The 57,671-nt window shown below is 41.4% G+C and carries 53 protein-coding genes and 1 pseudogene (2 of these 54 only partly in view); 33 read left to right on the top strand and 21 right to left on the bottom strand.

Features of this window, described 5'->3' with window-relative positions; translation table 11 throughout:
• From OCV88_RS04400 to OCV88_RS04385, 4 genes are all read left to right on the top strand, one after another.
• A protein-coding gene (locus OCV88_RS04400; protein ID WP_158424372.1) for a LysR family transcriptional regulator crosses the window boundary here: on the top strand, positions 1-895 show its 3' portion. It extends 59 nt beyond the left edge of the window; 895 of the gene's 954 nt are visible here — the last part of the coding sequence; the start codon falls outside the window, past its left edge; the stop codon is at positions 893-895.
• Between the two features lie 103 nt (positions 896-998).
• A complete protein-coding gene (locus OCV88_RS04395) occupies positions 999-3,416 on the top strand; it encodes a glycyl radical protein (protein ID WP_158424371.1) in 2,418 nt (805 codons plus the stop codon).
• Between the two features lie 87 nt (positions 3,417-3,503).
• On the top strand, positions 3,504-4,454 hold the full coding sequence (locus OCV88_RS04390; protein ID WP_158424370.1) for a ketopantoate reductase family protein: 951 nt from the start codon (positions 3,504-3,506) through the stop codon (positions 4,452-4,454).
• Positions 4,451-5,275 (top strand): glycerophosphodiester phosphodiesterase family protein, encoded by an 825-nt coding sequence (locus OCV88_RS04385; RefSeq protein WP_158424369.1) that lies wholly within the window; start codon positions 4,451-4,453, stop codon positions 5,273-5,275. The genes OCV88_RS04390 and OCV88_RS04385 overlap by 4 nt, the downstream gene beginning before the upstream one ends.
• Before the next feature lie 50 nt (positions 5,276-5,325).
• Here the strand turns inward: OCV88_RS04385 and OCV88_RS04380 are convergent, their stop codons facing one another.
• Positions 5,326-5,874: a TetR/AcrR family transcriptional regulator gene (locus OCV88_RS04380; RefSeq protein ID WP_158424368.1), complete on the bottom strand. Its 549-nt coding sequence runs from the start codon at positions 5,872-5,874 to the stop codon at positions 5,326-5,328.
• Between the two features lie 148 nt (positions 5,875-6,022).
• Here OCV88_RS04380 and OCV88_RS04375 point away from each other — a divergent pair, with 148 nt between their 5' ends.
• Positions 6,023-6,496 carry a flavodoxin gene (locus tag OCV88_RS04375; RefSeq protein WP_158424367.1) on the top strand — a complete coding sequence of 158 codons (474 nt, stop codon included), beginning with the start codon at positions 6,023-6,025 and terminating at the stop codon, positions 6,494-6,496.
• A 172-nt stretch (positions 6,497-6,668) separates the two neighbouring features.
• On the opposite strand, the gene aroA is transcribed toward OCV88_RS04375, so the two are convergent.
• From aroA to aroF, 3 genes are read right to left on the bottom strand one after another with little or no spacing between them, the layout of a single operon-like run.
• Positions 6,669-7,946 (bottom strand): 3-phosphoshikimate 1-carboxyvinyltransferase, encoded by a 1,278-nt coding sequence (aroA, locus tag OCV88_RS04370; RefSeq protein WP_158424366.1) that lies wholly within the window; start codon positions 7,944-7,946, stop codon positions 6,669-6,671.
• A 21-nt stretch (positions 7,947-7,967) separates the two neighbouring features.
• Positions 7,968-9,071, bottom strand: coding sequence for a prephenate dehydrogenase (locus tag OCV88_RS04365; protein ID WP_158424365.1), 1,104 nt, complete (start codon positions 9,069-9,071; stop codon positions 7,968-7,970).
• Positions 9,071-10,084: a 3-deoxy-7-phosphoheptulonate synthase gene (gene aroF / locus OCV88_RS04360; protein ID WP_158424364.1), complete on the bottom strand. Its 1,014-nt coding sequence runs from the start codon at positions 10,082-10,084 to the stop codon at positions 9,071-9,073. Before aroF ends, OCV88_RS04365 begins: the two co-directional genes overlap by 1 nt.
• 214 nt (positions 10,085-10,298) lie before the next feature.
• Between aroF and OCV88_RS04355 the strand changes: the two genes are divergently transcribed.
• Together OCV88_RS04355 and leuS are read left to right on the top strand one after the other, a co-directional pair.
• On the top strand, positions 10,299-12,386 hold the full coding sequence (locus tag OCV88_RS04355; RefSeq protein WP_158424363.1) for an elongation factor G: 2,088 nt from the start codon (positions 10,299-10,301) through the stop codon (positions 12,384-12,386).
• 314 nt (positions 12,387-12,700) lie between these two features.
• Entirely contained in the window at positions 12,701-15,112 is a 2,412-nt protein-coding gene (leuS, locus tag OCV88_RS04350; protein WP_158424362.1) for a leucine--tRNA ligase, read from the top strand.
• A 126-nt stretch (positions 15,113-15,238) separates the two neighbouring features.
• On the opposite strand, the gene OCV88_RS04345 is transcribed toward leuS, so the two are convergent.
• Both OCV88_RS04345 and OCV88_RS04340 read right to left on the bottom strand, forming a co-directional pair.
• The gene (locus OCV88_RS04345) at positions 15,239-15,403 is read right to left on the bottom strand and encodes an Arc family DNA-binding protein (protein WP_158424361.1); all 165 of its coding nucleotides are present in this window, start codon (positions 15,401-15,403) and stop codon (positions 15,239-15,241) included.
• A gap of 136 nt (positions 15,404-15,539) precedes the next feature.
• A complete protein-coding gene (locus OCV88_RS04340) occupies positions 15,540-15,713 on the bottom strand; it encodes a hypothetical protein (protein WP_262590696.1) in 174 nt (57 codons plus the stop codon).
• A 137-nt stretch (positions 15,714-15,850) separates the two neighbouring features.
• Here OCV88_RS04340 and OCV88_RS04335 point away from each other — a divergent pair, with 137 nt between their 5' ends.
• The 7 genes from OCV88_RS04335 (at position 15,851) to OCV88_RS04305 (ending at position 23,526) form a co-directional block, all read left to right on the top strand.
• Entirely contained in the window at positions 15,851-16,549 is a 699-nt protein-coding gene (locus tag OCV88_RS04335; RefSeq protein ID WP_158424360.1) for a hypothetical protein, read from the top strand.
• A gap of 74 nt (positions 16,550-16,623) precedes the next feature.
• Entirely contained in the window at positions 16,624-19,542 is a 2,919-nt protein-coding gene (locus OCV88_RS04330; RefSeq protein WP_158424359.1) for an insulinase family protein, read from the top strand.
• Positions 19,543-19,553: 11 nt separating this feature from the next.
• Positions 19,554-20,462, top strand: coding sequence for a GTPase Era (gene era, locus OCV88_RS04325; protein WP_158424358.1), 909 nt, complete (start codon positions 19,554-19,556; stop codon positions 20,460-20,462).
• Positions 20,463-20,559: 97 nt separating this feature from the next.
• Entirely contained in the window at positions 20,560-20,751 is a 192-nt protein-coding gene (locus OCV88_RS04320) for a hypothetical protein (protein WP_262590693.1), read from the top strand.
• A complete protein-coding gene (gene recO / locus OCV88_RS04315; protein ID WP_158424357.1) occupies positions 20,690-21,439 on the top strand; it encodes a DNA repair protein RecO in 750 nt (249 codons plus the stop codon). The genes OCV88_RS04320 and recO overlap by 62 nt, the downstream gene beginning before the upstream one ends.
• Before the next feature lie 68 nt (positions 21,440-21,507).
• Positions 21,508-22,119, top strand: coding sequence for a hypothetical protein (locus OCV88_RS04310; RefSeq protein ID WP_158424356.1), 612 nt, complete (start codon positions 21,508-21,510; stop codon positions 22,117-22,119).
• A gap of 18 nt (positions 22,120-22,137) precedes the next feature.
• Positions 22,138-23,526 (top strand): glycine--tRNA ligase, encoded by a 1,389-nt coding sequence (locus OCV88_RS04305; protein WP_158424355.1) that lies wholly within the window; start codon positions 22,138-22,140, stop codon positions 23,524-23,526.
• 99 nt (positions 23,527-23,625) lie between these two features.
• On the opposite strand, the gene OCV88_RS04300 is transcribed toward OCV88_RS04305, so the two are convergent.
• A complete protein-coding gene (locus tag OCV88_RS04300) occupies positions 23,626-24,837 on the bottom strand; it encodes a sensor histidine kinase (RefSeq protein WP_158424354.1) in 1,212 nt (403 codons plus the stop codon).
• Positions 24,834-25,508 (bottom strand): response regulator transcription factor, encoded by a 675-nt coding sequence (locus OCV88_RS04295; RefSeq protein WP_158424353.1) that lies wholly within the window; start codon positions 25,506-25,508, stop codon positions 24,834-24,836. The genes OCV88_RS04300 and OCV88_RS04295 overlap by 4 nt, the downstream gene beginning before the upstream one ends.
• Before the next feature lie 378 nt (positions 25,509-25,886).
• Between OCV88_RS04295 and OCV88_RS04290 the strand changes: the two genes are divergently transcribed.
• The 7 genes and pseudogenes from OCV88_RS04290 to OCV88_RS04260 form a co-directional block, all read left to right on the top strand.
• Positions 25,887-29,531: a subtype B tannase gene (locus OCV88_RS04290; protein WP_262590691.1), complete on the top strand. Its 3,645-nt coding sequence runs from the start codon at positions 25,887-25,889 to the stop codon at positions 29,529-29,531.
• Positions 29,532-29,946: 415 nt separating this feature from the next.
• The gene (ppdK, locus tag OCV88_RS04285; RefSeq protein ID WP_158424352.1) at positions 29,947-32,577 is read left to right on the top strand and encodes a pyruvate, phosphate dikinase; all 2,631 of its coding nucleotides are present in this window, start codon (positions 29,947-29,949) and stop codon (positions 32,575-32,577) included.
• A 300-nt stretch (positions 32,578-32,877) separates the two neighbouring features.
• Positions 32,878-33,147 (top strand): hypothetical protein, encoded by a 270-nt coding sequence (locus tag OCV88_RS04280; RefSeq protein WP_158424351.1) that lies wholly within the window; start codon positions 32,878-32,880, stop codon positions 33,145-33,147.
• Positions 33,140-33,418, top strand: a complete 279-nt coding sequence (locus OCV88_RS04275) for a DUF4160 domain-containing protein (protein ID WP_158424350.1) — start codon at positions 33,140-33,142, stop codon at positions 33,416-33,418. The genes OCV88_RS04280 and OCV88_RS04275 overlap by 8 nt, the downstream gene beginning before the upstream one ends.
• A 113-nt stretch (positions 33,419-33,531) precedes the next feature.
• Positions 33,532-34,677: an HNH endonuclease signature motif containing protein gene (locus OCV88_RS04270; RefSeq protein ID WP_262590689.1), complete on the top strand. Its 1,146-nt coding sequence runs from the start codon at positions 33,532-33,534 to the stop codon at positions 34,675-34,677.
• Positions 34,652-34,972 carry a nucleotidyltransferase domain-containing protein gene (locus OCV88_RS04265; RefSeq protein ID WP_158424349.1) on the top strand — a complete coding sequence of 107 codons (321 nt, stop codon included), beginning with the start codon at positions 34,652-34,654 and terminating at the stop codon, positions 34,970-34,972. The genes OCV88_RS04270 and OCV88_RS04265 overlap by 26 nt, the downstream gene beginning before the upstream one ends.
• Before the next feature lie 130 nt (positions 34,973-35,102).
• A pseudogene (locus OCV88_RS04260) lies at positions 35,103-35,412 on the top strand (recombinase family protein); the annotation flags it as partial.
• Positions 35,413-35,608: 196 nt separating this feature from the next.
• On the opposite strand, the gene OCV88_RS04255 reads toward OCV88_RS04260, so the two are convergent.
• From OCV88_RS04255 to OCV88_RS04235, 6 genes are all read right to left on the bottom strand, one after another.
• Positions 35,609-36,010 (bottom strand): putative toxin-antitoxin system toxin component, PIN family, encoded by a 402-nt coding sequence (locus OCV88_RS04255; protein WP_158424348.1) that lies wholly within the window; start codon positions 36,008-36,010, stop codon positions 35,609-35,611.
• Positions 36,007-36,282, bottom strand: a complete 276-nt coding sequence (locus tag OCV88_RS04250) for an AbrB/MazE/SpoVT family DNA-binding domain-containing protein (protein WP_158424347.1) — start codon at positions 36,280-36,282, stop codon at positions 36,007-36,009. Before OCV88_RS04250 ends, OCV88_RS04255 begins: the two co-directional genes overlap by 4 nt.
• 257 nt (positions 36,283-36,539) lie before the next feature.
• On the bottom strand, positions 36,540-36,974 hold the full coding sequence (locus OCV88_RS16005; RefSeq protein WP_416795184.1) for a DUF4143 domain-containing protein: 435 nt from the start codon (positions 36,972-36,974) through the stop codon (positions 36,540-36,542).
• A gap of 274 nt (positions 36,975-37,248) precedes the next feature.
• Positions 37,249-37,737, bottom strand: coding sequence for an ATP-binding protein (locus OCV88_RS16000; protein WP_330671912.1), 489 nt, complete (start codon positions 37,735-37,737; stop codon positions 37,249-37,251).
• A 166-nt stretch (positions 37,738-37,903) separates the two neighbouring features.
• On the bottom strand, positions 37,904-38,911 hold the full coding sequence (locus OCV88_RS04240; RefSeq protein ID WP_158424346.1) for an aldo/keto reductase: 1,008 nt from the start codon (positions 38,909-38,911) through the stop codon (positions 37,904-37,906).
• Positions 38,912-38,954: 43 nt separating this feature from the next.
• Positions 38,955-39,788 (bottom strand): aldo/keto reductase, encoded by an 834-nt coding sequence (locus OCV88_RS04235; protein ID WP_158424345.1) that lies wholly within the window; start codon positions 39,786-39,788, stop codon positions 38,955-38,957.
• 106 nt (positions 39,789-39,894) lie between these two features.
• Here OCV88_RS04235 and OCV88_RS04230 point away from each other — a divergent pair, with 106 nt between their 5' ends.
• Positions 39,895-40,320, top strand: coding sequence for a MerR family transcriptional regulator (locus tag OCV88_RS04230; protein ID WP_158424344.1), 426 nt, complete (start codon positions 39,895-39,897; stop codon positions 40,318-40,320).
• A 99-nt stretch (positions 40,321-40,419) separates the two neighbouring features.
• Here the strand turns inward: OCV88_RS04230 and OCV88_RS04225 are convergent, their stop codons facing one another.
• The 7 genes from OCV88_RS04225 to OCV88_RS04195 all read right to left on the bottom strand — a co-directional run bounded on the left by OCV88_RS04225 (position 40,420) and on the right by OCV88_RS04195 (position 45,535).
• Positions 40,420-40,983 (bottom strand): cyclophilin-like fold protein, encoded by a 564-nt coding sequence (locus OCV88_RS04225; protein WP_158424343.1) that lies wholly within the window; start codon positions 40,981-40,983, stop codon positions 40,420-40,422.
• A complete protein-coding gene (locus OCV88_RS04220; RefSeq protein ID WP_158424342.1) occupies positions 40,980-41,672 on the bottom strand; it encodes a DUF4405 domain-containing protein in 693 nt (230 codons plus the stop codon). The genes OCV88_RS04225 and OCV88_RS04220 overlap by 4 nt, the downstream gene beginning before the upstream one ends.
• Complete coding sequence (locus tag OCV88_RS04215; RefSeq protein WP_158424341.1) at positions 41,669-42,355, bottom strand: carboxymuconolactone decarboxylase family protein; 687 nt, start codon at positions 42,353-42,355, stop codon at positions 41,669-41,671. Before OCV88_RS04215 ends, OCV88_RS04220 begins: the two co-directional genes overlap by 4 nt.
• A 16-nt stretch (positions 42,356-42,371) precedes the next feature.
• On the bottom strand, positions 42,372-43,823 hold the full coding sequence (locus tag OCV88_RS04210) for a flavodoxin (RefSeq protein WP_158424340.1): 1,452 nt from the start codon (positions 43,821-43,823) through the stop codon (positions 42,372-42,374).
• Positions 43,824-43,835: 12 nt separating this feature from the next.
• Complete coding sequence (locus OCV88_RS04205) at positions 43,836-44,534, bottom strand: flavodoxin (protein WP_158424339.1); 699 nt, start codon at positions 44,532-44,534, stop codon at positions 43,836-43,838.
• A gap of 56 nt (positions 44,535-44,590) precedes the next feature.
• Positions 44,591-44,959 carry a MerR family transcriptional regulator gene (locus tag OCV88_RS04200; protein WP_158424338.1) on the bottom strand — a complete coding sequence of 123 codons (369 nt, stop codon included), beginning with the start codon at positions 44,957-44,959 and terminating at the stop codon, positions 44,591-44,593.
• Positions 44,960-45,055: 96 nt separating this feature from the next.
• A complete protein-coding gene (locus tag OCV88_RS04195) occupies positions 45,056-45,535 on the bottom strand; it encodes a LysR family transcriptional regulator substrate-binding protein (RefSeq protein WP_262590714.1) in 480 nt (159 codons plus the stop codon).
• Between the two features lie 50 nt (positions 45,536-45,585).
• Between OCV88_RS04195 and OCV88_RS04190 the strand changes: the two genes are divergently transcribed.
• The 11 genes from OCV88_RS04190 to OCV88_RS04140 all read left to right on the top strand — a co-directional run.
• Entirely contained in the window at positions 45,586-47,424 is a 1,839-nt protein-coding gene (locus tag OCV88_RS04190) for a DEAD/DEAH box helicase (protein WP_158424337.1), read from the top strand.
• Positions 47,425-47,441: 17 nt separating this feature from the next.
• Positions 47,442-47,768, top strand: coding sequence for a hypothetical protein (locus OCV88_RS04185; RefSeq protein ID WP_158424336.1), 327 nt, complete (start codon positions 47,442-47,444; stop codon positions 47,766-47,768).
• Positions 47,769-48,152: 384 nt separating this feature from the next.
• Positions 48,153-50,993 carry a penicillin-binding transpeptidase domain-containing protein gene (locus tag OCV88_RS04180; protein ID WP_158424335.1) on the top strand — a complete coding sequence of 947 codons (2,841 nt, stop codon included), beginning with the start codon at positions 48,153-48,155 and terminating at the stop codon, positions 50,991-50,993.
• Positions 50,994-51,012: 19 nt separating this feature from the next.
• On the top strand, positions 51,013-51,693 hold the full coding sequence (locus OCV88_RS04175; RefSeq protein ID WP_158424334.1) for an alpha/beta fold hydrolase: 681 nt from the start codon (positions 51,013-51,015) through the stop codon (positions 51,691-51,693).
• A gap of 119 nt (positions 51,694-51,812) precedes the next feature.
• Positions 51,813-52,610 (top strand): 7alpha-hydroxysteroid dehydrogenase, encoded by a 798-nt coding sequence (gene hdhA, locus OCV88_RS04170; RefSeq protein WP_158424333.1) that lies wholly within the window; start codon positions 51,813-51,815, stop codon positions 52,608-52,610.
• Between the two features lie 115 nt (positions 52,611-52,725).
• Positions 52,726-53,553, top strand: a complete 828-nt coding sequence (locus tag OCV88_RS04165) for a DUF368 domain-containing protein (protein WP_158424332.1) — start codon at positions 52,726-52,728, stop codon at positions 53,551-53,553.
• A 124-nt stretch (positions 53,554-53,677) separates the two neighbouring features.
• Positions 53,678-54,040: a CidA/LrgA family protein gene (locus OCV88_RS04160; RefSeq protein ID WP_158424331.1), complete on the top strand. Its 363-nt coding sequence runs from the start codon at positions 53,678-53,680 to the stop codon at positions 54,038-54,040.
• Positions 54,033-54,725: an LrgB family protein gene (locus tag OCV88_RS04155; RefSeq protein ID WP_158424330.1), complete on the top strand. Its 693-nt coding sequence runs from the start codon at positions 54,033-54,035 to the stop codon at positions 54,723-54,725. Before OCV88_RS04160 ends, OCV88_RS04155 begins: the two co-directional genes overlap by 8 nt.
• An 18-nt stretch (positions 54,726-54,743) precedes the next feature.
• Positions 54,744-55,322, top strand: coding sequence for a cytidylate kinase-like family protein (locus tag OCV88_RS04150; protein ID WP_158424329.1), 579 nt, complete (start codon positions 54,744-54,746; stop codon positions 55,320-55,322).
• Between the two features lie 105 nt (positions 55,323-55,427).
• Complete coding sequence (locus OCV88_RS04145) at positions 55,428-56,102, top strand: FadR/GntR family transcriptional regulator (protein WP_158424328.1); 675 nt, start codon at positions 55,428-55,430, stop codon at positions 56,100-56,102.
• Between the two features lie 392 nt (positions 56,103-56,494).
• Positions 56,495-57,671, top strand: partial view of a hypothetical protein gene (locus tag OCV88_RS04140; RefSeq protein WP_158424327.1) — the 5' portion only. The gene runs 938 nt beyond the window's last position; only the first 1,177 of its 2,115 coding nucleotides appear in the window; it begins with the start codon at positions 56,495-56,497; its stop codon lies beyond the right edge, outside the window.

Genomic DNA, 57,671 nt, shown 5'->3' with positions numbered 1-57,671 from the left:
AGCAGCACAGCAGAATTATATTTCACAGACTGCAATGAGCCAGCAGATAGCGAATATTGAAAATGAGCTGGAAGTAAAATTGTTTACGAGAGAGAAAGGCAGGCTGCATCTGACACAGGCCGGACAGACATTTTATGAAGGGTGTTTAAAAATGCTTAAACTGTACCAGGATGTTACCCGAGAAACAAAAGAAGCCTGGGATCTGCAGTACGGTTTAGGGCAGATTGTGATCGGTATTCTGACTTCGTCCACAGTAGAGTATCTGGAAATTATCCGGGAACAGTTTAATGAAAAGTATCCGGATATACATATTAAGTTTTCACAGGGATCCTTTCGGGAACTGCGGTGCCAGATGGAACAGGGAGAGCTGGATATAGCCATCTGTCCTGATTTTAATTTAAAGGGAATCCCCACTATTGACACAAGAGTTCTGGCCCATGAAAAAATGGGACTGCTGGTCAATAAGAAACATCCGTTGGCAAAAAAGAAATGTGTAACGGTAAAGGATATTAAAAAGGAAAAGATTATTATGACGGAACCCCGCTGGGCAGGTGGCTCTTATGAACAGATGCGGCTGTGCTGCCAGGAAGATGGATTTGAACCGAATATTGTAGAGGAAGCATCGTCTGCGGCCATTCATACTATGCTGGTGTCTATGGACCGGGGATGTGCCTTCCTGCCGGAACGTATTGCGGTGTATGACCACAGAAAATGTGTAATGCTTCACTTGACTGACAGCAAGCAGATCAGTCATGTAAGCATTGGATGGAAGAAAAAGAAAGAGCATACTCCGTTGTATTATTTTATACAGCTGGTCTGCAGCTTTTATGAGAATGACTATGAGAAATGGGTGCGGCAGTATATGAAGGCCGGCAGATCGGAAGGAGGGACATAAGTTTTTCTGAATAGGAGTACCTGAAAAACATATTGGACGCAGCAGAGGGCCTGAATTATATTATAGACAGCCATGAAACATTATTTGGAAGGAGTGGAAGTTTATGTATGAATTCAGGCCCGTTTCTGACAGAATTGCCAGAATGAGAGAGAGATACAGAAATACAAAGTTTACGTTGGACGGGGAAAGAACCCTTTTGGTTACAGAATTTCACAGACGGCACAAAACGCTGCCGGCACCGTTGTTTCGTTCCAGGCTTCAGTATGAGGTATGCAGCAGGATGACGATACGAGTGGAAGATGACGAACTGATTGTTGGAAATCTGGCGAAGAATTATAAGGGGACAACTTTGTGGCCGGAAATTTCCGGAATTGCCTGGTTGTATGCTGAGCTGGATGACGGCTCTTTTTATACAAGGAAACAGCAGGACGAACCAATGCATCTGCCTGACGAAGAGAAAGAAAAGATTTTATCGGTACGGAATTACTGGACAGAACATACGCTCTGGACCGGGATGGCGGACTGCTATCCGGAAGGCACGGATGATATTATCAATGCCGGAGTTTTAAATATCGGCCAGGGAGGCCGGGGAAGAGTGGTTGCCACAGGACATCTTGTGCCCAATTACGGCAGAGTTGTGGAAAAAGGATTTGGTGCCGTGCGGCAGGAGGCTCTCCTTTGGCTGGAAAAATGGAAAGGATTCTCTAACGATGAAACAGATCCGGAAAAATACTATTTTTATCAATCTATCGTAATTACATGCGATGCTTATATCCTGCTGGCCTGCCGTTATGCGTCTGCCTGCCGGGATAAAGCAGCCTGGACAGCAGATCCCGTCAGAAAACAGGAACTGCTTATGATGGCGGATTCTCTGGATTATATAGCGGAAAAGCCGGCCAGAACTTTTCAGGAGGCGGTTCAGGCTGTTTACCTGTATCAGCTGTTTTTGTTTATTGACGGGAACTATCAGAATTGTTCTTTCGGACGGTTTGATCAGTATACGTATTCTTGTCTGTGTGCAGAGCTAGAGAGAGGCTCCATTACCCTGGAGAAAGCACAGGAGATTGTGGATTGTTTCTGGCTGAAGGTGGGCAGTTTGTTTAATGCAAGGCTAAGATATACTGCTCAAGTGACAGGGGCTTATTCCACATTTATGCATCTGACACTGGGGGGATGCGATAAAAACGGAAAGGAAGCTTCTAATTTGATAACCTATATGGGGCTTGAAGCGGCAGCGCGTCTGAAACTTCATGAGCCTCCGGTTTCCTTAAGGGTCAGCCGACGGATGCCGGAGAGCCTGTTTGAATGTGCTATTGAGTCTTCCAAAAGAGCCGGGGGTATTCCCTGTTTTCAGAATGAAGATCTGATCATTGATACCCTTGTGAAAGGAAATTACTATTCACTGGAGGATGCCAGAAATTTTGCGGTAAACGGCTGTCAGGAAATTTCCGGTTCCGGGAATGATTATTCCGCCTCTCAGTGTACAAATTCCTGTGCAGATATAAATCTGGCTAATGTGCTTCTGCTGAGTATTAATAATGGAATCAACCCCGCCAATGGCAAGTCCTGTGTTCCGGGGCACGGATATTTATATGAAATGAAAACCTTTGAAGAGGTGAAGCAGGCTTTTGCCGCTAATATTGATTATTTTGCAAACTGGCTGTGTATCTTAAATAACTGCCTGGAGTATTATCATTGGAAAGTATATCCGGTTCCGGCGCTTTCTGTTATGCTGGATGGCTGCGTGGAATCCGGGGTTGACTGTGTCAGAGGAGGGGCAAAGTACAACTCTTATGGAACATCAGTAGGAGGAACAGCTGTAATGATAGACAGTCTGGCTGCAATAAAATACATGGTCTATGATCAAAAAATATGTACAGCCAGAGAATTGTATGATGCAGTTATGGCAGATTGGGATGGCTGTGAGGAGCTGCGGCTTAAGATTTGTAATATGCCTCATCGTTATGGAAACGGGGATCCCTATGCTGATGAAATTGCCAGATGGTCTATGGAAATGATAGGTAAGACGATCAACAGCAAGAAAATGCTGCGGGGACGGCTGCGTATGTGGGTGGGAAGTGCTTCTGCCCATGTGGTAGCTGGGAAACGCGCATGGGCTACTCCTGATGGAAGAAAGTATCAGGATCCATTGTCAGATGCCGCATCTCCCTGCCAGGGAGCCGATAAGAATGGGCCGCTGGCTGTGCTGCGATCTGCGGTCAGCTATGATCACCATAATTTTCCCACAGGGTTTGCGTTAAATCTCAGGTTTTCCCCAAAGACACTGCAGGGAGCAGACAGTATATCAAAATTAAAAGCCATGCTGCTTTCTTATTATGATATGGGTGGAATGGAGCTGCAGTATAATATCGTAAGCTCAGAAGAACTGCGGGCAGCTCAGAAAGAGCCTGAAAAATATCGTGATCTGGTAGTACGCGTTGCAGGATTTTCTGCTTATTTTGTAGAGTTGGCGACAGGGCTGCAAAATGATATAATAGCAAGAACAGAAAATGCATTGTAATACATCTGTGGACTGCCGGATAAACCTTAACATGCAGTTTCCGGATACAGCAGCTTTTCTGATTATGATATTTGGAGGAATAAAAGATTGAAAATAAAAACAGTTGCTTTGCTGGGAGCCGGAGCGGTAGGCAGTTACTTTATCTGGGGGCTTTCTGAAAAACTGGGAGACAGCTTATGGGTAATTGCTGATGGAGAGAGAAAAAAACGCCTGGAACAGGAAGGTATTTTGATTAATGGCAAATGTTACAGGCCATGTGTGCGTACGCCAAAGGAGGCTAAGGGCGCAGATCTGCTTTTGGTTTCTGTGAAATACGGCGCACTGGGTTCCTGCCTTACAGATATTTCACAGATTGTGGGAGAGCACACCATTGTATTAAGTCTGCTAAATGGTGTTGACAGTGAAGAAATCATAGGAAGAAAAATCGGTATGGAGCATATGCTGTTTTCCATGATGAAAATTGCTTCCAGAAGGGTCGGGAATGAAATTGTGTTTCAGGAAAAAACAACTATCGGCCTGCTGTATGGTGAGAAGGACCAGGAGGAACCAAGCGGGCGTATGCTGGCTGTGGAAGAGCTCCTTTCCGGCACCGGTATCCACCGTCAGATGTGCCGTCAGGTGCTTCGGGATATCTGGCACAAATATGCATTTAATATCAGCATGAATCTTCCCCAGGCAGTGATCGGATGCGGACTTTGTGCTTATGCATTCAGCGAAAATGCAGCAAAACTCAGATGGGAACTTCGAAAAGAAGTCTGTGAAGTTGCAGCGGCAAAAGGGATTGATATTTCAGAGCTTTCAGATATCGAAAAGATGCATGTGGAAAAAACTCCGGATACAAGATATTCAACCCTGCAGGATCTGGACGCCAAGCGGCATACGGAGATCGACATGTTTTCAGGAACACTGATGAAGCTTGGCAGAGAACTGGGTGTGCCAACTCCATATAATGAGGTTATTTATTATATGATCAAAGCTCTGGAAGAGAAAAATGACGGAAAATTTGACACAGTTCAGAAAAGAAAGGAAAAGGAATGACGGCTGTTATTATCCTGGCAGCAGCGGCGGTAGTTGTTTTTGGATATCTGCTTTGTTTAAAACCCAATACCAAAAGAAAAGAGCAGATGAAGCCTTTTGAAGAAGTCTATATTGCTCACAGGGGGCTTTTTGATAATCATTCTAAGGCACCGGAAAATTCACTGGCTGCATTTCAGAAAGCTGTACAGGCCGGTTACGGCATTGAACTGGACGTTCAGATGACAGCTGATCATCAGATGGTAGTGTTTCATGATGCGTCTTTAAAGCGGATGTGCGGCGCAGATCTGCGTCTTACTGATCTGACCTGGCAGGAACTGAAGGGGTATCGGCTGGCAGATTCTGATGAGACGATTCCGCTGTTTCGGGATGTGTTAAATATAATTGCCGGAAAAGTACCTGTAATTGTGGAAATAAAAGTACAGCATCAGTATCTTGAGACAACCCGTTATCTGGCCCGGATTATGGATCATTATCAGGGTGTTTACTGTATTGAATCCTTTCATCCTCTGGCAGTGGCCTGGTTTCGCAGGCACAGGCCAGAGGTGATACGGGGACAGCTGTCAACGAATTACAGAAAAGATCATATCCGTCAGCCGGCGCCTGTGCGGTTTATTTTGACGAACCTGTTGTTAAATGGATACAGCAGGCCGGACTTTATTGCTTATAATTATAAATTCAGCAGTCAGTTTTCTTACCGGCTGTGCAGACGCCTGTATTCTGTAGAAAATGCAGCCTGGACCATTCGCAGCCAGGAAGCCTTAAACCAGGCCAAAGAAGTGTTTCAGATCTTTATATTTGATAGTTTTATTCCAGAACAGTGAACAGTTTTATAGAAGAACAGAGAAAAATAATTTTTGTTATTTTTTGTATGCTATTTTGCTAAAGATGAGATTCCGTTTATATATAGGTTGTGTATAAGTTCAAATAATACATCAGAAGGAATATCTTTCCCATTTTTCAACCAAACACGAAATAGAGATAACGAGGTTGCTATGTGAAATTCAAGCAAATATGGGAATAACTTTTCCTCTTGTGGAAACGATTTTTTAATTTCATCTAATGGTAACTCCCGTTTCAATCGTTCCAAAAAGTGAATACTTCCATAGTCACCAAACACTGCCTTTAAATAATGTGCCTTATCCTCAAACAGTAATAGTAATTGCTCCAAATCTGGAGTTCGCAATGAATCACTATTGGTTTTCCACAACTGCTTCATTGCGGTTAATAAATCATTTTCAATATAATTTAACAAATCATAAATATCAGTAAAATATTGATAGAATGTGCATCTGTTGTAACCTGCTTGGACAGTTATTTCTTTTATAGTGATTTTGTTTATAGACTTTTTCATGTATAAATCACAAAAAGCTGTTGCAATTGTTTGTTTTGTCCGTTCTGTTATTCCAGGTTGTTTATTCATAATCTGCTCCTTTGAATATCCGACAATTTGTTTGAAGATTGTTGGTTGATACGCCACTGCAAGTCTCTTATAATTATCATACAACAAGTTGTAGGATATTCAAATGGTATTATCTTATTTGGTTTGAGGATAGAAAGAGGGCATATATATGAAAGCAATCATTATTTATTATTCACGCTCTGGTAATACAGAGAAAATTGCATTACAGGCACAAAAAGATATGAAGTGCGAGATTATAAAAATTGTGCCGGAAGAAGCCTACGGAAATTACATTTCATCATGCCTGCGGGTAACAAAAGAAAAGAAAGCGGCAGCTGCACCTGCCTTTACAAATCCTATCCCTGATTTAACAGACTATAATATGATTTTGCTTGGCTATCCCATTTGGGCACAGGACTTACCGAGATTTGTTTCTGATTTTATAAGTCAATGCGATTTGACAAATAAAATTGTCGTACCGTTTGCTGCTTATGGAATGTCGGGGATTAACTGTACAATGAACCACTTGCAGAAACTTTGCGTGAACGCAGAAATCAGGTATCCATTTGATAGTGGTGTTTTCAAAAAGGGAAATTATGATATATGGATAAAACAAGTTTTAAAGGAATGTTCTGAAACATAAGTTGTTCTTGTGGCATAAGAACAGAAAAATAGGCCCCATACAACAAGAGCACTGGTATGTAATCATATTGTTGAGGCGCAAAGGGCGGTTTGAAATCATTTGAATCAAGCCGCCCTTTTTACATGAGAATATGGAGCCCTTTTTTTGGCTCCCTTTGTAGATTATGATATTGTTATCTCACAAGAGAAGCCATATCCTTAAAAAATTCCGGATATGAGATATCTATACAGCTGGCATCAGAGAAAGTCGTAGTACCCTCTGCGGCCATTCCGGCTACTGCAAATGCCATGGCGATCCGGTGGTCCATGTAAGTATTAATTTTGGTTCCGCAAAGTGGTTTTCCGCCCCGGATAATCATACCGTCATCGGTTGGAGTGACGTCGGCTCCCATTGCTTTTAAGTTTTCGGTAACTGCCGCAATCCGGTCGGATTCTTTTACCTTTAATTCCTGAGCGTCTTTTATGACAGTTGTTCCGTCAGCAAAGGCCGCCATAACGGCAATGACCGGAATCTCATCAATCAGTGCAGGAATTAAGTCTCCGCTTATTTCGGCTGCTTTTAAGCTGCAGGAGGTAATCAGCAGGTCTGCCACAGGTTCCCCGGAAACCGTTCTTTGATTCAGATATGAAATGTCAGCGCCCATTCGTTTGGCGGCTGTTAAGATTCCGTTTCTGGTGGGATTGATGCCTGCATTTTCTATCAGGATCTCAGAACCCGGTATCATCAGCCCGGCTGCAATGAAATAAGCCGCTGAAGAGATATCTCCGGGGACTTGGATTTTTTGGCCGGTAAGTTTTGGTTCCGGGCAGATCACTGCCGTGGTGTTTTCTGATGTTATATCTGCACCAAAGCCTTTTAGCATTAATTCTGTATGATTCCGGGAAAGATAAGGTTCTGTGACGGAAGTTTTGCCGTCAGCATATAGTCCGGCCAGCAGAATACTGGATTTTACCTGAGCGGAAGCCACAGGAGAATCATAATGTATGCCCTTTAAACTGCCGCCTGTTATGGTAAAAGGGGCGCAGTTGTTGTTGTGATGGCTGAAAAAAGCTGCTCCCATTAAGGACAGGGGAGTAAAAATTCTGCCCATAGGGCGTTTTTGAATGGATGCATCTCCGGTAATGATGCTTTCAAAAGACTGACCCGCAAGAATACCGGAAATCAGACGGGTAGTAGTGCCGCTGTTTCCCGCATCTAAAATGGAAGAAGGGGCTGACAGACCGTGCAGTCCTTTTCCGTAAATCATTACTTTTTTCTTTTCATTTCTGATTTCAATTCCCATTTTCTGAAAACAGGAAATTGTGGAGAGACAGTCGGCTCCTTGAAGAAAACCGGTTACTTCTGTCAGTCCATGAGAAATCGCACCGAACATAATGGCTCGGTGCGAAATGGATTTATCTCCGGGAACACGAACAGTTCCGTGTAAAGCGTTGGTTTTTGTAATCTGCATCTGTCTTAAAAATCCTTTCCTTTAATGTTCATAAACAGTGTAATGATATTTCTGCAGTAAATCAATGGCATGCTTTAAAGCATCGGCGTCGTAAAATTCAATATGAAGAACACCCTGCATAAACTCCCGGTTATGAACGATTCCAATATTTTTGATGCTGATATTGTTGGAGGAAAGAATGGTTGCAATGGCAGCGATTCCTCCGGCCTCATCAATCAGATCACAGAACAGATTATAAACGGGTTTAATGGGTCCGGCCGTGGAGATCTGGAAGGAATCCCGGTAGTCTTTTGCCTGTTCAAAAAAAGAATGAATCCGGTCACCTTCGCCTGCTGCGATTTTTTCACGAATTTTCCCGATAGAAGCTGTATAGGCATCAATCAGATGTAAAATCTGATCTCTGTTGGCAAGACAGATGTTCTCCCACATCAGCGGGGAGGAGGAAGAGATTCGGGTAATATCCTTAAATCCTCCTGCGGCCACAGTTTTCATGGTTTCTTTTTCATCATCCAGTTCCTCTACCAGATTTACAAGTGTCGCTGAAATTACATGGGGAAGATGGCTGACAGAGCCCACAGTAAAATCATGTTTCTGATAATCAAGCACCAGAGGAAGTGCGTCAAGAGAAGCAGTGAAGGCTTCAAAATCGGCGGCACGCTGCCGGCTGATGTGTTCCGTAACTGTAATCAGATAATAAGCATTTTCCAGCATATAGGCAGTTGAATATTCGTAACCTGTATGTTCTGTTCCGCACATGGGGTGTCCGCCGATAAAATTTGCTTCCATCTGCAGCCGTTTTACTTCTTTATGAATCCCGGTTTTGACACTGCCGATATCTGTAATCAGAAGACCAGGATTTTGAGAAACAAAACCTTTAAGCAGCGGCAGATATTCCGGATTGCGCAGAACCGGAGCGCACAGATAGATATAATCACAGGAGATAAAGTCTTCTGTGACACTGCTGTAACCTTTTGTAATGATCTGCTCTTTTAATGCGTCATCCAGAGTTTTTTGTGACGGATCAAAGGCAATCAGCGTAATATCCGGATGGATTCTGCGGATTGTTTTGGCAATGGAGCCTCCAATGTGCCCAAGCCCGATAAAACCGATTTTTGCTGGTGTCATTAGTATACCCTCCCGGCAAGTATGGTAAAGGTTTTCAGTTCCTTCATAAAATTATGAAATTCCGGAAAATCAAGAGACTGGGCGCCGTCGGAGAGTGCACATGCGGGATCCGGATGCACTTCAATCATAAGACCGTCGGCTCCGCAGGCAACGGCAGCCTTTGACAGCGGTGCAATATAGCTTCTGACGCCGCAGGCATGGCTTGGGTCCACAATTACCGGCAGGTGGGTCTTTTCTTTTAATACGCAGACGGCACTTAAATCCAGTGTATTTCTGGTAGCTGTTTCAAAGGTTCTGATACCACGTTCACATAATGCCACCTGAGAATTTCCGTAAGACATAATGTATTCGGCGGCGTTTAACCATTCGTCAATAGTAGCTGAAAGTCCCCGTTTTAACAGAACCGGAAGCCCTGCCTTGCCCACTTCCTTTAAAAGCTCAAAGTTCTGCATATTTCTGGCTCCGATCTGAATCATATCCACATATTTTACCGCCAGGTCAAGGGCTTTTAAGCTGGTGACTTCGCAGATGGTATCAAGCCCGGTTTCCAGGGATGCCTGCTGCATCAGTTTTAAGCCTTCTTCCCCAAGACCCTGAAAAGAGTACGGGCTGGTTCTGGGTTTAAAAGCTCCGCCTCTTAAAATGGTAGCGCCGGCTTCTTTTACGGCCTTGGCAGCGGACATAATCTGTTCTTCTGATTCAATGGCACAGGGACCTGCCATAACAGTCATATTTTCCGGCCCTATGGACGTATGCTTTAAAGAGATGACGGTAGGGTCCGGATGAAATGTAATATTGGCCAGTTTATAGCTTTCTGTAATATTTACTATTTTTTCCACATCAGACATGGCCTGAATAGAACGTGTATCCAGTTTTGTTTTATCACCCACTACACCAATAATGGTGACCTCTTTTCCGGCTGATAAATGGGCCGTCATACCGTTAGTTTCTATAATATGAATGACTGTATTTACAGATTGTTCCGGTGCGTTTGGTTTCATTACAACAATCATTTTAAATTCCTCGCTTGTTTTTATGTTTTTGTATTCGTTATCATACCTCTTTTAGATGGACACTGTCAACACTTCAATGCATAAAAGCTTCGAAGTTTAACGCGAAAAAGTAATTCGTAAGAAAAATTGTAAAAAATCGCTAAAATAGTTGTAATATTCACGCATCTTTAGTAAAATATAACCATGAATTTTTATGATGTATGGAGGAAGTATTATGAATGTTTATACCACGGACAAAATCCGAAACGTAGTAGTGTTAGGCCACGGCGGAGCCGGCAAGACAACTGTAGTAGAAGCTATAGCATATCTTTCCGGACTGACTGGCCGAATGGGAAAAATCAGTGATGGAAATACCATCAGTGATTACGATAAAGAAGAGATTAAAAGGGGTTTTTCCATTAATACTTCTGTGATTCCTGTTATTTGGGGTGATACAAAAATTAATATTCTGGATACACCGGGATATTTTGATTTTGTTGGGGAGGTAGAAGAGGCTGCAAGTGTTGCAGACGCTGCCATCATTGTAATTTCCGGCAAATCAGGGGTTGAGGTCGGAACGAAAAAAGCATGGGAATTATGTGAAAAATATAAGCTTCCAAGACTGATCTGCGTAACTAACATGGATGATGATAACGCAAGCTTTCGTCAGGTAGTGGAAGATATGCAGGCTTTATACGGGAAAAAGATTGCTCCTTTCCATATTCCGGTTCGTGCCAATGAAAAATTTATTGGATATGTAAATATCATCAGCCAGTCTGCCCATCAGTGGAATGATAAAGGAGAAGTCATTCCTATGGAGATGCCGGAATACTCAAGACCAAATCTGGCAAAACTCAGGGAAGCGCTGTTAGAAGCAGTGGCAGAGACCAGCGAAGAGTTTATGGACCGTTATTTTGCCGGGGAGGAATTTTCTGAAAATGAAATCCGTCAGGCACTGCGTGTAAACGTAATTGACGGAAGCACCGTACCGATTTCTATAGCATCCGGTATATTAGCCCAGGGTATTTATACACTGCTGGATGATATTGTAAAATATCTGCCAAGCCCGGATAAAAAAGAATGCAAGGGAATCAGCCTTAAGTCTAACGAAGTATTTCATGCGGATTATGATTTCTCAAAACAGAAATCGGCCTATATTTTCAAAACAATTGTGGACCCGTTTATCGGAAAATATTCTTTGATTAAAGTAAATTCCGGAGTTTTAAAAACCGATGATGTGCTGGTGAATCCGGAGCACGGCATGGATGATAAAATCGGCAAATTATACGTGCTAAGAGGAAACAAGCCTGAGGAGGTCAGCGAGCTTCATGCAGGTGATATCGGGGCACTGGCCAAATTAAATAAAGTAGTTACTACAGATACGTTATCTGCCAAAGGCAGTCCGGTGGTATTCTTAAAAACAGCTTTTTCTGTACCGTATACATATATGCGCTACAAAGCAAAAAATAAGGGTGATGAGGATAAAATATCCCAGGCGCTGCAGAAGCTGATGCAGGAAGATATGACATTAAAAGCAGTCAATGACAGCGAAAACCGCCAGACGCTTCTGTATGGAATGGGAGATCAGCATTTAGAAGTAGTTGTCAGCAAGCTGAAAGAGAAATACAAAGTAGACATTGAGCTGAGCAAACCAAAGATTGCGTTCAGAGAAACCATCCGCAAAAAATCTGATGTGGAATACAAATATAAAAAACAGTCCGGCGGTCACGGTCAGTACGGCCACGTAAAAATGACCTTTGAGCCATCCGGAAATCTGGAAGAGCCATTTGTATTTGAACAGATTGTGGTGGGCGGCGCAGTTCCGAAAAACTATTTCCCGGCAGTGGAAAAAGGTCTTCAGGAATCTGTGGAAAAAGGACCGGTTGCCGGTTACCCGGTAGTTGGTGTAAAAGCCGTACTTTATGATGGATCATATCATCCGGTGGATTCATCCGAGATGGCATTTAAGATGGCTACCATTCAGGCATTTAAGAAAGGATTTATGGAGGCTTCTCCTGTATTGTTAGAGCCCATTGCTTCTGTAAAGGTTGTGGTTCCTGACAAATATACCGGAGATATTATGGGTAATCTTAATAAACGCAGAGGCCGGGTGCTTGGCATGAATCCGGTAGACGGCGGAAAGCAGGAGATTGTTGCAGATGTGCCCATGTCAGAGCTTTACGGATACAATACAGATCTTAGATCTATGACAGGAGGCAGTGGAGAGTATTCTTATGAATTTGCCCGTTACGAGCAGGCGCCTGGTGATATTCAGGAAAAAGAAATTGCTGCAAGAGCAGGCTCGGCTGACGGAAATGAATAATTTATAGAAAATAAATTATCCGGAGAATTAGAAATAAAAAGAATGTATAGGTAAAATACAAAGAGAACAGGTTCATTTGGGAAAGAAGTGAAAGCAGACCCAAAGGACTTGTTCTCTTTGACTTTTGTTTCCGGGAAAAATTAGTGCAAACCCTGATCTGACGGGCATTTCAGCTTGACAATTGTACGTTGTGTGATAAAATTTTTAAGATGCAGGCATTCTGTCTGAATCGCATAGTTTCAATATAATGCATATCTGATTGTTAGTTTTATATTCATGATGTATGTTAAGATACAATTTAGGAGGAATGAAACATGGCTGTACCCTATAATCACAGGGAAATTGAACAAAAATGGCATAAGATCTGGGAAGAAAAACCGGTGAATGTCAATGATGGAAAAAAACCGAAATATTACTGTCTGGATATGTTTCCATACCCTTCCGGTAATGGTCTGCATGTAGGACACTGGAGAGGATATGTTATTTCAGACGTATGGAGCAGATATAAAATGCTGCAGGGATTTTATCTGATTCATCCCATGGGCTGGGATGCGTTTGGGCTTCCTGCGGAAAATTATGCTATTAAAATGGGTGTTCACCCGGCAAAGTCAACAGCAGAAAACGTTGCCAATATCAAACGCCAGATCAATGAGATTGCGGCAGTTTATGACTGGGATATGGAAGTGAATACTACAGATCCGTCCTTTTACAAATGGACCCAGTGGATTTTTGTGAAAATGTTTAAAGCAGGGCTTGCATATCAGAAAGAAATGCCTATTAACTGGTGCCCGTCTTGTAAAACAGGTCTGGCTAATGAAGAGGTTGTAAACGGAAAATGTGAACGCTGCGGTGCTGATGTTACAAAGAAAAATCTGAATCAGTGGATGCTTAAAATTACAGAATATGCAGACCGGTTATTAAAGGATCTGGATAAACTGGACTGGCCGGAAAAAGTAAAAAAGATGCAGGCAGACTGGATAGGAAAAAGCTATGGTGCGGAAGTAAACTTTAAAGTGGACGGTTCTGAGAAAGAACTTACTGTTTATACTACACGCCCGGATACTTTATATGGTGCAACCTTTATGGTGCTGGCTCCGGAGCATGCTTATGCAAAAGAACTGGCAACAGATGAGACACGTCAGGCAGTAGAAGATTATATTTATCAGACTTCTTTAAAATCATCGGTAGACCGTCTTCAGGATAAGGAAAAAACAGGTGTATTTACCGGATCCTATGCAGTAAATCCGTTAAACGGCGCCCTGGTTCCAATCTGGCTTTCCGATTATGTACTGGCGGATTATGGTACAGGGGCTATTATGTGCGTGCCTGCTCATGATGACCGTGACTTTGAATTTGCCACAAAATTTAATATACCGATTATTCAGGTAATTGCCAAAGACGGTGAAGAAATTGAGCATATGACAGAAGCTTACACAGATGCCAAAGGAACCATGATCAATTCCGGAGAATGGAACGGTATGGAATCTTCCGTTCTGAAAAAAGAAGCGCCTCATATGATCGAAAAAATGGGAATCGGAAAAGCCACAACCAATTATAAGCTCCGTGACTGGGTATTTTCCCGTCAGCGTTACTGGGGCGAGCCGATTCCTATCGTACACTGTCCGGACTGCGGAGCTGTACCTGTTCCGGAAGAGGAGCTTCCCCTGCTTTTACCGGATGTAGAATCCTATGAGCCAACAGGGACCGGAGAATCTCCGCTGGCAGGCATTGATGCGTGGGTAAATACAACCTGTCCGTGCTGTGGAAAGCCTGCAAAACGGGAAACCAACACGATGCCTCAGTGGGCAGGTTCCTCCTGGTATTTCCTGCGTTATGTGGACAGTAAAAATGATAAAGAACTGGTATCCAGAGAAAAAGCAGATCAGTATCTGCCGGTGGATATGTATATCGGCGGTGTGGAACATGCGGTACTGCACCTTCTGTATTCTAGATTTTATACAAAATTCCTGAACGATATCGGAGCCATTGATTTTGACGAGCCATTCCATAAATTATTCAATCAGGGTATGATTACCGGAAAAAATGGCATTAAAATGAGTAAATCCAAAGGCAACGTAGTTTCTCCGGATGAGCTGGTAAGAGATTACGGATGTGATTCCCTGAGACTTTATGAACTGTTTGTAGGTCCTCCTGAACTGGATTCGGAGTGGGACGACAGAGGAATCGACGGTGTTTACCGTTTTATTACCCGTCTCTGGAAACTTGTTCTGGACAATAAAGACAGTGAAACAAAAGAGACAAAAGAGCTTTTAAAAGTACGGAATAAACTGATTTATGATATCACCACACGTCTGGAAAGCTTCAGTCTTAATACCGTTGTTTCCGGATTTATGGAATATAACAACAAGCTGATTGATATGGCTAAAAAAGGCGGTGTGGATAAAGCCACACTGGAAACACTGGTTGTGCTCCTTGCACCCTTTGCACCTCATATTTCAGAGGAGCTTTGGAGCCAGCTTGGACATGAAACCTCTGTTTTTGAAAATCAGTGGCCGGAGTATGATGAAAAAGCAATGGCAGACGATGAGAAGGAAGTTGCCGTGCAGATCAACGGAAAAACAAAATGCGTGGTAAAAGTTCCGGCAGATATCAGCAAAGAAGACGCCATAGCGGCGGGAAAAGAAGCTCTTGGTGATAAATTAAGCGGGAATATTATCAAAGAAATTTATGTTCCGGGCAGGATTATTAATATTGTGCAGAAATAGGCAGCACTGCCGTAATTACAGGTTGATTTTGCTTTTATGTTTTCTTAAAAACAAAAGTCCCCAATGCTCTGATAAAAAGTACAGCGTATCTATTTTGGCAAAGATACGCTGTATTTTTGTTATATTTTATTTTTCCAATTCGTCATAGTTCTTTTCGTTTTTCATAATTTCCTGACGAATCAGGTGTATAATTTCGCCATTAATAGAACGGCCTTCAAATTCTGCAAGGCTCTTTAATTTCTTATGTGTTTCCGCATCGATTCTTAAACCGATGTGCTTTTCCTTCTTCATATATCTCCTTTATACTGGATAAAAATGATTGAAACTTCACAGACTACTTGATGACAGAAATACGGTTCATATTTGATAAATTTTCAGGCCAACATTACAGTATTACATTTATTCTCTGCTGGCAAGTGTCAAAATATCAAGAATGCGGAGGTTTCAATTCACCATGATTTTTTTCGTGTTCTGCAATGGCCTGCCGGATTAAGTATGCGATTTCTCTGTTGATGGAACGGTCTTCTAATTCAGAGAGACTTTTTAATTTTTGGTGTGTTTCCACATCAAGTCTTAATCCCAGATGTTTTTCTTTTTCCAATGTTATTCACCTTCCTAAATCATAATACATTATCATCTTCTAAATTTATGAGTACATTTTAAGCACGGATTATATTATGATGGTGTAAATGAACTTGTTTTAAGTACACTATATTTTTGTCATTCAGAAGGAGAAATATGTATCTTACAGAGTTATTTTTCAATTCCTTACATGATCATTATGATAAAGCTTCTGTGGAGTACGCCATTAGAAAATGTAATGAAGAGATGCTTAAAAGAATCGGAACATTCGATACAGTACAGGATACGGTGACACTTTGCTTTGGAAAAGAATCGAAATTTTTGGAATATACACCGGTATTTCAGGAGCTTATGGAATTTCGGGAAATGCTGGAGCTTTTTCGGGAGCTGATTCCATATGAATTTAGCACAAAGTTTAAGATACTTCAGGTAATAGAAGAAAGCTACAGTATTTATCAGTATCTTATGAACCGGAATCTGACCTCGGAACTTGGAGAACAGGAAAGAAAGAATTTGGGGCAGCTATATCATAAGATTGAGGAGCTGTGCCGGAATGAGGAGGCATACCCCAGTAAAAAAATCATGTTTTTCTGTGAAAAAAAAGAAGACATCGTGGCGGAAAACACATTATCTTTAAACGGATTTTTAACAGATGAATTTTCCGGGCAGAAGCTTTATGTAAAAAACAGATTAATGATGGCTATGAAGACGGGGGGCGTTGTTGTGATTGTATTTGGAACAGAGGTGGTAGAGATTCAGAAAATATATGGTTTTATTTTGCTTCATGGCCGTTGGAGAGAGTGCTCTAAAGTGCTGGATCTTTATCTGATGCGTCTGTTGTCAGAAGAGGAATAAAGTTTGTTTCCTGGCTTAAATCATGGTAAAATGGAAAAAATATGCATAGATATTTTATATTGGAGGAAAATTGCGTGAAATTACAGGATTTAAAAGCATATGAAATCGTGGAAGACCGCGAAATCAAAGATTTAAACTCACAGGGAGTTGTACTGCGTCATAAAAAAAGTGGAGCCAGAATCTGCCTGCTGCTGAATGATGATGAAAATAAAGTGTTCTATATTGCGTTTCGGACACCGCCGGTAAACAGTACAGGTCTGACTCATATTCTGGAGCATTCTGTGCTCTGCGGCAGTAAGGAGTTTCCTATAAAAGATCCCTTTATTGAACTGGTAAAAGGATCTTTGAATACATTTTTAAATGCCATTACTTATCCGGATAAAACGGTGTATCCTATTGCAAGCTGCAATGATAAAGATTATCAGAACTTAATGCATGTATATCTGGACGCCGTATTCCGGCCGAATATTTATCAGTATCGTGAGATTTTCTGTCAGGAGGGATGGCATTATGAACTGGAGCATCCGGAGGATGATTTGAAAATTAGCGGTGTTGTTTACAGCGAAATGAAAGGTGCTTTTTCATCTTCAGATGATCTTTTGGAACGCGAGATTTTAAACTCTCTGTATCCGGATACCGCCTACCGATTTGAGTCCGGCGGAGATCCCAAAAAGATTCCCGATCTTTCTTATGAGGAATTTCTGGATTTTCACAGCAAATATTATCACCCGTCCAATTCTTATATCTATCTGTACGGAAATCTGGATGCTGTCGAAAAATTAAAGTGGCTGGATGAGTATTATTTAAGTGGTTATAAGACCGATGACTTTGATACGGAAATTCATCTTCAGAAAGCCTTTGATCATCCTTTAAGAGTCGAGAAAAAATATTCTGTTTCCAGCCAGGACAGTGAACGGGATAAAACATATCTGTCCTATAACTGGTCGGTTGGGGATATTCTGGACCAGAAACAGTATCTTGCATTTGAAACACTGGATTATGCACTTTTATCCTCCCAGGGGGCGCCGCTAAAACAGGCTCTTCTTGACGCCGGGATCGGAAAAGATATTCAGGGAGGATATGATAACAGTATCCGGCAGCCGCTGTTTTCTGTAATTGCCAAAAACTCAAATATAGAAAAACTGGATGAGTTTCAGCAGATTATACAGGATACCTTAAAAAACCAGGTAAAGCAGGGAATCAACAAAGAAGCACTGCTGGCTTCTGTCAATCATGGTGAGTTTAGATTCCGAGAGGCAGATTTTGGGAATTATCCAAAAGGACTGATGTTTGGTCTTCAGGCTCTAGACAGCTGGCTGTATGATGACAGTAAAGTATTTATCCATCTGGAACCATTGGAGACCTACCGGTTTTTAAGAGAACAGATGGAAACCGGATATTTTGAAGGGCTGATTCAGAAATATCTGCTGGATAACCCCCATGTATCGGTAGTTACCATGGAGCCGGAAAGGGGCCTTAATGCAAAAGAGGAAAAAGAACTGTCTGATAAGCTTCAGGCATATAAAAACTCTCTTTCAGAAGCAGAAATTCTGGAGCTTACGGCATTTACGAAACATCTGAAAGAATATCAGGAGCAGCCAAACGCGCCTTTAGATCTGGAAAAGATCCCCATGCTTTCCAGAAAAGACTTACAGCCTGCGCCGGAACCTTTAAACAATCAGGTGCTGGATTTAGGTAAAACAACAATGATTTGGCATGACATTCCGGCAAATGGAATTGTGTATCTGGATCTGATGTTTGATGCGGGACATATCCCGGAGGAGCTTGTTTCCTACCTGGGCGTCCTGAAACTGCTGCTTGGTTATCTGGATACAGAAGATTACACATATACAGAGTTAGCAAATGAGGTAAATCTTCACACGGGAGGAATCCACAATTGTATAACTGTTTTGGCAGACGCAAAAGATGCAGATAAATATCATGCTAAGTTTGAGGTGCGTATCAGCGCTTTGAAAGAAAAGCTTGAGAAGGCCATGGAGCTTACAGAGAGTATGCTGTTTGCTACAAAGTTTGATGATAAGAAGCGCCTTGGGGAACTGCTCGCTCAGATTAAGTCGTCCCTGCAGTCTGATTTAAGCGAAAGCGGGCATCTGGCGTCGGCAACCAGAGCGCTGTCCTATTACCAGCCAAGGTCCAGATTTGCAGATTTGACAACAGGTATTGATTTTTATAAACTGGTGGATAGACTGGAAACCTGTTTTGAGGACGAGGTGCAGGATCTGAAAGAAAAACTACAGTTATTAATGCGTATGCTGTTTCGGCCTGAGAAGCTGCTGATAAGTGTAACCTGTGATGAAAGCGGAAGAATTGAAGCAGAAAAGCAGGTTCGCAGGATAGAAAAACGATTCTATACCGACCCAATTGAGGACCGCCCGTGGGTTGTGAGCTGTACCAGAAAAAATGAGGGATTTATGGATGCCTCTCAGGTTCAGTATGTTTCACTGGCAGGCAGTTACCGGGATGCAGGTTTTTCGTATACCGGTGCATTTCATGTATTAAAAACGATTCTAAGCTATGACTATCTGTGGCTGAATATTCGTGTGAAAGGCGGGGCATACGGGGCGGCCAGCGCATTCTTAAGAACCGGGGATGCTTATTTTACCTCTTACAGGGATCCGCATTTGAAAAATACACTGGAAGTTTACAAAAAGACGGCAGAATTTTTGAAAAGTTTTCATGCCAGTGAACGGGATATGACAAAGTATGTTATCGGAACTATCAGCAGCCTGGATACGCCTCTGAATCCAAAAGCAAAGGGCAGAAGAAGCCTGCTGGCATATCTTTCGGGGCTGACGCCGGAAATGATGGCAGAGGAACGAAGAGAGGTAATTGAAGCTTCTGTAGAAGATATCCGCGCTCTGGCAGCTCCTGTAGAAGCTGCTGTTAAAAATGAGAATATATGTGTCATTGGAAACGAAGATAAGATAAAACAAGAGCAGAGTGTTTTTGACAATATACTGCCGCTGCTCTAAAAAGGAGATATATGAAAGCAGATTTCAAATCAGGATTTGTAACGCTGATCGGACGTCCTAATGTTGGTAAATCCACATTGATGAATCATATAATCGGACAAAAGATTGCCATTACATCAAAAAAACCACAGACTACCAGAAACCGGATACAGACTGTATATACTGACCCGGAAAGAGGACAAATTGTTTTTCTGGATACGCCCGGTATTCACAAAGCCAAAAATAAACTGGGTGAATATATGGTAAATGTGGCCGAAAGTACACTGAAAGATGTGGATGTGGTTTTATGGCTGGTAGAGCCTACAAATTTTATCGGGGCCGGCGAGCGTCATATTGCCGCCCAGCTGCAGAAGGTAACGGTTCCGGTGATTCTTGTAATCAATAAAATTGATACCGTTAAAAGGGAAGAAGTCCTTGAATTTATTGATACCTATCGGAAAATATATGATTTTGCCGAAATCATTCCCGCCTCTGCACTCCGGGGGGAAAACCGTGATGTGGTCATAGATATGATTTTTAAGTATCTGCCTTATGGTCCCATGTTTTATGAGGAAGATACCATTACAGACCAGCCGGAACGCCAGATTACAGCTGAGCTGATCCGTGAAAAGGCCCTGCATGCGCTAGACGAGGAGATTCCTCACGGCATTGCTGTTTCCATTGAAAAGATGAAACAGCGCAAAGGGCAGAAAATCATGGACATTGAAGCTACTATTATCTGCGAGCGGGATTCCCATAAGGGGATTATTATTGGAAAATCAGGCTCTATGCTGAAAAAAATCGGAAGCAATGCAAGATTTGAAATTGAAAAAATGCTAGAAGAAAAAGTAAATCTGCAGCTTTGGGTGAAAGTAAAAAAGGACTGGCGTGACAGTGATATTCTGATGAAAAATTTCGGTTACAAAAAAGAAGATATTTAAAGGGGAAAAGAAGGTTTCCAGTTTTTATCTAGTATAGTCAAATCACATTCGGAGAACCTATAAATGACAGATAAATTATTTCAGGGGGATAATACGAATGTACGATAAAAACTGGATGAAATTTGAACAGAGCGGAAAAGTATCTGACTATTTAAGTTATTGCGAAAAGATTCAGAACCGGTATGATACAGACCGGCAGGATGTAAGAAATGAGGATGAAAACATAGATGGGGCAGAGTTGTACACTGACCGGTATGGTTCTGACTTCCATGCCGGTAGGGGAATATGACAGACGGATTGTGATATTAACAAAAGAGCGGGGAAAGATTACGGCTTTCGTCCGGGGGGCCAGACGTCCCAAAAGTACCATGATTGCAGCTGCAAATCCTTTTTGTTTTGGTGAATTTGAGGCCTATGCCGGAAGAAATGCCTATACGATTGTAAAGGCATCAATCAGCAATTATTTTTATGAAATCAGTATGGATCTGATGAAAACCTGCTATGGGTGCTATTTTCTGGAGCTGGCGGATTACTTTTCCATGGAAAACAGTGACTGCAGGGACCAGCTGAAACTGCTGTATCAGACCATGCGGGCTCTCAATGCGCCCGCCTTAAGCCTGCGGCTTGTCCGAAGCATTTATGAGCTGAAAACACTTGTTTATCATGGAGTATATCCAAATGTGTTTTCCTGTATGAACTGCGGAAGCAAAGAAGATCTGATTTATTATGACAGCAGAAAAAGAGGAACTATCTGTGCTTCCTGCGGCGGGCACAGTATGCGCAGGATTTTTCCTGCGGCTTTGTATGCGCTTCAGTATATTATCACTGCTCCGGTGGAGAAGCTTTATACGTTTACCCTAAAGGAAGAGATTCTAAATGCAATAGAAAAAATCATCGGGGAGAGTATGGAGTTTGCGGCTGACAGGAAGTTTAAGTCGCTGGAATTTTTAAATGATCTTCCCAAAGATTCAAAATAGCAGTCAGCGCTTGCATTCAAATATAAGAAAGCGTATAATATTACATACTTGTTTAACGGAGGTTTCCAATGAAAAAACCGATTATAATTGTGACGCTGGCTGCAGCCGGAGCATTCCTGCTGGCCGGATGTGGTTCGCTAAAAGTGGACAGCAATACAATTTCTGTTCAGAAGAATGGTAAGATTATGGAAGGTCTTGTGGAAGATTTTTCCAAAGAGTACTATGATGAAGAGGAACTGAAAGCCTATATTGATCAGTCTGTGGAGGATTACGCAGCTGAAAATGAAAAAGGTGATGTAAAAGTATCCGGTTATAAAGTGGAAGATCAAAAAGCTTACCTGACGCTGAAATATAAAAATACAGACAGCTATGGAAAGTTTAACGGTGTGGATATTTTCAACGGAACTATTGTAAAGGCCCAGGCGGAAGGGTATGATTTTGATGCTTCCTTTACAAAAGTAGAAGACGGAGAAGCTAAAGGCAGCGCTGATACAAAGGAAGTTACCTCTGATGACAAATTAAATGTTTTGATTCTCAGGGAAAATATGAATATTATTGTTCCGGGAACCATTCAATATGTATCAGCAGATGGAGTAAAAGTAACGGCCAAAGATACTGTGGAAATAGAACAGAAAAGTGATACGGCAGTGGCCCCGGTGGTCTATGTCATATATAAATAGAACGAGAGGAATATTACAATGGAAAAGACAATGGAAAAAATTGTTGCTCTGGCAAAATCCAGAGGCTTTGTTTATCCAGGCTCTGAAATTTACGGAGGTCTGGCAAATACCTGGGATTATGGTAATCTCGGAGTAGAACTGAAAAATAATGTGAAAAAAGCATGGTGGCAGAAGTTTATTCAGGAAAGCCCTTATAATGTGGGGGTTGATTGTGCAATTTTAATGAATCCTCAGACATGGGTGGCTTCCGGTCATCTGGGCGGATTTTCAGATCCGCTGATGGACTGCCGTGAGTGCCATGAACGTTTCCGTGCAGATAAAATTATTGAAGATTTTGCAGAGGAAAACCAGATTGAACTGAAAGGTTCTGTAGACGGCTGGTCACAGGAAGAGATGAAAGGCTTTATCGAAGAGCATCATGTTCCCTGTCCTTCCTGCGGCAAACATAATTTTACGGATATCCGCCAGTTTAACCTGATGTTTAAAACCTTTCAGGGGGTAACTGAGGATGCTAAAAACACGGTTTATCTCCGTCCCGAAACTGCTCAGGGAATTTTTGTAAACTTTAAAAACGTGCAGCGTACATCCAGAAAGAAAGTTCCCTTTGGTATCGGTCAGATCGGAAAGTCTTTCCGTAATGAGATTACACCAGGCAACTTTACTTTCCGTACCCGTGAGTTTGAACAGATGGAGCTTGAATTTTTCTGCCAGCCGGATACAGATCTGGAATGGTTCCAGTACTGGAGAACTTTCTGCATTAACTGGCTGACATCTCTGGGAATGAAGGAAGAAGAGATGCGTGTCCGGGATCATGATAAAGAGGAACTTTCCTTCTACAGCAAAGCAACCAGCGATATTGAATTTTTATTCCCATTTGGCTGGGGAGAGCTTTGGGGCATTGCAGACAGAACAGACTATGACCTGACTCAGCACCAGAATGTGTCTGGGGAAGATCTCTCTTACTTTGATGATACGAAAAACGAGAAATACATACCGTATGTGATTGAGCCCTCTTTAGGAGCTGATCGTGTGGTTCTCGCTTTCCTGTGCAGTGCTTATGATGAGGAGGATCTGGAAGGCGGAGATAAGCGTACTGTACTGAGATTTCATCCGGCACTGGCTCCGGTAAAAATCGGTGTGCTGCCACTATCTAAAAAATTAAATGAAGGCGCTGAAAAAGTATTTGCAGAGCTTTCAAAAAAATATAACTGTGAATATGATGACAGAGGAAATATCGGCAAACGTTACAGAAGACAGGATGAGATCGGAACTCCGTTCTGTGTTACCTATGATTTTGATTCAGAAGAAGATCAGGCAGTAACTGTGCGTGACCGTGATACCATGGAACAGGTTCGTGTGCCTGTGGCTGAGCTTGATGCATACTTTGCAGAGAAGTTTGCATTTTAGGGTATCTCTGACAGATAAAAGTGAATAGCAGAATAAGTTAAAAATACCGGCCCTGTAAACTGCCTTTAGTTTGCGGGGCCGGTATTTTTGATACTTCAATTACTTTCGAATGGTAAATGAAAATTCTGTTCCGGAAGAGGTGCTTTTATTCAGCCAGAGCTTTTCTTCCAGAGCCGCAGAGATTTCCTTGGCAATGGCCAGTCCAAGACCGCTGCCTTTTTCATTATGGGCTTTGTCGCTTTTGTAAAAACGGTTGAAAATATAAGGCTGGTCTGCAGGAGCAATTCCGCTGCCATTGTCTTTTACAGTAACTACTAAATGCTGGAGTTTTTCTGAAAAAATAACCTGAACACATCCGTTTTCGTCTGTGAATTTAATTGCATTGCTCAGCAGAATGTCCAGCATACGTGCAGCCAGTTCCTGATTGGTGTACAGAGACGGAAGCTCTGTGACAGCAGGGCAGCAGTGAAAGGCAAGTCCCATGTCATCACATAATATCTGATATTTTTCGATTACGGGCTGAAAGACCTTTTCCGGGGAAAGGGTTATCTTACTGCAGTCGGCCTGATGGCTCTGGATACGGGAAAGCTCCAGCATAGAGACAACTGTCTGTTCCAGCTTATTTAGTTCGCTCAGCATAATTCCGCAATAGGCTTTCTGCTTTTCTCGATCCGGAACCAGGCCGTCGTACATGGTTTCTGTTAAGGCCCGGACAGAAGCAATGGGTGATTTCAGTTCGTGGCTGATATTACCCACATATTCCCGCTGATGTTTTTCCATTATATGATTTTTGCGTATCACCATGGCGGTATAACAGGCTGAGAGGATGATCAGCAGGGTGACGCAGGAAAATAGAACAATAAGTATATTTTTTAAATAGAAAAGTTCCTTTAGAAACAAAAATATGCTTCCATCCTCCAGGGGAAAAGCCACTGCAGTGAAATAAGAGCTTTTGGGATTAATATGAAATGCAATGGTATAGATCATTTCCTTTTTCTGGATTCTGCGTAGCAGCCGCCGGGCGTATTGGTCACAGTCAAAATAATCAGAAAGGCCGGGAGTGGATATGGCATCTTTCCGGGTTCCGTCCGGCTGAAAGATAAAGTTGTTTGCACTGTTTTTTTTCACATCAGGGCTGAAAGAGCCGTGTTCTAGATAATAATCTCTGTCTGAACGGGCAATGTCTATCATACTTTTATTGCTGGAGTATGTAATCCCCATAATCAGGGAAATTCCAAGTATCAGAATAAGAATATAAATAATCAGCCAGTTCCGGATAAAGCGCAGGCGGGAACGTACTTTGTTTTTCATAGCGCCTCCATTTTATAGCCGACTCCGTAAATGGAACGGATTTCAAAAGAGGCATTCTGAGGAAGCTTCTGGCGGATATGTTTAATCTGGGTGTCCACACTTCGGATATCTCCATAGTAATCATATCCCCAGACCTGATTTAGAATCTGGTCTCTGGAAAACACAATGCCGGGGGCTGCTGCCAGAAGAGCCAGTACTTTCAGTTCCTTTGGGGTAAGGTCTAAAGGAGAACCGTCAATAAAAGCAGTATATGCGTGAGGGTCCACGGTCAGGTTGGAAAACGATATGGATTTGCTCTCAGGTTTGTTTTTGGTCCGCTTTAGAATCACCTGGACCCGGGTTGCGATTTCCCTTGGGGAAAACGGCTTTGAGATATAGTCATCCGCACCCAGCTCCAGGCCAAGGATACGGTCAAACTCAGAGGTTTTTGCACTTAAAATCAGAACGGGTACTTCACTGAATTTCCGAAGGGTTTTTAAGACATCCAGTCCGAAGATGCCGGGAAGCATCAGATCTAGAATAATAAAGTGGATTTCATGGTGTTTTAGCAGCTGCAGTGCGTCTTCGCCTGTATAGGCTGAGAGAACATCTATATGAGCGTCATTCAGATACGTGGTCAGGCTTTCATGTACGGCAATATTGTCGTCGCAGATTAAAACAGTTGTATTCATTGCGCTACCTCACAGTTAATTAATTTATTAGTTATATTATAACATAAAAGAAAAAACGAACAATATACAGAGTAATATTACTAAAAAATATATAGAAAAAAATAAAATAGAAATTTGCATCGGCAGTTATTTGTTGTGGAAAAACGACAAATTATGACGAATAGATAAATGAAAATTAATAAAAATGTTAAAAATACACATTTCCTCCACATTTCATCCGTTTTAGTGCCTTATTTTTCTGATAAATTATTGCCATACATATGGGTTGTACAAAATATAAGTGGAGAGGGGGCCATATACAGGTACAATTCTTTGTAATGGAGGAAATGAAAATTTTTCTTTAGGGGAATTTTCGGACATGAAAGGAGAATGGAAAGTATGAAAGTTAAAAAAGTGGTGGCATTCTTTCTGACAAGTGCCATGATACTTTCAATGGTGCCTGCAATTGCATTTGCTGCCGGGGACAGAAAAGAGGGTGCGGATGCAGAGCTTTCAGAGGAACTGAACTTTGCGGATTTGTTAAAAAACGGTACTTATGAATATGAAAAACAAACAGACAAAGATACCGGGCTTACATATTATAAAGTCAGCAAAGTAAAATACTGTGAAAATGTAACTAGTGAAAAATATCAGTATATGAACATTTATGTTCCGGCAGGGTATGTAAATGAAGATGGTTCTCTGAAAAAAGATGCTGTGATAGAGGGGTATACGGTTGATACAGCGCCGACAATTTTCAGAAACAGCTGTTCCGGCTGGATGTCTAGTGATCCTGAAAATGTAGAGGGACTTGAAGATTATATGAAAAACGGTTTCATTTTTGTCTCCTGTGGAGCAAGAAGCCGAGGTCTTGAGGGAAATATCGGGAAAGCTCCGGCACCAATTATTGATCTGAAAGCAGGCATTCGTTATCTCCGTGCAAATGATGAAGCAATTCCGGGAGACGCAGAAAAAATTATTTCTGTAGGAGGTTCCGGCGGCGGACAGATGAGTTCTCTGGTGGGGGCCACCGGAAATATGGATGAGTATTATTCTTATCTAAGTGAAATCGGCGCAGCCGGAGTAGCGAAAACAGGAGATACTTATACCAGCACCATAGATGACGATGTGTTTGGCTGTATGGCATTTTATCCTATTTCTGATCTGGAAAATGCGGATATAGCATACGCATGGATGTGGGAAAGAGCAGCCGGATCAGGCGGGGAATATTATACACCGTTTATTCCGGGACAGCCTTCACAGGGAAAGACGAAGCTGACAGATTTTCAGTTAAAACTGCAGGAGCTGGAAGCGGAGGCATATGTAGACTATATTAACAGTCTTGGATTAAAAGATGCCAGTGGAAATGTGCTGACACTTGACGGTATTGATAAGGGTTCCTATCATGATGCGATTCTTAAAAATTTGTCGGATGCGTTAAACGCCAAGGCTGCGGCCGGGGAATTGAATCCGGAAGAGGAATATAAGGATCATGAGGAATGGCTGAAAAAAGAAAACGGAACCTATACAGTCACCAGCATTCTGGGCTTTATGAAAGGTTCCGGCTATATTAATACCAGAAATAAGAATGTTCCGGGATTTGATACCATGGATGAAAAGGCAGAAAATAATGCATTTGGAACAAAAGATCAGGATACCGTACACTTTTCAGCTTCTGTAGCGAAAGTGCTGCAGGATAATAAAGAAGAGCTTAGTAAGCTGGATGGTTATAATGAAGAACAGGTAAATGCATATATTTCTGACACGATTACAGATGCGGACAGCGCAGCATTTATTGAAAACCAGACATATCTGATGAATGCCACAGAAATTATGCTGAATAAGTCTGCAGGAAAAGAACAGACAGATGTATCTAAAAACTGGAGAATCCGCAGCGGTACGGCAGATGAGCATACCTCATTTACCGTAGGATACAATATGAGTCTTGCGGCAGAAGCAGCCGGCGCGGACTGTGACTACAGCCTTGTATGGGATATGCCTCACGGCGGTGAAAAAGAAGGCACTTCTACAGGAACCTTTGTGGACTGGGTAAAAGAAATTGCTCCGGGAGATGCTCAGATGCCGGAAGAACCGGACAAGGATGAAATTACGGCAGAAACTTATCTGGATTATTCTAAAGGCGTGGAAGCGGGCGTTTATACATGGGTTTCCAGCGAAGACGGTTCTTACTATTTCCTGGCTGCCACAGATGAAGACGGCAATGCCATTTATAAAGAAGAAACAAACAGATTTGACGGCACAAAGAGCAAAATCTACCAGGGTGTTTACACAAGTGCCAAGGTTACTAATGTAGAAAATCAGACAATGCTGATTTACATTCCAGCAAAATATTTAAAGATTGAAAACGGAACAGTCACAGGCATCAATGAAAATGCAAAGATTGGAAACTATACAGCAAAAACGGCGCCAATTGTTTATGAAAACAATTGTTCCGGCTGGATGTCAAGTTCCCCGAAAGCATGTGACACCAGCTATATCAAAGAAGGTATGATTTATGTATCCGCCGGTGCCAGAAGCCGGGGTGCAAAAGGCGAAAACGGAGAGAATACAGGAAAAGCTCCCACACCGGTTGCAGATTTAAAAGCGGGTGTCATTGAGCTGAGAGCCAATACGGATATCCTTCCCGGAAATACAGAGCGTATTTATTCGGTAGGAACCTCCGGCGGCGGCCAGATGAGTTCCATCCTTGGAGCATCCGGAAATATGGAAGAATATTATTCGTACATGTATGAAAACGGAACTTTAGGTGTGACAAAAAATGCTGACGGCACCTACAGCAGCAAGTACGAAGATGATGTTTATGGTGCACAGTGCTACTGCCCTATTGCAGATCTTGAAAATGCAGACCTTGCTTATGCGTGGATGTGGTTTGATTCCGTAAATATAGGGGGAGATCATTATAAAGAAATGGGAGCACAGGACAAGGCAGTTTTAACACCGTTCCAGAGAGAACTGCAGAATCTGGAAGCATATGCTTTTGTTGATTATATTAACAGCCTGGAACTGAAAGATGAAAACGGAACAGTCCTGACTCTTGACGGACCAAGAAAAGGTACGTACTATGATGCGGTACTTCAGAATATGTCTGACGCTCTCAATGCATTAGTAAAAGAAGGCGGAATCAATCCGGAAGAAAAATATAAAGATTACAGCGACTGGTTAAAGAAGAATGAAGATGGCAGTTATTCTGTTACTGATATGTCCGGATTCCTCCTTGGAACCGGTATGGTGGACAGAAGAAATAAAAATGTTCCGGGATTTGATACACTAGATAAGAGTGCGGAGAATAATGCCTTCGGAACAGATGATCAGGAAGCTGTTCATTATTCAAAATCGGTAGCGCAGGTATTAAAAGACAATTATAAACGGCTGTCAAGCTGTGAAGGATTCGATGAGCAGAAAGCAAATGTGGATGCATATATTGAGGAAGCATTAACAGGGGAAGATGCAGCATACATTGATAACCAGACAGATTTAATGAATGCCACAGAAATTCTGCTGGGACAGAGTAAATTAAAAGCAGAAGAGCCTGCAAAGAGATGGCGTACAAGAAACGGTACCGCAGATGAACACACATCATTTACCATTGCCTACAATCTGTGCCTGGCAGCACAGGCTGCAGGTCTTGAAACGGATTACTCTCTTGTATGGGATATGTCTCACGGAAATGGAGAAGGAACCTCTACGGGAACCTTTATTGACTGGATCAAAGCAGAAGGACAGACAGATCCGTCAGACCCATCGGACCCGTCAGAGCCATTGGACCCGTCAGACCCGTCCGGCCCATCGGATCCGTCAGATCCATCCGGCCCGTTAGACCCATCAGATCCGTCTGACCCGGCGCAGCCCAATGGAAATGGTGGTTCTGATGGTAATGGAAACGGTACATCCGGAAATAACAGCCAGGCAGGTATTACAAAAACAGGAGATACAACAAATCTGGCACTTCCCATCTGTGGGGTACTGGCAGCAGGCTGCTGCGGAGCAGGAATTATTGCCTGGAGAAGAAAAAGTGCGTTATAAAAAATCCATGATAAATAAAAATATTTAGTAAAAACTTAAGTCCGGACAGCAAAAACAGCTGTCAAAGAGGAGGGCAGTGCGTGGTGTCTCATGCACTGTCTTCTGACTTTTTTGGCTGCCGGAGCCTGTTGGTTTCCCTGACAGTATGGAGAAAAAGCTCCCGGATATACTAAAAATATAAAAAACACAGCAGTTTCTTTTTGGTCCTGAAGTGACTGTTTTGTGGGGTAGTGAAAAAATGGTAATTATTTTGTCTAAAATTTCACAAAAAAGGTTGAAATCGTTATAAATTGTGATAAAATATAGACGGAGTTCAGGGTAAATTTTGCTGTTTTGACAAAATTTACCCTATGTAAAAAGGTATCATTTTATATCAATTTGCACATCATAAATTTATTTTTAGGAGGAATTTGACATGGCAAAATGGGTGTACTTATTTAGCGAAGGTAACGCTACAATGAGAAATCTTCTTGGCGGAAAAGGTGCGAACCTTGCAGAAATGACAAATCTTGGTCTGCCGGTACCACAGGGTTTCACAATTACAACAGAGGCTTGTACTCAGTATTATGAGGACGGACGTCAGATTAATGATGAGATTCAGTCTCAGATTATGGAACACATTGAAAAGATGGAAGAGATCACCGGTAAAAAATTTGGTGACAAAGAGAATCCTCTGCTGGTATCTGTTCGTTCCGGAGCAAGAGCTTCTATGCCGGGTATGATGGACACCATTCTGAATCTTGGCTTAAATGAAGAAGTTGTTGATGTTTTATCAGCAAAATCAGGTAATCCCCGCTGGGCATGGGACTGCTACAGAAGATTTATTCAGATGTTCTCCGATGTAGTAATGGAAGTTGGTAAAAAATACTTTGAAGAATTAATTGATAAAATGAAAGCTGAAAAAGGTGTGACACAGGATGTTGACCTGACAGCTGAAGATTTAAAAGACCTTGCAGGCCAGTTTAAGGCTGAATATAAAGAAAAAATCGGGGCAGATTTCCCGACAGATCCTAAGGAACAGCTGATGGAGGCTATCAAAGCAGTATTCCGTTCCTGGGATAATCCACGTGCTAATGTATACCGTCGTGACAATGATATTCCTTATTCCTGGGGTACTGCTGTTAATGTACAGATGATGGCATTCGGAAACATGGGTGAGACTTCCGGTACAGGTGTTGCATTTACCCGTGATCCGGCTACCGGTGAAAATAAACTGATGGGTGAATTTTTAATGAATGCCCAGGGTGAAGACGTTGTTGCCGGCGTTCGTACTCCTCAGAAGATTGATCAGTTAAGAGAAGTTATGCCGGAAGTATATGAGCAGTTTGTAGGCATTACAAAGAAACTGGAAGATCATTACAGAGATATGCAGGATATGGAATTTACAATTGAAGACAAGCATCTGTATATGCTTCAGACACGTAACGGCAAGAGAACTGCTCAGGCAGCTTTAAAAATTGCCTGCGATCTAGTTGATGAAGGCAAAATTTCTGAGCAGGAAGCAGTTGCTATGATTGATCCCCGTAACCTGGATACCCTGCTTCATCCTCAGTTTGACGCAAAAGCGTTAAAAGAAGCGAAAGCAGCTGCAAAAGCGCTGGCAGCTTCGCCAGGTGCCGCTTGCGGTAAGATCGTATTTACAGCAGAAGATGCAAAGGCATGGAATGCCAAGGGAGAGAAAGTAGTGCTGGTTCGCCTGGAGACTTCTCCGGAAGATATTGAAGGTATGAAAGCTTCTCAGGGTATCTTAACAGTCCGCGGAGGTATGACATCTCATGCAGCTGTAGTAGCCCGGGGTATGGGAACCTGCTGTGTATCCGGATGCTCTGAAATTGCAATGGACGAAGCAAATAAGAAATTTACACTGGCTGGAAAAGAATATCATGAAGGCGATTGGATTTCCCTGGACGGTTCCACAGGAAATATTTACGATGGTCAGATTCCTACAGTAGATGCGGCAATTGCCGGAGAATTCGGAAGAATTATGGCCTGGGCTGATAAATTCAGAACACTGAAAGTACGTACCAATGCAGATACACCTGCAGATGCAAAAAAAGCCCGTGAGCTTGGCGCTGAAGGTATTGGTCTGTGCCGTACTGAGCATATGTTCTTTGAAGGCGACAGAATTGACGCATTCCGTGAAATGATCTGCTCAGATACTGTAGAAGAAAGAGAAGCAGCCCTTGAGAAAATTCTTCCTGTACAGCAGGGTGATTTTGAAAAACTGTATGAGGCACTGGAAGGAAATCCTGTTACTATCCGTTTCCTTGATCCCCCTCTTCATGAATTTGTTCCTACAGAAGAAGAAGATATTAAAAAACTGGCTGACGCTCAGGGTAAAACTGTAGAGGCAATCAAAACCATCATCGAAGGATTAAAAGAATTTAACCCAATGATGGGACATCGTGGATGCCGTCTGACAGTCACATATCCTGAAATTGCAAAAATGCAGACAAAAGCCATTATCCGTGCAGCTATTAATGTATCCAAAGCACATCCGGAATGGACCATTAAACCGGAAATTATGATTCCGTTAATTGGAGAAGTTAAAGAGCTGAAATATGTAAAAGATATCGTTGTGAAAACTGCAGATGCAGAAATTAAAGCTGCTGGCAGTGCTCTGGAATATGAAGTAGGTACTATGATTGAGATCCCCCGGGCGGCATTAACTGCAGACGAAATTGCAAAAGAAGCTGAGTTCTTCTGTTTTGGTACCAACGATTTAACCCAGATGACATACGGATTCTCCCGTGATGATGCAGGAAAATTCCTGGATGCATACTATGATGCCAAAATCTTTGAGAATGATCCGTTTGCAAAACTTGATCAGACAGGTGTGGGCAAATTAATGGAAATGTCCATCAAACTTGGAAAAGCAACACGTCCGGAACTGCACGTTGGTATCTGTGGCGAGCATGGCGGAGATCCTTCTTCTGTAGAATTCTGCCATAAGATCGGCCTGGATTATGTATCCTGCTCACCGTTCCGTGTACCAATTGCAAGACTTGCAGCAGCACAGGCAGCGATCAAGGATAGCAGGAACTAAAATAGCTATCTCTTAGTAAAGCCGATTATTCAGTTTTTTGTAAACCCAATTATTGTCTAACTAAGAGATAAAAACTACAAAACCAACAAAACTACAATAATTAAAAACCAAATCAAGAATAGACCTTATAGGATTGTGTTAAGCAAGTTTGTGTTAAGCATCTTTGCTTCAAACATTTTCCAATAAGGTCTATTTTTATTACAGGAGTAAAAAATTGTGCTTGCTGAGACTGTAACTACATGACAACTATATGAAGCGGTGATATAATGAGGATAAAAATAAGAAGTGAGGTGAAGTTCTATGATGTATCCGTATATGACACTGGCAGATGAAACAGAGATAGTCCATTCTCATCTTATTGAAGAAAATGGAAAAAGAAAAGTGATAGTAAACTTTGAACGTCCTGTAGAAAATGGATTTGATTCCGCAAGGTGTGAATTACCTGATTACACGTGGACACAGCGGGATGGATATTCTGATGAGGAAATAGCGATGTTTGAAGAACTCTTACACAGTAATGCACATTTGTTATACAAATATGCGGAGAATGGAGGGATTCAGATTGCCTAAACTGTTTACGGTAAGTGGATATACGGTATATTTCTGGTCAAATGAAAATGGAGAACCAATTCATGTCCATGTATCCAAAGGGAAACCGTCTTCAAATGCAACAAAAATTTGGCTTACAAAGTCAGGTGGTTGCATTTTAGCGAACAATGGAAGTAGAATCCCCCAAAAAGAATTAAATGAATTGATGGAATTTATATCAGCTCAGTTTTTCCTTATTTGTGCGAGATGGAAACAGGCATTTGTAATAGATGAAATAAAATTCTATTGTTAAAAAACGCCTTGTTTTAAGGATTTATAATGAATACTTATGATATTTAAGAGTTTTTCTTTTGTGGTGTCATATTCATCAAATTTTTTTAAAGCAATACTTAAGGAGAATGGATAATGGTTAGCAGATACATAGACGAAGCTATTAAAAGAAAACTATATGCAGAATCAATGGGGCGGTGTATGAATCCAGGTTGTCAGCGGGAGTTGTTTTGCAAAAATGGAGACATAATTGAAAAGGCTCATATTGATCCCTATTGTAAAACAGCCAACAATTCATTTGAAAATTTAGTTTTACTTTGTCCAAATTGCCATACAGAATTTGATAAAAACCATGCTTTTACATCAGAAGAAGTTTTGGAATGGAAGGAGAGCAGAAAAAAAGAACTTGATAGGTTTTTTTGCAAAGAGTATAAAACATTTGAAGATTTAAGAAAAGAGGTTGCCCCTATACTTCAAGAAAATCAAACTATTTACGAAAGGTATTATTTAAATGATAATAAGACTCTGTGGGACAAATTTGAGTACAAAATACTGGTCAATAACAGGAAACTTAAGATGCTGTTTTTAGCAAATAGTAGTTTAATTCAACGACATCCAGAGAAATCCTACTCGAATTTGGCATATATTCAATCTTTTTTATTACATGTCGATGAATTTGAAGTAACTCGCACAGAAGAAGAAAAAATACGAGAAGTTCTTTTTCCAACAGAAATAAATTCAATGTTTGGAATTGCTCCTGTCGAAGATTTCATTCTTCCCTCTACCAAATCGTTGGAACTCTTGATTAAAAGGCTAAAAGCACAAGACAAGTATGAAACCATAGGTATTGGTATTGATCAGCCATACATCCAGATGAATGAGGGAGGGCAGTCAGTCCAAGTCTTTTTGGATGATACTCCTAGAATGAGACAGCTGTATTATGATTATGACTGTTTTATGGGAGCGAAGGTTCGCCTGGAAAGCTTGAATTATGCTTTGAAGTATATTCGTTCAAGAAATGTTAGGTTTAATTTTTTATCTGACAGCAATCTAAGAGAAATCACTATACAAGGTACAAAACTGATTTTTGTTTACGAATATTGCTTGAGTCAATCGGAATTGATACATCTTGCTCCAGAGAAAAACAGTATTGTAGTTAATCTACATAACTGGAACGGAGAGAGCAGCATATCTAGCCAAGCATATATGGAGGCAAAGCGCATGAATGTTCGGTTGTTAACTATGGGAGCTTTTTATGGATATATTAATGAAATCATGTAGATTGAATAATGATGTTATTGAACGGGTAAGAAAGCATATACTGCCGTTCGATTCTTTTAAGCAAGTATTCTTATTCGGCTCAGCATTAGAGCTAAACACGATTAACAATGACATTGACATATTAATCATCTACGCAGAATACTCAAACGAATTTGGCAATGATTTAATTCTATTTTCTAATGAATTAGGAAAGGAAAGCGGTATGTTCATCGATATAACATCACTAAGCGCAGAAGAAGAAAAAGAAATTAAATTTTTAAATAGGATTCAGCACCATTGTTTAAAATTAAAATAAACATGCTAATAAAGAATTATCTAAGTGAGAACACTTACGAAGCCATTATTGACAGGAAAACCTGGGAGCTTGTGCAGGGCTCGAAGCCTGTGGAAGCGGACTCATGGAATACAAAGAAAGTTTTGAAATCATGAGGAATGAAAAAATAACCCCTTTGTACGAGCGTTTGAGCCGCGATGATGATTTACAGGGCGAGAGTAACAGTATTTCTAATCAAAAGCAGATGTTAGAGGACTACGCCCGCCGGAATGGGCTGCCGAACCCAAAACATTTTACAGACGATGGTATTTCGGCATCCGTTTTGACCGCCCCGGTTAGGGCGCGATTATCTGAAAGTCGGTCAGGTCATGGAGATTTTGCGGCAGAAAGGCGTCCGCCTTATTGCCATCAATGACGGTGTGGACAGCCTGAATGGGGACGATGATTTTACCCCGTTCCGTACTGGAGAATGGCGGAAATGTTAAACACAGTACTCACGAAGAAAATAATAGCCAAGCTGGGATATACATCCATGCTTGACCATTATCTGATAGTCTATGAAAACTAAAGAACCGCCGTATACGAGAACCGTATGTACGGTGGTGTGGGAGGGACGGTAAATAAAATAATTATTTACCTCCTACCCGATTCAACAAGTCAATATTTCAAAAATTCTGCCGGTGTCATGATCACCGGATTTTTCACGCCAGATTCTAAAAAATCTTTATCGCCGGTAAGGAGGACATCAGCCTTTGCCTCAATCGCCGCCCGCAAAATAGGGCGGTCATTTACATCCCGAATTTGCGTTTCCGACACGTTCTCGTCTGTTGAGATCGGGACGAATTCCAATGTCATCAGAGCCACCGAAAGGAATTTATCCAGAGCCGCCAGACGGTGCGAAAATTTCTTGTTGAAAATCCGTTTCATTTCGTCCACGTTCTGCTCACAGATCAGTCCATGATGGGGATAGGACGCCGCTTTTACGTAAGCCTGAAATAGCGTTCCGTTAGCGCTTAATGCCGCAGAAATAAGGACATTGGTATCTATTAAAATTTTCATACCTTTTCGTCCTCGTTCCGTAATTCTTTGACAAGAGCCATTACATCATCTTCTGAATCCAGGCCGGTGCGTTCTGCCTCTCCGGCCATTTCCTGTTGGAGCATTTGCATGGCGTAGACAGCCGAATTGACGATACGAACAGTGTTTCCTTCCACCACGAAAGTAACCCTGTCGCCGCTTGCCACACCGAGAATGTCACGAACATCTTTCGGGATTGTGACCTGTCCTTTCGCCATGACTTTTGCATTGTCCACAAACGCTTTTGCTAACATAGTTTTGCACCACCTTTCTAAAAATATGGAAAGTAGGAATTTCCCTACTTTTATTATATGCAGAAAGATTGAAAAAATCAACGGGAACTGTTGGAATTATTTTTTCACCTCAAATGAAAATATAAATTCCACTGCGCCCATGTAAATATAAGATTTAATTACAACAATTCTTTTGCTAATGGTTTTGTAGATTTAATTCTTACAATTTTGTAATATCCCTCTCTGTCTTGCCATTCTTGTCATATCCTTTCTAATTTTTAATATTCCCTATTGAGTAAGAAATCAGCTAAATGCACGATTTTAACACCATTGATATTTCCGGAAGCCAGTTCGTCCAGTGTTACCACATATTTTGGATAGTGGTTTTTGATTTCAAGGAGATTGGCAACTTCCCAGTCAGATTCCTCCGGCAGTCTGCGGCATACCTGAACATAAATATGTTCGTCACGACGCAATGCTACGAAATCAATCTCTTTTGTTTCGTTTTTGCCAATATAGACATCATAGCCTTTTCGACGCAGTTCAAAGTAAACGATGTTTTCGAGCATAGCTGCAATAGACTTGGGGTTAAAGCCCATTATGCAGTATTTGAGAGAAGAATCGGCAAGATAAAATTTCTCCTGCGTTTTTAACACAGATTTTCCCTGTAAATCGTATCGCCGGCAGCGATAAATTACAAAAGCCTTTTCCAGCCAATTCAGATAGTTGTAAACCGCTTCAACAGACAGGGACGCCCCTCGCTTTTCAGAAACTTCACAATTGCATTCGCGGAAAAGGTTTTGCCTACATTTTCAACAATATAGCGAACGACGCGGTTAAACAAATCGAAATTCGCTATGTTGTGCCGTTTTGTAATATCACTTGTTATGACAGAGTTATAAATTCCCTCTACGATCTGATAAGTAGAACGCTGGTCAAAATTGCCGAGTGCAGCAATGGGGAAAGCACCCATACGGATATATTCATTCAAAAGTTCTCTCGGTGAAAGACCGCTTTGCTTTTTGAAATCCAATACTCGGCAAAAGACAGGGTATAGACTGGAATAGAAATATATCGCCCCGTCAGATAGGTTGAAATTTCGCTGGACATCAGTTTTGAATTGGAGCCGGTCACATAAATATCGGTATTCGTATCCTCAAGCAAGCTGCTTACCGCTTTTTCCCATCCGGCGATTTCCTGCACTTCATCAAGGAGAAGGTAATACCGTTCGTTTCCCATCATCTGTTCTCTGATACCTTTATACATATCTTTATCGGTCATACCGTCGTCAAAATTTTCCGAGGTATAACGCATATTAATAATGTGGTCGGTAGAAACGCCGCTTTTCAGCAGATCGTCCCGCAGCATTTCTAAAATAGTGGATTTTCCGCAGCGGCGGATTCCGGTGAGTATTTTTACAAGCGGTACATCGCGATAGGTTTTCAGCAATTCCATATACTGTGGTCTTATAATCATTATAACGCCTCCTAGTTTCTTACGAAGAATATAGCCAAAACTGCAATGTATTCAATGGTTTTTGCTGTAAAAACATAAAAACTTTATTAAAATTTCAACTTTTTTGTATTGGAATGAATTTATTATCATAGAAAAAACGGTACAGGTGAGCAACTTAGCTTAGCTTTTAATCGACCAATTTCCAATTGTTCCCGAATGAAGTCTGCTCTGTTTCAATATGTCCTCTATGCCCGTGAACCTCAAAGGAATCTAAAGCGGTTTCAAGCTTGGAAAACTCCTCATTTGTCAATTCGACATTGCATGCACCAAGATTTTCAACGATTCTTTCTTGATTTTTTGATCCAGGTATAGGAACAACATTGGGGTATTTGTGCAACATCCATGCAAGAGAAATTTGTGCAGGGGTGGCAGACTTTTGACTTGCATAGCTGCGAAGTAAATCTAAGATTGGCTGGTTTGCAGCTATATTATCTTTTGAAAGCTGTGGCACCCATTTACGGACATCATCACCTTCAAATCTCGTTTCAACAGTGACTTTGCCGGAAAGAAAACCGCTTGCTATTGGTGAGAATGGAACAACTCCGATATTGTTTTCTAAACAGTATGGAAATATATCTTTATCGCAATCCCTTTCCAGCATAGAATAAAGATTTTGTACAGCAGATACTGAAGTGACTGCGTGAGCTTTTGCCAAGGTATCAACAGATACCTGTGACAGACCCCAGGCGCGGATTACACCGCTTTTTATTAAGCGTCCCATGCTTTCGGCGACATCTTCAACCGGTATATTTTCATTTACACGATGAAGATAATAAAGGTCTATGTAGTCTGTTCGGAGATTTTTTAACGATTGCTCTATATGTTTGCAGAGAACATCGTAGAGAGATATTCCCATACATTCTTCAAGGTTAATATGTAATTTTGTGGCAATTATCACTTCTTTGCGAAATGGCTCTACCGCTTTGCCCAGTAGTTGTTCATTATGACCGGGATAAAACATTTCATTTCCATAACTCTCAGCAGTATCAAAAAAAGTACAGCCAAAATCATAAGCCTTGCGAATTGCATTTACAGCATAGGTTTCTTCGGGAACTTCCCCATATCCGTGAGAAAATCCCATACAGCCCATTCCTATTTCTGAAACTTCAAGGTTTTGCAAAAATCTTTTTTTCATAAGTCGTTCCTCCATTAATCGAACTGTGTATTTTTTCTTTTTGTTACCAAGTCATTGCGAACTCAACCATTTCGGGTTGTTCTGCATTGCCAATTTTAGCCGTATTTGTATCTATTGCTGTTAGAGTTTCCAGTTCTTCGTCTGTCAAATTAAAATCAAAAATATCAAAGTTTTCTTTGATACGCTCCTCGTGAATGCTTTTGGGAATCACAACGACATCTTGCTGGGTTAAAAAACGAAGCATAATCTGTGCGGGTGCTTTTTTGTATTTTTCAGCCAGTGCCATAACCTCTGCCTGTGAGAACATTTCATTTCTATTGCCCTGTCCCAACGGAGCATAGGCCATATGCTGCACATTATATTTTTTCATCCAGCCGTGTTCCGTCTTGCGCTGACAATGAAGATTTGTTTCGATCTGATTAACTGCGGGAACAACTTTGTTGAAATGAATAAGGTCAATCAATCTGTCCGGCTCAAAGTTAGATACGCCGATTGCCTTGATTTTCCTCTCGGCATAAAGCGCTTCCAGCTCACGCCATGCTTTATAATAATTGCCGAAAGGCCAGTGGAGCAGTACAAGGTCAAGATAGTCTGTTCCCAGCTTTTCCAGGGATTGGAGCACGGTTTCTCTTGTTGCTTCGTAAGATTTGAAATTTACCTTTGTAACAATAAACAACTCTTTACGGTCAACACCGCTTTTCCTAATGCCGTTTCCTACCTGTTCCTCGTTCCCATACGCTTCGGCGGTATCAATCAGACGGTAACCGTTTTGAATGGCTGTGCAGACAGACTGCTCACAATCTGTTCCGCCGGTCAAAAAAGTACCAAATCCGAGAATGGGCATTTCTATGCCGTTATTTAACTTGACTTTTAACATTTTTAATTCCTCCTTGACTGTTTGCAGCTTCGTGTTATTATAAGTTTAAGATATTCGGGTTACACGAAGTCAATACCTTTTTCAAAAATTTTTTTGGAGGATTATTATGTACTATACAATCAAGCAATTTGCCAAGATGTTCCATACAACAGAACACACCATACGCTATTATACGGATATCAATTTACTGCCGTGTCAGCGTGACGGGGGCAACCGCCGCATTTTCGATGAAGAATCAATAAACTGGATGCAGGGAATCACCTGCCTAAAAGGCTGTGGAGCCTCCATTGAGGATATTAAGGAGTACTGTAACCTCTGCCGTTTGCCGGAAGAAAAGGAAAACCTTATAGCAAGGTATCAGATTATTCTGCGTTCAAGAAAACAGGCGTATAAGCGTGTGGAAGAAGCAAGAAAAACTGCAAAATATATGGACGAAAAGGTAAAACACTATGAGGATATATTGGCAGGGGCAGCCCCGGATGACACAAATCCGAGAAGTTGGACAGCAGAAAACAGACCGCAGCACCATTAAGCTGAAAAGAACTTGCTCCATAATAATTGGGCAAGTTCTTTGTCTTAATGTCAATTCTCTACTTAAAAAAGCTTGGTTACCCCCGCCTTATCTGCTTACCTATTTTGAAAGAGTGGCAGTAAAATCCTCATTCATATTTCCGATAATTTCCATACCCGAATCAATATGCCCAAGGGAGATAAGTCCGTTGGAATTTCGGAAATCCTGATAGAAGATTGATAAATTGCCCCAGGGTGCATACAGACACAAATCTCCAACATCGGGGTCAAATTCCTCCGGCTCTCCCTTGGTGGGAAGTGCATTATCCATATAAGCAATTTTTTCTATGCCGTTGAAATCTTCAAAAGTGAGTTCAAGGGGCAGCATATTATAAAGTGTATTGGCGGCAGGAGTATCATATAAGGTCACATCAAACTCTTGTCCGTTTATTGCCAGTTTTAATTTCTTTTCTCCTGATTGTGGTGTTTTTACATTACCTGGAGACGATGTCGACGCTTGTGAATCTGCAGATTTATTTTCTGAAGCTTCAGCATTGTTTTGTATCTCTGACTGCTCCTGCTGAGAACTATGCCTGGAAACAGATAGTGCTGCCTGCTGATCTGCACAAGCGGCAAGATTGAAACAGAGCAGTACACTTAGAATAATTAAAATACCTTTTTTCATTGCGGACCCTCCGGTTTTTCTTTTAATTTTCGCATCACCTTGGTACTGTAATAAGCAATAAAGATGCAAAGTCCCATAAGTGCAAGATAATCTACATAAAATAAGATTTTCGGTTCGCTGTAATCTAAAAATACAAATTCTGACTTAAGCAGCAGATAGGTTGGAAAATCTCTGCTGATAAAAGTCCACACTCCATATCCGGCGATCACCAATCCCGCAATAAAAGCAGCAGTACTTCGTATTTTTGACTTATTTTTTATTCCCGCTGCTTTCCGGAGCATTCCCAAAATCATATTCCAGTGAAAACCTAAATGAAGGCTCATAAGGATGTATCCCCAATAGGCGCCGAGAATGTGAAGCCGCCGGGCTGAGGATAAACCGCCAATGGGAGGCAGAAAATCAAATACATAGCGCGACATCACAATGCCGCTGTACATTTGAGCAATCATCGCAAGCAGAATCAGTATATCAATGCAGAGTGTAATAATACGCATTGCATTATACTTTCCTTTAAATAAAGTCTTGTGCCAGTTACCGTTGAGAATATGGTGGGCAATAAAAAGCAGGAACATCCCCGCACCCAGCCATTCGTGGGCAGCTTCTCCCCAAAATTGATAACCCATTAAGAAAAGCAGTGCAAGGGTCATTAGAATATCGACGGATAGTTTGATTGCATTTTTTGGTTTCATTTTTCCACCGCCTTATTGATGCAGGAAATTGCATTCAGACTGCGGGGATAACCGATATACGGCAAACACTGTGAAACGACTTTTATCAGAAAATCTCTGTCATTTCCCATATTCATATTCCCTTTAGAGTGGGCGATAAGCTGTGGTTCACAATCGCCCTGTGCCATAAGAAAGCAAAAAGTAATCAGCTCACGCTCCCCAAGGGTTAAACCGTTTCGGGTGTAGTAGTCACCAAAACAATTTGCCGCCAGCCAACGGTTGATATGACTTGTCTTAAAGGCTTCTTTCATTTGTTCACCGAAGATTTCTACCTGCGCTTCAATTCCTTTTTCCAGCCGGTTATCAAGGGTAGTCACTGCCTGACTGTCAAGGGGGAGCTTTACGCCTTTTTTTTCTAACACTTCATTTGTGATATTCAAAAACGGTAACATTCTGCCGTAACCTAAGTAGCCAACTGCCTGATAAACAATCTCTTTTGCAATCATCGGAGTGATACCGTTTTCCAGGAATTTTGGGAGCATTTCTTTATATGCATCCACACTGCCGCAGCCCATCAGCGCCGCCAGAATAGCCATGCAGCGTGTCTTTTCATCTAATTGCTGATTTTTTTCGCCTGGAACTTCGGTGAAAGCAAAATACTCAAAGCGTTCTGTAAAATCGGGATCAGTAATATACAAATCCATTTTTTAACCTCCGTAATCAATTTGTTTGAATGTTATTGCTATTCAGCCAGTCAGACACATCTCCCGAAAGTTCTGAGCCGCCTGAATAGTGGATAGAAAGCGCTTCCCCCATGGCAGCGTTTGGCGCAAGCTTGGCGATAGCCGTTAAACTCTGTCCGAAACGACCGCCGCCGTGGGAGCAGAACGGCAGTATCGTTTTACCCGAAAAATCATATTCTTCCAGGAAAGAAGCAACAGGCATAGGAATGGAAGCCCACCAGTTGGGATAACCGATCATAATAATGTCATATTCATCCATATTGTCTATGTGATTTGCAAGCTCAGGGCGGGCCTGTGCGTTCTGATCACGCTGTGCTTCGTCCAAAACGGTGTTGTAGTCGCTGGAATATGGATTTACCATTGTAATTTCAAAGAGATCAGCGCCCGTCTGACTCTGGATTTCTTTAGCGATGCCCTCTGTATTGCCTCCCCATGAGAAATAGGCAATCAAGATTTTGCCGTTTCCGTCAGCAGTTGTATTTTGTGCTTCTGTTCCTGAAACACTGCCGGAACTGGGAGCCGCATTTAACACTAAGCGAATACCGAGATTGAAACTGCCTTTATTTTGTTCCAGTGTCGCACGGTATGCAGAACGCATATTTTTAGCGAAATCATTCCAGCCGCCGCCGCGGTAAACCCGAAGTGTGCCGGTGGCAGGACCGGTGGGATTTGTTTGTGCCTCATCGGAGTAATCCCCATAATAATCCCAGACCCATTCACTTACATTACCGTGCATATTGTAAAGCCCGTAAGGGTTTTCGGAAAAACTGTCTACAGGGACAGTGGTTTGTCTGTAATCACCGGGTTTTACTTCCAAATTTCCCTGTGAAAAATAGTTATCCTCTATTTCGTAGGGGTAATGGCCGTAATAGTTTGCATCTTCGGAGCTGGGAGAGTTTTCCATATAAAACGGTGTAGTGGTACCGGCACGGCAGGCATATTCCCATTCCGCCTCGGTGGGCAGGCGGTAACCGTTTGCACTTTTGTCCCAGGAAACATTCTTACCGTCGATTGTGTAGACCGGGGTTAAGCCGTCTTTTTCACTTCGGGCATTGCAGTAGGCTGCTGCGTCAAGCCAGGAGACATTTTCAACGGGTAGATCTTCTCCTGAAAAGTTACTGGGATTGCTGCCTGTGATTTCTTCATATTCTTTTTGTGTCAGCTCGTATTTGCTCATATAAAAATCGCTGACAGTAACCTTGTGCTGTGTTTCATCAGCACTGCGCCACGCTTCAGATTCGGGGCTGCCCATCTCAAAAGAGCCGCCCTTAATCAAAACAAAGTTTTCTGGAACCTGCAGATCACTTGTCTCCAGAGAATTGTCTGCAGATAGCTGTTCTGAACTTGTGCCGGGCCTCTCTGTCTGACTGCAGGCTGTCAAAGAGAAAATAAGGGATAGCGATAAAAGCAGTGATATAATTTTTTTCATAAAAATAGTCTCCTATTTGGCAAGTCCTATATCCTCCAGCCATTTGCTTACTGCACTGTCGGGATTTGAGGATGAACCGCTGCCGATGTGAAGCCCCTCTGTCACGGCTGCATTTGGTTCAAGGGATTTTACTTCATTTACCGTTCCCGAAAGACCGCTGCCGCCGCTAGTGCAGAACAGAGCAACTGTTTTGCCGGACAAATCGTAAGTATCGAAAAATGTATAGAGAATCATCGGCATATCGCCCCACCAGTTTGGAAATCCTACATAGATAACGTCGTACTGCTCAATGTTTTCAATGCTGCCCGAAATTCCAGGGCGGGCGTTATTCTTCTGTTCTTCCTGTGCCAAATCCACAACAGTATCATAGTCGTCGCTGTACGGTGTGGCCGGTACGATTTCAAAAATATCAGCGTTTGTCTGCGCTTGAATAGACTTGGCAACATTTTCGGTGTTTCCCGACCAGGAAAAATAAACCACTAATGATTTAGCGTCTGTTTCGGTGAATGTGGAAGAATTATCTGGACTGCCTGATTCTTCGGTAAGTGCGGAAGAATCGTTTTGGCTGTCTGCTTCCTTAGCAGATGCAGAACTTTGATTACTTGATTGCTGTGGAGCAGAGGAAGCCCCCTCATTATTGGCATTGTTGCTGCAAGCCGTAAAAGAGAGCAGCAGAGTAAGAACCATAATAATTGAAAATACTTTTTTCATTGTGAAAACTCCTTTCAGGTTTACATTAAAGATTGTTGTTTTTATCTATAATTCTTTTAAAAATATGTTGATGGTGATTTGTTTCCTTTTTGTATCTCAAATCGAAGATAATCCAGACGGTCTAATTGTTTTTCCTTAAAATGAATTTCATCTAATGTGCCATTTCTTTTTTCACTCAGCATGTTCAGCCGTTCCTTTTCCGTTGATTCTCCTTTCAAAAGCAGCTGCATATATTCTTTTACTTCATCATTAGTGAAACCGATATCGTGAAGCGTCATAATGGTACTTAATCGTTCAATATCGCTTTCATCATAATGCCACGAACTCATTATTTTTTTTACTTCACCACATAGTCCCCAGCTTTCATATTCCTGTAAAATTTTAATGGGAATTTTGTATCGTTCACTTGCTTCATTGATTGTCATTTCAAACTTCCTTCCCTATTGTATAAAAATAAAGATGCTCCGTTCTGGAACACCTTTATTGTAAATTTGGCTGTTTAAAATGTCTAATACTTATATTTAATCATGAGTTATGCCTTTTAAGTATTGCATTGAAAAATCTATAAAGGCAGAAGTTGTGGCAGAAAATATCTGCTCCTTTTTCCAACCTAAGACCGTTGAAACCTCCAAAAGGGGCTGCAGTGGAATAAACCGCAGGTTTTCATAGATACAGTTTAAGTTGATACTAAGCATTACGCCTATATTTTCTTTTGCTAACACTGCTTCGTTATAAGGAAGATTAGCGGTGGCAGCAATTTCAACCTGATCTTTATAATCACCAAGCCATTTTCCGATCCGGCTTTGGTTGAAGTCGCCTGTTGCAGTCACAATGGACATTCCAGCTAAATCTTTTGGCGTTATACGTTCCTTTTTGGACAATCCGGAATCACTAGGAACAAATACACCCCACTGTTCCTTGACTGGCATATTGACAAAATTGTATTTACGCATATCAATCGGTTCTGACATTAAACCTATATCGAGAAATCCTCTTTTAATATAATCGCGAATATAGAAATCTCGCAGTAAGTAGCCTTACTAAGGACAAAATACAAGGATATTACAAAGTATATGAACATTTTATTGTGCGCAATAAAAAACGTACACATGCAATAGTGGTACTTCCGACAGGAGTTGGAAAAACGGGGTTGATGGGATTACTGCCGTTTCATATTTGCGAAGGGAGAGCATTGATTATTACACCACAGTTAACTATTAAGGACACTGTTGTGGATTCTTTAGACCCGGAGAACCCAGAAAGCTTTTGGTACAAAAGAAAAATATTTAATAAAGTGCATGAAACACCGACTTTGGTGGAATTTGAACGTGGTATAAAAAGGGAGATATTAGATGCAGCTAATATAGTGGTTTTGAATATCCATAAATTGCAGGCAAGATTAAACAGCTCCCCGTTAAACTATTTACCCAAGGATTATTTTGATATGATAATTATTGACGAGGCTCATCATTCGACAGCTAATACGTGGGTTGAAACCATAAATCATTTTAATAAGGCTAAGGTCGTTAAGCTAACTGGAACACCGATACGTACAGATGGTGTAGAATTGGCTGGTGAATTAGTTTATAAGTATAAACTGAGTCAGGCTATGGCAAAAGGGTATGTAAAATCACTTAGAAATATTGAGTATATACCGGAACAACTATTTCTGACAATTGATAAAGATGAAACAAAGCAGTATACAGTTGAAGAACTATTGGCACTTGGTCTGCGTGATGAAGACTGGATAAGACGGTCAGTAGCATATTCCAAAGAATGCTCTGAAAGTGTAGTTAAAGAAAGCCTGAAGTTGTTGGAAAATAAACGAAGAGATGGATCAAAAGTACCTCATAAAATTATCGCAGTTGCATGTAGTATTGACCATGCAGAGCAAATTAAGCGGTTGTATGTAGAAAAAGGATACAGCGCAGAAGTTATCCACAGCAGACAAACACCAGAAGAACGGAGTGAAATAAAACAAGATATAGAAAATCATCGTGTAGATGTTATTATTCATGTTGCGATGTTGGGAGAAGGATATGATCACCCTTATCTTAGCGTGGCTGCGATATTCAGACCATTTAGAAGTGAGCTTCCATATGAGCAGTTTATTGGTAGAGTTTTAAGGGTTATTCCTGATAAGGAAGCTGAGAAAGCGGATGATAACATTGCAGACGTAGTTTCACATCACAACTTGCAGTTATCGGAACTTTGGGAAAAATACAAGATAGAGCTACAGGAGAGTGAAGTAATTAAGCATCTTCAGGATGAGAACTTGCTGGATGACAGTGGAGAATCATCTAAAGGAACATCTTCCGGAGCAGGAGCAGATATAATCCCTCTTGGCTTGGCAAAAGAACGAGGAACAGGAACTTTAATTACAGATACATATTTAAATACGGAATTGATAAAGAAGCAAAAGGAAGAAGAACGGAAACAAAAAGAGAATATTGATAAGTTAAAGGAGCTGCTGCATATTGACTATGAGCAGGCATTAGCAATTTATAATCAAACAAGAACAAAAGATACGGCTGCATTTAAAAGACCTGATTTGTATTTTGCTAATAGGAAGAAAAATCTAGATGATCAGATAAGAGAAATTTTGGTTCCGCAGTTAATAACTAAATTCCATATTAATCAATCAGAAAAAAATTTAGCAGATTGCAGACTGTTTAATGGGAAATATTTGTGGATAAAAAGTAAGGCAACTAATAATGGTGCAATGCTGGCTATGTATTTTAACGCTTATTTGAGAGGTGAAATAGGAAAAAAGCGGGAAGAATGGAAAGTGTCAGATTTTGATATAGCATTTGAAAAGCTTGCGATTGCGGAGGAATTTGTTGAAAAGATATTAATGGAGTATTTGCATTTAGATGATGAAGAATATTGATGCTAGGAGGAAGAAACATGGATGCTTATATTAAGAAGATATATGATATGCTGTACTCACCAATCATATCACCGTATAATTTATTGGAAAACGCAAAACTGGAAAATTATAGTTATGTAAAGTATTTTACGAATGAAGAGGGATTAGTAGCTGAGATGCAGTGTGAAATTCCAGGAGAAGGAGAGAGTACATTCTATTATCAGTTTGATAAAAAAGATTATTTGCAAAGAATATATCAGAATACTATGGAAACAGAAAATATTGTCTTTAGCAGAGAAGATGCAGTGGAAACTGCTAAAGAGGAATATTACTCAAACAAAGCAGCAATAGGGAAGATTTGTTGAGGTACAAAGGCATTTCGGGCAATAATAGTCGAAATGCCTTTGTGATTTAAAAAAGTTAAAAAATCTTTTAGTCCTATCTTGACACAAACTAATGTTATGGGCATTCCCACTGTAGATCCCATATGTTACATTGGGATATTTTTTTCGGAATGCTGCAATGAGCGTCCTCTTTTTACATAAAGTCTCGTTTGGTTCTTTTACGGGCAAAGCTTTTGAAACAGTTGAATTTATTGTATCATACGGATAAAATATGATTACCAGGAATTTAAAACCTCCCAAAGGGAAGGCGGACATCATACCTGCGGCAGATATAATGTAATACTTGACAATAAAATCCTACACGTGTAAGATGTATGAAATATTACGAGTGTAAGGGTGAAGAAAATGAAACAATGGAAAAGGAATCACAGACATTTAAAAATTTCGCGGCTTGCTATTTTAAAAATCATATTTTTACTGCTGGCAGCTGTGTTAGTCCGAAGGATTTGGCAGCTGCAGATTGTAGAAGGAAAAACCTATAAAGAAAGCTTTATCTTAAAGACTACAAAGACGTTGACGCAGGCTGCTCCAAGGGGAAACATTTATGACCGTAATGGAAAACTTCTTGCATCCAGCCGTCTTGTTTATACAATTACCATAACAGACAGTGGCAGCTATGAAACAGATCGGGAACGCCAGCTTACTTTAAATGGAAATATTCATCGGCTTCAGAAAAAAATGCAGGTTTTGGGAGGCAGTCTAAAGACAGGACTTAAAATTGCTGCGGATGAGAAGGAGGGGTATATATATACGGTGGACGGCAGTCTGCTGCTGCGGTTTCGCGCAGATATATTTGGCCTTAAGGATCCGGCAGATCTGACGGAGGAACAAAAAAATATGACGGCAGAAGAAATGATAGATTATCTGGCGGGAAACCAAAAGTTCGCACTGTATGGCTGGGGAAAAGAAGATTATACAGAAAAAGAACTGCTAGAATATGGTCTTGAGAAAGAATATTCCAGACAGGAGGTTCTTGAGATTCTTGGAGTACGATATATGCTGTGGCTGAATTCCTATAAAAAATATGAACCGGCAGTTATCGCGGAAGATGTTTCTGAGGAATTAGCTGCTTATGTGAAGGAACATTCAGATACCCTTGGGGGAATTGGGATTGGGACAGACTGGGAGAGGGTTTACGAAAGCCCGAAGGCCATGTCGCATATACTTGGGTATACAGGAAAAATTTTTACCGATGAACTGGAGGCATTTTTAGAAAACGGACAGGAATATTCAGTGGATGATACCGTCGGAAAAGCCGGAATGGAGCAGTATCTGGAAGAAGAGCTGCGGGGCACAGACGGGCAAATGGAAGTGGTGGTAAACAATGTTGGAAAGGTAATCGGAGAGGAAAAAAGGGTGGCAGAGACTGTTTCCGGAGGAGATGTATATCTTACCATTGATAAAGATTTACAGGAAGCGGTCTACCAGATGATAGAAGAGAAACTGGCAGGAATTCTTATGGACAATCTGATTAATGCCAGAACCTTTGATAAAACCAGGATTACAGATTCCACACAGATCAGGATTCCCGTATATGATGTGTATACAGCACTGATTGAAAATGAAGTGTTAAAGATTGCTGATATGAAACAGGAGAATGCTTCCTATGAGGAAAAGAGCCTGATTCAGAAATTAAACAGAAAAAAGAGAACTGTTTTGGATGCCATAGAAACCGATCTGAAAAAAGGGGACAGGACATTTGGACAGCTGTCAGAGGAGATGCAGGAATATGAAACTATAGCTGTGTTAAACAGCAGAATTTTATCTCAGGATGCGGTTGATAAAACAGATGCACTGTATAAATCCTGGCAGGAGGAGGGGAGCATAAGCACCCGGGAATTTTTAAGAGGAGCTATTGAGAAGGGGTGGATTTCTCCGGGGATTTTAGATGAAGACCGATATCTGACGTCCGAGGAGATCTGCCTGTATGCATTGGAACGCATACAGGAGGCTCTTATGGAACAGGAAGACTTTGAAAAGCTGGTGCTAAGCCATATGATTTTAAAGGATGAAATTTCCGGAAGAGAGGTATGCCTTCTTTTATACCGGCAGGGTATTTTGTCAGAAAAGGATAAAGATTATAATCTTCTGAAAAATGGGAAACTCAGTACGTTTTCCTTTGTGAAAAAGAAAATAAAAAATCTGGAACTGACACCTGCTATGCTTGGTCTAGACCCCTGTTCCGGCTCGGCGGTTGTGGTACAGCAGGGAACCGGTGAGGTTTTGGCCTGTGTCTCCTATCCGGGATATGATAGTAACCGACTGGCAGAGCCTATGGATTCCGAATATTACAATGAGCTTTTAAAAGACCGCTCGCTGCCCCTTTATAACCGGGCTTCCCAGCAGATGACTGCTCCGGGCTCTGCCTTTAAGCCTGTGACGGTTGCGGCGGGGATTCAGGAAGGGGTGATAACTGCCAATACCCAGATGATCTGCGACGGTGTGTTTGATAAATTAAAACCGGATTTAAGGTGCTGGAAGCATTCGGGGCACGGCAGTATTGTGAACGCGGCTTCTGCAATTCAAAATTCCTGCAACGACTATCTGTGCGATATTTCCTGGCGTCTTGGGACAAGAAATCAGGCATCCTATAATGACAGCCAGGCGCTTTCTTATCTGCAGAAATATGCATCCTTGTTTGGTCTGGATGAAAAATCCGGAATTGAGCTGACAGAAAGCCAGCCGCATGTGACAAAAGATTATGGCATTCAGTCTGCAATCGGACAGGGAACACATAACTATACCACAACCCAGCTGGCAAAATATGTAAGTACGCTGGCGTTACAGGGGAGAGAGATTCCCCTGACGCTGATCAGTGAAAAAAATGCTGGGATAAAAAAGAAAGAAACAATAGAATTATCGGAAGAGACCTGGATGGCCATTTCCCAGGGGATGCGGCAGTTTGCACAATATAATTCCGTTTTAAAAGGCATGGATTTAGATGTGGCGGGAAAGACCGGCACTGCCCAGGAGGTTAAAACCCGGCCGGATCATGCATTGTTTATTGGATATGCGCCGGCTGATACGCCAGAGATAGCAATAGCAGTCCGTATTGCCAATGGCTATAGTTCTACCAATGCAACTGCTGTGGGAAGGGATATTTTTAATTATTATTTTGATTTAGAAGAAAAAGAGACTGTGATCACCGGACAGGCATCGGGGGCCTCCAATATGAGAGCAGACTAAAAAACGGAGAGGATAGGATATGGACATACAACTGCATTATATAGAACAGGGCAGAGGAAAGCCGTTGATACTATTGCATGGAAATGGGGAAGACTGCGGATACTTTCGCCATCAGATTACATATTTTAGAAAAAAGTATCGTGTGATTGCCATAGATACCAGGGGACATGGAAACTCTCCCAGAGGGGAAGCGCAATTTTCCATCCGTCAGTTTGCAGATGACCTGAAAGAATTTATGGATGAAATGGAGATACCAAAAGCCAGTATTCTCGGGTTTTCGGACGGAGGAAATATTGCGGTAATTTTTGCCCTGCGCTATCCTGGGATGGTAGAACGACTGATTTTAAATGGGGCTAATTTAAATCCCGGGGGCGTAAAACGCTGGGTTCAGATTCCTGTGGAAATCGGTTACCGGCTGGCACTGTTTTTTGCAAAATTCAGTGCCGGCGCCAAGCTGAAAGCCGAAATTCTGGGGCTTATGGTAAAGGATCCTATGGTTTTGCCGGAAGAGCTGGAAAAAATTCATATAAAAACACTGGTAATAGTGGGTGATCATGATATGATAAAGGAAAATCATACCAGGTTAATTGCAGATCATCTTCCGGATGCCAGCCTTGTAATCCTTCCGGGGAATCATTCTGCAGCCGCCAAAAATCCGGAGGAATTTAATTATCAGGTGGAAAAGTTTTTGGAAGAGTAAACCTCTTTTTAGAGGAAATGAATGGCTGCGGTAAATTTGGAAATGATAAGAGTATTAGATCAGGGCGTGTAGCTTTTTCTATGTAAAGACAGAATAGAAAATAATTGGAGGCTGTAAATATGAGATTGAAAAACAAAGTAGCATTGGTTACTGCTTCAACCAGAGGAATAGGACTTGCCTGTGTGAATCGTCTGGCCCGGGAGGGAGCAGTGGTATATATGGGAGCCAGAAACCTTAAACGGGCCGAAGAGAGAGCCCTAGAATTGAATGCTCTGGGCTTGCATGTGAAAACCGTTTATCATGATGCGTCTCAAAAGGAGACCTATTCTGCTATGGTAAAAACTGTGGCCGGGCAGGAGGGCAGATTGGATATCCTTGTCAATAATTTTGGAACTTCTGATCCCCGGACAGATTTGGATATTCAACAGACAGATTATCAGGATTTTATAGGTACAGTTGATATGAACCTTGCCAGTGTATTTTTAACAGCACAGACGGCCATACCTATTATGAAGGAACAAGGCGGCGGAAGTATTATAAATATTTCCTCTATTGGAGGGCTGAGGCCTGATATTTCCCAGATTGCATATGGAACCAGCAAAGCGGCTATTAATTATCTGACAAAATTGATTGCAGTACAATGTGCTAGAGATAACATTCGGTGCAATGCAGTTCTGCCTGGCATGACAGCTACGGATGCGGTAATGGAACATCTCTCAGAGGAGTTTCGTGAATTTTTCCTGAAACATATTCCGATCAAGAGAATGGGAACGCCGGAGGAGGTGGCCGGTACCGTATTTTATTTTGCCAGTGACGACAGTGCATATTCCACCGGGCAGATTGTGGATGTATCCGGAGGCTTTGGTCTGCCTACACCGGTATTTGGTGATTTGATTGATCTTAAGAATAAAAGATAGTATTTTGCCCTTCTGGGCAGAATACTATCTTTTTCTTTACGGCTTTTGGTGTGTGTGATAGAATAAAAAGCTATATACAGCATAAGGATATTTTAGTAAATAGCAGGGAGGATATATGAATTTTTCTGTTTGGCTGACAATGTTACAGGGATTGATTGTAGGGGTTACACTGATGGTGCCGGGGATGTCCGGCGGAACTATGGCTATGGTGCTGGGGGCCTATGACCGTCTGATTCAATCGGTTAGTTCCTTTCGAAAGCACAAGAAAAAAAGTCTGCTGTTTCTGGCAGCTTTTTCTGTTCCGGCTGTATTTGGTATGGTAATGCTGGCAAAACCGCTGCTTTTGCTGATACAGCTTTATGAAAAACCGATGATGTACTTTTTTATGGGAGCAGTGGCAGGGAGTATCCCCATGATTTACAAAAAGATTCAGATGAAGCGTTTGAATCTGAAATTTTTTCTTTATCTGATCATTGGAATTGCTGCGGTGGCAGGAGTTGCGAAGATACCCTCCGGGCTATTTGGCGGTGACTATTTTTCGGGTATCGGATACTATCTGATTCAGATCGCCGGGGGCATTATTGTGGCTGTAGCTTTAGTTCTGCCGGGAATCAGTGTATCTTATATGCTGGTTTTAATGGGATTGTATGAACCGACCATGGAAGCGGTGGGAAATCTGGATGTTATTGCCCTGCTGCCATTGATCATTGGATGTCTCCTTGGGATACTGCTTACAACGAAATTATTGGAATTTTGTATGAACAGGTATCCTTTTGCTGCCTATCTGATTATTTTAGGATTTGTGATTGGTTCGGCGGCCCAGGTATTTCCAGGGATTCCAGTTGGGAAAACGCTGGTTGTTTGTATTTTTACTTTTCTTGCAGGATTCTTTGTGATTTACTATTTGTCCAGAAAAGAAGAGGATCTGGAAAGGATTTCTTGACTTTTCAAGGAATCTTTCTATAATAAATGGTAGGACCAATTAAGATATATGAAAGATTACATACAATGGCTGAATTTGTTTCAAGGGATGTTTTTTGCAGCAAAAATTTACAGGAGGGAAGCGTATGAAGTATTTAAAACAATTTGGAATCATTTTGATTATTTCTCTGCTGGGGGAGATATTAAAAGAAGTGATTCCCCTGCCGATTCCGGGAAGTGTATATGGCCTTTTAATTCTGCTGGTCTGTCTGATCACCGGCATTCTGCAGGTTTCGGCAATTCGTGAGACAGCCGCCTTTTTAATTGAAATTATGCCAATTATGTTTGTGCCTGCAGCGGTGGGGCTTTTGGATTCCTGGGGCCGGCTGGCGTCTGTGTTTGTGCCGGTTCTGGTAATTGTTGTATGCTCTACTGTTTTAGTAATGGCTGTTACCGGGAAGGTTACTGAATTAGTAATTAAAAAAGAAAAGGGAATGCATCATGAATGAGATTGTAAAGAATTTCACTTTTTTTGGGGCGGCCCTGAGTATTGCTGCTTATGAAATTGCACTTCTGCTGAAAAGAAAGTTTAAGCTGGCGATTTTAAATCCGCTTTTGATTTCCGTAATTTGTGTTATGGCTGTATTAATCATCTGTCATGTGGATTATGATACTTATAATGAAGGAGCGAAATATATTTCTTATCTGCTGACACCTGCCACGGTCTGCCTTGCGGTACCGCTGTATGAACAGCTGGCATTGTTAAAAAAGCATCTGCGGGCAGTGGTCTGTGGCCTTTTGTCCGGTATTTTTGCAAGTTTGACAGGAATCCTTGTTATGTCAAAGCTATTTGGCTTGAATCATCAGATGTATGTTACGATGCTGCCAAAGTCTATTACAACGGCCATTGGGATGGGCGTTTCCCAGGAGCTTGGGGGTGTTGTTACAATTACAGTGGCATCAATTATAGTAACCGGTATTCTGGGAAATGTAATAGCTGAAATAGTCTTTAAAATTTTCAGAATTAAGGAGCCCATAGCGAGAGGACTTGCCCTTGGAAACGCATCTCATGCCATTGGCACAGCCAAGGCCCTGGAACTTGGAGCTGTTGAAGGAGCTATGAGCAGTCTGGCAGTGGCAGTTGCGGGACTTGTAACTGTGGCGTTGGCATCTGGATATGCTCATTTTATGTAATACGAGGAGGATTGTTTTATGATTATAACAATCGGAAGAGAATACGGAAGCGGAGGACGGGAGATTGGAAAAATGCTGGCCAAACGGCTGAATCTGCCTTTTTATGATAAGAAGAAGTTGTTGAATGCTGCTGATTCAGATGACAATTATGAAGAGATGAAGGATTTTTATGAAGAAAAACCCATCAACAGCTATTTATATGCCATTGAGGAAAATCAGGAAGCGCTGGATCCGGATTATGGAATTTCTAAAATTCCGTTTCAGAAAATACGAGCTCTGACAGCTTTAGAAGGCGGCGTTATTATTGGACGGTGCGCCAATTATATCTTCCGGGGAAAGGAGGATGCGGTTAGTGTGTTTATTCATGCATCTGAAGAACACAGAATTGCCAAAATTGCAGAAATGGAACATATTTCTATTGGAAATGCCAAAAAGAGAATGCATCAGGTAGATGAACAGCGTGCCGCATTTCACCATATGTACACCAAAGAGACCTGGGGAGCAGCTAAAGGATATGAGCTTTGCCTGGACAGTGGAGTGTTAGGTGTAGACAGATGTGTGGAGCTGATTATAAAATATTTGGAATGGCGGGGCTGACACTCTGCCTTTAGCGCAGGCAGATACCAAAAAGTAATCAATACAAAATATAATAACATTGTTATATAATACTCATATAAAAATATATTTTGGTAGGTTTTGCATGTGGAAAAATCATATTTAAAAGTTGATAATTATATTAAAGAGCAGGTGCTTAACGGCTGTCTGAAAGCGGGAGATCGGCTTTTGCCGGAAAGAGAGCTGGCTTTGCTTCTTGATGTCAGCAGAAATTCTGTAAGAGAAGGGCTTAGAATACTTGAAAATATGGGGGTCATCAGCAGTCAGCAGGGTTCGGGAAATTATATATCCAGCGATTTTGATGAAACCATTGTCTCTGTTATGTCGTATATGTACGTATTAAAAGAGATGGATATGGATCAAATTACAGAATTTCGTTATGCTCTAGAATGGCAGGCGATGAATCTTGCCATAAAAAAAGCAACGGAAAATCAGAAAAAAAGGATGCTTGAGCTGGTGGAGCAGATGTCGGAGGCAAAAACGGAAGATCTGCGGGGGGCACTTGACAAAGAGATTCATTATCTGATCATTGAGTCTGCGGGAAATGAATACATGACAACTACATTTAAAGCGCTGACATGTATTATGGAGCGTTATATTCATCAGATGCGTGATAAAATTATACTTGGCATGAGCAATGACGAAGGATTAACGCAAGTACACCGCATGATAGTTGAGGCCCTTGTGGAGGGAGACTTAAAAAAAGGGATTGATGGTCTGAAGCTTCACTATCAATATATCAATGAGTATAAGAATACTTGAAATAAAAAAGAAAAATGAATCAAAGGAATTTAGCAGTCTTATCAGAGGAATCTGATGAGGCTGTTTTTTTGCTCTATAGGAAGCACTGTGTTGTGATAGAGCTGAAAAGTACCGATTCCTATAGAGCAAAAAAACGCTCCGCTTTTGATCGCACTGCGGCGGAATAATTCTTTTTTGTTCCATGCCAAAATATAAACAACTATTGCAAAAAACGAATTAATAAATGTCAATAATGAATTGCGTATTTGGTATACCAGTGTTAAAATAATAAAAACATAACAAAAAGTTATTATAAATTTAAAAAATATATAAAAAATAAATAAAACTATATAAAAATAAAGAAATTGTAATGTATGGAATCAGGATTTTACGAAAGAAAGGATATGGAGGAAATGAAAAAGAACAGTTGGTACCGCACTGTGGTGGCTGCGGTAGTGTTTGTGCTGGTCTGTCTGGGGATATCTGGCTGCGGCAGTGCAAAAACAGACTCCGAGAAGTCTCCGGTATTAAAATCAGTGGCGGTATCTTCTTATAATGACGGGTCTGAATCAAAGCAGTTTGTAAATGTGGATATGACCTTTGATAAAGAAATTGCATTGGAATCCGATACGGCTGAGAGCCTGAGGATTACTATTGCCGGGCAGCGGATGAAAACATGCAGTTTAAAGCAGGGAGAGGATAAAATGTCCGTTTCTCTTGTAATACCGGTGGAGGCGATTACAAAGGGGGTATTGGAGATTGAAAGGTCTGAAAAAGCAAAAACGATTTCTGATATCCGGGATTATACCGGCTCATATGCCGTGCAGGACTTTGAAGTAAAAGGTGTGATTCCCTCCGGGGTTACATTATCGGAAGTTTCATCAGAAGATGGGAAAGTTACTAAGAATGTAGATTCCGGGTGGAATATTCGAAGTATTGCCTGGGTTGGACTTATGAAGGACGGAGAACTTCAGCCTGTTTCTGAAAACAGATCAGATGAGATTCTGGATGGACGGATTGCGGTTCACGGTCATGAATTTTTAATTGAAGATGAAAAAGATATTGCGCAGAAAATAGCGGAAACCCTTTCAAGAGTTTATCCGGAGGGGTATCGTTTTAGCGCAGATGGAACAAAGGTGACTGCGGAATGCACAGATGGAAGCGCCGGGACACTGGATATTGAAATATATGAATATATGACTTTAAATGGTGAGGATGCAGAAGCGCTTGGTGATGTGAATGCCGGGAATGTGGACCAGCACGAAAGCCAGGATATCGTGAAAGTTTCAGAAAAAGACAGGACGGTGTCAGAAGAGGAACAAAAATTTTTAAATGTTCTGCATACATCTGTGACATCTTCGGAAGAAATCTCAGATGGAGATGACTTGTACAGCGCCTTGACTATTACAGGAACGGCTATGCCGGAAGAAGAAATTTATTCTGTAAAAGATCTAGAAGATCTTATTACATTATCTTTTGAAAATAAGAAAATGTATGAGCTTGGATTCCCTGTTTCCCGTAAAGCAGCTATAGATGGGGAAACACATACATATTATGGCATTGATCTGTGGAAGTTTTTGGAAAACTGCG

This window comes from Brotonthovivens ammoniilytica (assembly GCF_025566885.1).
Classification (GTDB): domain Bacteria; phylum Bacillota; class Clostridia; order Lachnospirales; family Lachnospiraceae; genus Brotonthovivens; species Brotonthovivens ammoniilytica.
This window is presented reverse-complemented; position numbering and strand designations above follow the sequence as displayed.

Bases quoted from the DNA above. Each gene is read 5' to 3' on its own strand.
- hdhA (WP_158424333.1), top strand. From the start codon at position 51,813: ATGAGATTGAAAAACAAAGTAGCATTGGTTACTGCTTCAACCAGAGGA.
- OCV88_RS04270 (WP_262590689.1), top strand. From the start codon at position 33,532: ATGGTTAGCAGATACATAGACGAAGCTATTAAAAGAAAACTATATGCA.
- OCV88_RS04300 (WP_158424354.1), bottom strand. From the start codon at position 24,837: ATGAAAAACAAAGTACGTTCCCGCCTGCGCTTTATCCGGAACTGGCTG.
- OCV88_RS04280 (WP_158424351.1), top strand. From the start codon at position 32,878: ATGATGTATCCGTATATGACACTGGCAGATGAAACAGAGATAGTCCAT.
- OCV88_RS04255 (WP_158424348.1), bottom strand. From the start codon at position 36,010: ATGAAAATTTTAATAGATACCAATGTCCTTATTTCTGCGGCATTAAGC.
- OCV88_RS16000 (WP_330671912.1), bottom strand. From the start codon at position 37,737: ATGATTATAAGACCACAGTATATGGAATTGCTGAAAACCTATCGCGAT.
- OCV88_RS04180 (WP_158424335.1), top strand. From the start codon at position 48,153: ATGAAACAATGGAAAAGGAATCACAGACATTTAAAAATTTCGCGGCTT.
- OCV88_RS04230 (WP_158424344.1), top strand. From the start codon at position 39,895: ATGTACTATACAATCAAGCAATTTGCCAAGATGTTCCATACAACAGAA.
- OCV88_RS04165 (WP_158424332.1), top strand. From the start codon at position 52,726: ATGAATTTTTCTGTTTGGCTGACAATGTTACAGGGATTGATTGTAGGG.
- OCV88_RS04240 (WP_158424346.1), bottom strand. From the start codon at position 38,911: ATGAAAAAAAGATTTTTGCAAAACCTTGAAGTTTCAGAAATAGGAATG.
- OCV88_RS04385 (WP_158424369.1), top strand. From the start codon at position 4,451: ATGACGGCTGTTATTATCCTGGCAGCAGCGGCGGTAGTTGTTTTTGGA.
- OCV88_RS04290 (WP_262590691.1), top strand. From the start codon at position 25,887: ATGAAAGTTAAAAAAGTGGTGGCATTCTTTCTGACAAGTGCCATGATA.
- OCV88_RS04345 (WP_158424361.1), bottom strand. From the start codon at position 15,403: ATGAAGAAGGAAAAGCACATCGGTTTAAGAATCGATGCGGAAACACAT.
- OCV88_RS04335 (WP_158424360.1), top strand. From the start codon at position 15,851: ATGTATCTTACAGAGTTATTTTTCAATTCCTTACATGATCATTATGAT.
- OCV88_RS04250 (WP_158424347.1), bottom strand. From the start codon at position 36,282: ATGTTAGCAAAAGCGTTTGTGGACAATGCAAAAGTCATGGCGAAAGGA.
- OCV88_RS04305 (WP_158424355.1), top strand. From the start codon at position 22,138: ATGGAAAAGACAATGGAAAAAATTGTTGCTCTGGCAAAATCCAGAGGC.
- OCV88_RS04215 (WP_158424341.1), bottom strand. From the start codon at position 42,355: ATGGATTTGTATATTACTGATCCCGATTTTACAGAACGCTTTGAGTAT.
- OCV88_RS04395 (WP_158424371.1), top strand. From the start codon at position 999: ATGTATGAATTCAGGCCCGTTTCTGACAGAATTGCCAGAATGAGAGAG.
- OCV88_RS04320 (WP_262590693.1), top strand. From the start codon at position 20,560: ATGTACGATAAAAACTGGATGAAATTTGAACAGAGCGGAAAAGTATCT.
- OCV88_RS04185 (WP_158424336.1), top strand. From the start codon at position 47,442: ATGGATGCTTATATTAAGAAGATATATGATATGCTGTACTCACCAATC.
- ppdK (WP_158424352.1), top strand. From the start codon at position 29,947: ATGGCAAAATGGGTGTACTTATTTAGCGAAGGTAACGCTACAATGAGA.
- OCV88_RS04375 (WP_158424367.1), top strand. From the start codon at position 6,023: ATGAAAGCAATCATTATTTATTATTCACGCTCTGGTAATACAGAGAAA.
- OCV88_RS04295 (WP_158424353.1), bottom strand. From the start codon at position 25,508: ATGAATACAACTGTTTTAATCTGCGACGACAATATTGCCGTACATGAA.
- OCV88_RS04175 (WP_158424334.1), top strand. From the start codon at position 51,013: ATGGACATACAACTGCATTATATAGAACAGGGCAGAGGAAAGCCGTTG.
- OCV88_RS04210 (WP_158424340.1), bottom strand. From the start codon at position 43,823: ATGAAAAAAATTATATCACTGCTTTTATCGCTATCCCTTATTTTCTCT.
- OCV88_RS04365 (WP_158424365.1), bottom strand. From the start codon at position 9,071: ATGACACCAGCAAAAATCGGTTTTATCGGGCTTGGGCACATTGGAGGC.
- OCV88_RS04200 (WP_158424338.1), bottom strand. From the start codon at position 44,959: ATGACAATCAATGAAGCAAGTGAACGATACAAAATTCCCATTAAAATT.
- era (WP_158424358.1), top strand. From the start codon at position 19,554: ATGAAAGCAGATTTCAAATCAGGATTTGTAACGCTGATCGGACGTCCT.
- aroF (WP_158424364.1), bottom strand. From the start codon at position 10,084: ATGATTGTTGTAATGAAACCAAACGCACCGGAACAATCTGTAAATACA.
- aroA (WP_158424366.1), bottom strand. From the start codon at position 7,946: ATGCAGATTACAAAAACCAACGCTTTACACGGAACTGTTCGTGTTCCC.
- OCV88_RS04150 (WP_158424329.1), top strand. From the start codon at position 54,744: ATGATTATAACAATCGGAAGAGAATACGGAAGCGGAGGACGGGAGATT.
- OCV88_RS04310 (WP_158424356.1), top strand. From the start codon at position 21,508: ATGAAAAAACCGATTATAATTGTGACGCTGGCTGCAGCCGGAGCATTC.
- OCV88_RS04235 (WP_158424345.1), bottom strand. From the start codon at position 39,788: ATGTTAAAAGTCAAGTTAAATAACGGCATAGAAATGCCCATTCTCGGA.
- OCV88_RS04160 (WP_158424331.1), top strand. From the start codon at position 53,678: ATGAAGTATTTAAAACAATTTGGAATCATTTTGATTATTTCTCTGCTG.
- OCV88_RS04380 (WP_158424368.1), bottom strand. From the start codon at position 5,874: ATGAATAAACAACCTGGAATAACAGAACGGACAAAACAAACAATTGCA.
- OCV88_RS04265 (WP_158424349.1), top strand. From the start codon at position 34,652: ATGGATATATTAATGAAATCATGTAGATTGAATAATGATGTTATTGAA.
- recO (WP_158424357.1), top strand. From the start codon at position 20,690: ATGGGGCAGAGTTGTACACTGACCGGTATGGTTCTGACTTCCATGCCG.
- OCV88_RS04355 (WP_158424363.1), top strand. From the start codon at position 10,299: ATGAATGTTTATACCACGGACAAAATCCGAAACGTAGTAGTGTTAGGC.
- OCV88_RS04225 (WP_158424343.1), bottom strand. From the start codon at position 40,983: ATGAAAAAAGGTATTTTAATTATTCTAAGTGTACTGCTCTGTTTCAAT.
- OCV88_RS04220 (WP_158424342.1), bottom strand. From the start codon at position 41,672: ATGAAACCAAAAAATGCAATCAAACTATCCGTCGATATTCTAATGACC.
- leuS (WP_158424362.1), top strand. From the start codon at position 12,701: ATGGCTGTACCCTATAATCACAGGGAAATTGAACAAAAATGGCATAAG.
- OCV88_RS04155 (WP_158424330.1), top strand. From the start codon at position 54,033: ATGAATGAGATTGTAAAGAATTTCACTTTTTTTGGGGCGGCCCTGAGT.
- OCV88_RS04205 (WP_158424339.1), bottom strand. From the start codon at position 44,534: ATGAAAAAAGTATTTTCAATTATTATGGTTCTTACTCTGCTGCTCTCT.